At 58.8% G+C, this 57,671-nt stretch carries 50 protein-coding genes; 19 read left to right on the top strand and 31 right to left on the bottom strand.

What is annotated here, in order from left to right; all coding sequences use genetic code 11:
- Window positions 1–167: 167 nt before the first annotated feature.
- The 6 genes from AACY19_RS22425 to AACY19_RS22400 form a co-directional block, all read right to left on the bottom strand.
- On the bottom strand, window positions 168–1,070 hold the full coding sequence (locus AACY19_RS22425; RefSeq protein WP_339453794.1) for a bestrophin family protein: 903 nt from the start codon (window positions 1,068–1,070) through the stop codon (window positions 168–170).
- A gap of 81 nt (window positions 1,071–1,151) precedes the next feature.
- The gene (locus AACY19_RS22420; RefSeq protein ID WP_339453793.1) at window positions 1,152–2,156 is read right to left on the bottom strand and encodes an XdhC family protein; all 1,005 of its coding nucleotides are present in this window, start codon (window positions 2,154–2,156) and stop codon (window positions 1,152–1,154) included.
- Between the two features lie 12 nt (window positions 2,157–2,168).
- On the bottom strand, window positions 2,169–3,521 hold the full coding sequence (locus tag AACY19_RS22415) for a cytochrome c (RefSeq protein ID WP_339453792.1): 1,353 nt from the start codon (window positions 3,519–3,521) through the stop codon (window positions 2,169–2,171).
- 17 nt (window positions 3,522–3,538) lie between these two features.
- Window positions 3,539–5,791, bottom strand: a complete 2,253-nt coding sequence (locus AACY19_RS22410; protein ID WP_339453791.1) for a xanthine dehydrogenase family protein molybdopterin-binding subunit — start codon at window positions 5,789–5,791, stop codon at window positions 3,539–3,541.
- On the bottom strand, window positions 5,791–6,246 hold the full coding sequence (locus AACY19_RS22405) for a (2Fe-2S)-binding protein (RefSeq protein WP_339453790.1): 456 nt from the start codon (window positions 6,244–6,246) through the stop codon (window positions 5,791–5,793). Before AACY19_RS22405 ends, AACY19_RS22410 begins: the two co-directional genes overlap by 1 nt.
- 77 nt (window positions 6,247–6,323) lie before the next feature.
- On the bottom strand, window positions 6,324–7,256 hold the full coding sequence (locus AACY19_RS22400; RefSeq protein ID WP_339453789.1) for an AraC family transcriptional regulator: 933 nt from the start codon (window positions 7,254–7,256) through the stop codon (window positions 6,324–6,326).
- A gap of 230 nt (window positions 7,257–7,486) precedes the next feature.
- Here AACY19_RS22400 and AACY19_RS22395 point away from each other — a divergent pair, with 230 nt between their 5' ends.
- The gene (locus AACY19_RS22395) at window positions 7,487–8,695 is read left to right on the top strand and encodes an MFS transporter (RefSeq protein WP_339453788.1); all 1,209 of its coding nucleotides are present in this window, start codon (window positions 7,487–7,489) and stop codon (window positions 8,693–8,695) included.
- A gap of 49 nt (window positions 8,696–8,744) precedes the next feature.
- On the opposite strand, the gene AACY19_RS22390 is transcribed toward AACY19_RS22395, so the two are convergent.
- On the bottom strand, window positions 8,745–9,650 hold the full coding sequence (locus tag AACY19_RS22390) for a LysR family transcriptional regulator (RefSeq protein ID WP_339453787.1): 906 nt from the start codon (window positions 9,648–9,650) through the stop codon (window positions 8,745–8,747).
- A 94-nt stretch (window positions 9,651–9,744) separates the two neighbouring features.
- Here AACY19_RS22390 and AACY19_RS22385 point away from each other — a divergent pair, with 94 nt between their 5' ends.
- The 4 genes from AACY19_RS22385 (at window position 9,745) to AACY19_RS22370 (ending at window position 16,116) form a co-directional block, all read left to right on the top strand.
- Entirely contained in the window at window positions 9,745–10,911 is a 1,167-nt protein-coding gene (locus AACY19_RS22385; protein WP_339453786.1) for an MFS transporter, read from the top strand.
- 58 nt (window positions 10,912–10,969) lie between these two features.
- On the top strand, window positions 10,970–11,596 hold the full coding sequence (locus AACY19_RS22380; RefSeq protein WP_339453785.1) for a TetR/AcrR family transcriptional regulator: 627 nt from the start codon (window positions 10,970–10,972) through the stop codon (window positions 11,594–11,596).
- 324 nt (window positions 11,597–11,920) lie between these two features.
- Entirely contained in the window at window positions 11,921–13,030 is a 1,110-nt protein-coding gene (locus AACY19_RS22375) for an efflux RND transporter periplasmic adaptor subunit (RefSeq protein WP_339453784.1), read from the top strand.
- Window positions 13,027–16,116 (top strand): efflux RND transporter permease subunit, encoded by a 3,090-nt coding sequence (locus tag AACY19_RS22370; protein WP_339453783.1) that lies wholly within the window; start codon window positions 13,027–13,029, stop codon window positions 16,114–16,116. Before AACY19_RS22375 ends, AACY19_RS22370 begins: the two co-directional genes overlap by 4 nt.
- A gap of 51 nt (window positions 16,117–16,167) precedes the next feature.
- On the opposite strand, the gene AACY19_RS22365 is transcribed toward AACY19_RS22370, so the two are convergent.
- The gene (locus tag AACY19_RS22365) at window positions 16,168–17,082 is read right to left on the bottom strand and encodes a LysR family transcriptional regulator (RefSeq protein ID WP_339453782.1); all 915 of its coding nucleotides are present in this window, start codon (window positions 17,080–17,082) and stop codon (window positions 16,168–16,170) included.
- Window positions 17,083–17,296: 214 nt separating this feature from the next.
- Between AACY19_RS22365 and AACY19_RS22360 the strand changes: the two genes are divergently transcribed.
- The gene (locus AACY19_RS22360) at window positions 17,297–18,637 is read left to right on the top strand and encodes a nucleobase:cation symporter-2 family protein (protein WP_339453781.1); all 1,341 of its coding nucleotides are present in this window, start codon (window positions 17,297–17,299) and stop codon (window positions 18,635–18,637) included.
- Window positions 18,638–18,667: 30 nt separating this feature from the next.
- Window positions 18,668–19,177 carry a nucleoside deaminase gene (locus AACY19_RS22355; protein WP_339453780.1) on the top strand — a complete coding sequence of 170 codons (510 nt, stop codon included), beginning with the start codon at window positions 18,668–18,670 and terminating at the stop codon, window positions 19,175–19,177.
- 130 nt (window positions 19,178–19,307) lie between these two features.
- Here AACY19_RS22355 and AACY19_RS22350 read toward each other — a convergent pair whose 3' ends face one another.
- Both AACY19_RS22350 and AACY19_RS22345 read right to left on the bottom strand, forming a co-directional pair.
- Complete coding sequence (locus AACY19_RS22350) at window positions 19,308–19,667, bottom strand: response regulator (RefSeq protein WP_339453779.1); 360 nt, start codon at window positions 19,665–19,667, stop codon at window positions 19,308–19,310.
- A 23-nt stretch (window positions 19,668–19,690) separates the two neighbouring features.
- Window positions 19,691–21,130, bottom strand: coding sequence for an ATPase domain-containing protein (locus AACY19_RS22345; protein ID WP_339453778.1), 1,440 nt, complete (start codon window positions 21,128–21,130; stop codon window positions 19,691–19,693).
- A gap of 280 nt (window positions 21,131–21,410) precedes the next feature.
- Here AACY19_RS22345 and AACY19_RS22340 point away from each other — a divergent pair, with 280 nt between their 5' ends.
- Window positions 21,411–22,865: a TrkH family potassium uptake protein gene (locus AACY19_RS22340; RefSeq protein WP_339453777.1), complete on the top strand. Its 1,455-nt coding sequence runs from the start codon at window positions 21,411–21,413 to the stop codon at window positions 22,863–22,865.
- 101 nt (window positions 22,866–22,966) lie between these two features.
- Here AACY19_RS22340 and AACY19_RS22335 read toward each other — a convergent pair whose 3' ends face one another.
- The 3 genes from AACY19_RS22335 to AACY19_RS22325 all read right to left on the bottom strand — a co-directional run bounded on the left by AACY19_RS22335 (window position 22,967) and on the right by AACY19_RS22325 (window position 26,731).
- Window positions 22,967–24,211, bottom strand: coding sequence for a saccharopine dehydrogenase family protein (locus AACY19_RS22335; protein ID WP_339453776.1), 1,245 nt, complete (start codon window positions 24,209–24,211; stop codon window positions 22,967–22,969).
- A 29-nt stretch (window positions 24,212–24,240) separates the two neighbouring features.
- The gene (locus AACY19_RS22330; RefSeq protein ID WP_095125981.1) at window positions 24,241–25,338 is read right to left on the bottom strand and encodes a carboxynorspermidine decarboxylase; all 1,098 of its coding nucleotides are present in this window, start codon (window positions 25,336–25,338) and stop codon (window positions 24,241–24,243) included.
- 265 nt (window positions 25,339–25,603) lie between these two features.
- Window positions 25,604–26,731 (bottom strand): aminotransferase class V-fold PLP-dependent enzyme, encoded by a 1,128-nt coding sequence (locus AACY19_RS22325; protein ID WP_339453775.1) that lies wholly within the window; start codon window positions 26,729–26,731, stop codon window positions 25,604–25,606.
- A gap of 185 nt (window positions 26,732–26,916) precedes the next feature.
- Between AACY19_RS22325 and AACY19_RS22320 the strand changes: the two genes are divergently transcribed.
- Entirely contained in the window at window positions 26,917–29,169 is a 2,253-nt protein-coding gene (locus AACY19_RS22320) for a hypothetical protein (protein ID WP_339453774.1), read from the top strand.
- A gap of 75 nt (window positions 29,170–29,244) precedes the next feature.
- Here AACY19_RS22320 and AACY19_RS22315 read toward each other — a convergent pair whose 3' ends face one another.
- The 5 genes from AACY19_RS22315 to xylA form a co-directional block, all read right to left on the bottom strand.
- The gene (locus AACY19_RS22315) at window positions 29,245–30,534 is read right to left on the bottom strand and encodes an MFS transporter (protein WP_339453773.1); all 1,290 of its coding nucleotides are present in this window, start codon (window positions 30,532–30,534) and stop codon (window positions 29,245–29,247) included.
- Between the two features lie 357 nt (window positions 30,535–30,891).
- Complete coding sequence (locus AACY19_RS22310; RefSeq protein ID WP_339453772.1) at window positions 30,892–32,028, bottom strand: sugar ABC transporter permease; 1,137 nt, start codon at window positions 32,026–32,028, stop codon at window positions 30,892–30,894.
- Complete coding sequence (gene xylG / locus AACY19_RS22305) at window positions 32,029–33,585, bottom strand: D-xylose ABC transporter ATP-binding protein (protein ID WP_339453771.1); 1,557 nt, start codon at window positions 33,583–33,585, stop codon at window positions 32,029–32,031. It abuts the gene before it with no gap.
- Between the two features lie 144 nt (window positions 33,586–33,729).
- Complete coding sequence (gene xylF / locus AACY19_RS22300; RefSeq protein WP_339453770.1) at window positions 33,730–34,731, bottom strand: D-xylose ABC transporter substrate-binding protein; 1,002 nt, start codon at window positions 34,729–34,731, stop codon at window positions 33,730–33,732.
- A 149-nt stretch (window positions 34,732–34,880) separates the two neighbouring features.
- Window positions 34,881–36,197 carry a xylose isomerase gene (gene xylA, locus AACY19_RS22295; RefSeq protein ID WP_339453769.1) on the bottom strand — a complete coding sequence of 439 codons (1,317 nt, stop codon included), beginning with the start codon at window positions 36,195–36,197 and terminating at the stop codon, window positions 34,881–34,883.
- Between the two features lie 176 nt (window positions 36,198–36,373).
- Here xylA and AACY19_RS22290 point away from each other — a divergent pair, with 176 nt between their 5' ends.
- Window positions 36,374–37,555, top strand: a complete 1,182-nt coding sequence (locus tag AACY19_RS22290) for a XylR family transcriptional regulator (RefSeq protein WP_339453768.1) — start codon at window positions 36,374–36,376, stop codon at window positions 37,553–37,555.
- Window positions 37,556–37,691: 136 nt separating this feature from the next.
- Here the strand turns inward: AACY19_RS22290 and AACY19_RS22285 are convergent, their stop codons facing one another.
- The 6 genes from AACY19_RS22285 to AACY19_RS22260 all read right to left on the bottom strand — a co-directional run bounded on the left by AACY19_RS22285 (window position 37,692) and on the right by AACY19_RS22260 (window position 42,844).
- Window positions 37,692–38,597 carry an amino acid ABC transporter substrate-binding protein gene (locus AACY19_RS22285; protein WP_339453767.1) on the bottom strand — a complete coding sequence of 302 codons (906 nt, stop codon included), beginning with the start codon at window positions 38,595–38,597 and terminating at the stop codon, window positions 37,692–37,694.
- Window positions 38,598–38,646: 49 nt separating this feature from the next.
- Window positions 38,647–39,987: a putrescine-ornithine antiporter gene (gene potE, locus AACY19_RS22280; RefSeq protein ID WP_339453766.1), complete on the bottom strand. Its 1,341-nt coding sequence runs from the start codon at window positions 39,985–39,987 to the stop codon at window positions 38,647–38,649.
- 149 nt (window positions 39,988–40,136) lie between these two features.
- Entirely contained in the window at window positions 40,137–40,556 is a 420-nt protein-coding gene (locus AACY19_RS22275; RefSeq protein ID WP_339453838.1) for a DUF6691 family protein, read from the bottom strand.
- 2 nt (window positions 40,557–40,558) lie between these two features.
- Window positions 40,559–40,993, bottom strand: a complete 435-nt coding sequence (locus AACY19_RS22270; RefSeq protein WP_339453765.1) for a YeeE/YedE family protein — start codon at window positions 40,991–40,993, stop codon at window positions 40,559–40,561.
- A gap of 82 nt (window positions 40,994–41,075) precedes the next feature.
- Window positions 41,076–42,134 (bottom strand): ArsO family NAD(P)H-dependent flavin-containing monooxygenase, encoded by a 1,059-nt coding sequence (locus tag AACY19_RS22265; protein ID WP_339453764.1) that lies wholly within the window; start codon window positions 42,132–42,134, stop codon window positions 41,076–41,078.
- A gap of 203 nt (window positions 42,135–42,337) precedes the next feature.
- Window positions 42,338–42,844: a hypothetical protein gene (locus AACY19_RS22260; protein WP_339453763.1), complete on the bottom strand. Its 507-nt coding sequence runs from the start codon at window positions 42,842–42,844 to the stop codon at window positions 42,338–42,340.
- 276 nt (window positions 42,845–43,120) lie between these two features.
- Here AACY19_RS22260 and pstS point away from each other — a divergent pair, with 276 nt between their 5' ends.
- From pstS to fnr, 7 genes are all read left to right on the top strand, one after another.
- A complete protein-coding gene (pstS, locus tag AACY19_RS22255; protein WP_339453762.1) occupies window positions 43,121–44,152 on the top strand; it encodes a phosphate ABC transporter substrate-binding protein PstS in 1,032 nt (343 codons plus the stop codon).
- A gap of 70 nt (window positions 44,153–44,222) precedes the next feature.
- Window positions 44,223–45,188 (top strand): phosphate ABC transporter permease subunit PstC, encoded by a 966-nt coding sequence (gene pstC / locus AACY19_RS22250; RefSeq protein ID WP_090454569.1) that lies wholly within the window; start codon window positions 44,223–44,225, stop codon window positions 45,186–45,188.
- Complete coding sequence (pstA, locus tag AACY19_RS22245; RefSeq protein WP_339453761.1) at window positions 45,188–46,081, top strand: phosphate ABC transporter permease PstA; 894 nt, start codon at window positions 45,188–45,190, stop codon at window positions 46,079–46,081. Before pstC ends, pstA begins: the two co-directional genes overlap by 1 nt.
- A gap of 2 nt (window positions 46,082–46,083) precedes the next feature.
- Entirely contained in the window at window positions 46,084–46,917 is an 834-nt protein-coding gene (gene pstB / locus AACY19_RS22240) for a phosphate ABC transporter ATP-binding protein PstB (RefSeq protein ID WP_445262321.1), read from the top strand.
- Between the two features lie 98 nt (window positions 46,918–47,015).
- Window positions 47,016–47,714, top strand: coding sequence for a hypothetical protein (locus AACY19_RS22235; protein ID WP_339453760.1), 699 nt, complete (start codon window positions 47,016–47,018; stop codon window positions 47,712–47,714).
- Entirely contained in the window at window positions 47,714–48,349 is a 636-nt protein-coding gene (locus AACY19_RS22230) for a hypothetical protein (RefSeq protein WP_339453837.1), read from the top strand. Before AACY19_RS22235 ends, AACY19_RS22230 begins: the two co-directional genes overlap by 1 nt.
- 162 nt (window positions 48,350–48,511) lie before the next feature.
- Window positions 48,512–49,258, top strand: a complete 747-nt coding sequence (gene fnr / locus AACY19_RS22225; RefSeq protein ID WP_339453759.1) for a fumarate/nitrate reduction transcriptional regulator Fnr — start codon at window positions 48,512–48,514, stop codon at window positions 49,256–49,258.
- A gap of 38 nt (window positions 49,259–49,296) precedes the next feature.
- Here fnr and AACY19_RS22220 read toward each other — a convergent pair whose 3' ends face one another.
- The 3 genes from AACY19_RS22220 to AACY19_RS22210 all read right to left on the bottom strand — a co-directional run bounded on the left by AACY19_RS22220 (window position 49,297) and on the right by AACY19_RS22210 (window position 51,830).
- Window positions 49,297–49,923, bottom strand: a complete 627-nt coding sequence (locus AACY19_RS22220; protein WP_339453758.1) for a hypothetical protein — start codon at window positions 49,921–49,923, stop codon at window positions 49,297–49,299.
- A gap of 67 nt (window positions 49,924–49,990) precedes the next feature.
- On the bottom strand, window positions 49,991–50,911 hold the full coding sequence (locus AACY19_RS22215; RefSeq protein ID WP_339453757.1) for a universal stress protein: 921 nt from the start codon (window positions 50,909–50,911) through the stop codon (window positions 49,991–49,993).
- Window positions 50,912–50,942: 31 nt separating this feature from the next.
- Complete coding sequence (locus AACY19_RS22210) at window positions 50,943–51,830, bottom strand: universal stress protein (RefSeq protein WP_339453756.1); 888 nt, start codon at window positions 51,828–51,830, stop codon at window positions 50,943–50,945.
- A 319-nt stretch (window positions 51,831–52,149) separates the two neighbouring features.
- Between AACY19_RS22210 and AACY19_RS22205 the strand changes: the two genes are divergently transcribed.
- Window positions 52,150–52,713 (top strand): GNAT family N-acetyltransferase, encoded by a 564-nt coding sequence (locus AACY19_RS22205; RefSeq protein ID WP_339453755.1) that lies wholly within the window; start codon window positions 52,150–52,152, stop codon window positions 52,711–52,713.
- A gap of 53 nt (window positions 52,714–52,766) precedes the next feature.
- Here AACY19_RS22205 and AACY19_RS22200 read toward each other — a convergent pair whose 3' ends face one another.
- From AACY19_RS22200 to AACY19_RS22185, 4 genes are all read right to left on the bottom strand, one after another.
- Window positions 52,767–53,690, bottom strand: a complete 924-nt coding sequence (locus AACY19_RS22200; RefSeq protein ID WP_339453754.1) for a universal stress protein — start codon at window positions 53,688–53,690, stop codon at window positions 52,767–52,769.
- 104 nt (window positions 53,691–53,794) lie between these two features.
- Window positions 53,795–55,033, bottom strand: coding sequence for an MgtC/SapB family protein (locus AACY19_RS22195; protein WP_339453753.1), 1,239 nt, complete (start codon window positions 55,031–55,033; stop codon window positions 53,795–53,797).
- A 45-nt stretch (window positions 55,034–55,078) separates the two neighbouring features.
- Window positions 55,079–55,321 carry a hypothetical protein gene (locus AACY19_RS22190; RefSeq protein WP_339453752.1) on the bottom strand — a complete coding sequence of 81 codons (243 nt, stop codon included), beginning with the start codon at window positions 55,319–55,321 and terminating at the stop codon, window positions 55,079–55,081.
- 40 nt (window positions 55,322–55,361) lie between these two features.
- Complete coding sequence (locus tag AACY19_RS22185; protein WP_339453751.1) at window positions 55,362–56,435, bottom strand: NAD(P)-dependent alcohol dehydrogenase; 1,074 nt, start codon at window positions 56,433–56,435, stop codon at window positions 55,362–55,364.
- Between the two features lie 274 nt (window positions 56,436–56,709).
- Between AACY19_RS22185 and AACY19_RS22180 the strand changes: the two genes are divergently transcribed.
- Complete coding sequence (locus AACY19_RS22180) at window positions 56,710–57,636, top strand: universal stress protein (protein ID WP_339453750.1); 927 nt, start codon at window positions 56,710–56,712, stop codon at window positions 57,634–57,636.
- The last annotated feature ends 35 nt before the right edge of the window (window positions 57,637–57,671 follow it).

Here is a 57,671-nt window from a genome sequence, read left to right as displayed (position 1 = left end):
ATGCGAAACCCTCACATCGCAAAGTGAGAGGTCGCTGAGGGGGGAAGCCGAGGAGGAGTGACAGTGAGCGCACCGCAGGAAGCGGCAGCGCGGCGGGAAACTGCGCGATGTTGTGCAGCGGTGTGCTTCATTCGGGAGCCGTCAGACATCCTGACGGCTCCCGCACCTCAAGCGTTTTCCTCAAGCCTGCGCACGTCACCCAAAGAATCACGCTGCATCGACTGCAGGTTTTTCTCGATGGTTTCGCACAGCGCGTCCATCTGAATCTGGTGCTCGCTGTGGCGAAACGGGCTTTGCAGATCGGTGCCGATGCGCTCGATGGCCAGCAGCATGAAACCGACCACGGTCGAGGCCAGCGGTGTGAACCAGCCCAGGGACTCCACCAGTCCCACTGGCACGATCAGGCAGAACAACGAAATAAACAGTCGCGGAAAATACACGTAAGGGTAGGGCAGCGGCGTATTGGCAATCCGCTCCATGCCGCCCTGGCTGTTGGACAGATCCACCAGCGTTGACTCCAGACGTGCCAGACGAATGCTGTCGAGGCGTCCGGCCTTGTATTCCCGCGCCAGCAGCGCGGCGGAACCGGTGAGGATGTCGTTGGCAAAGTTATTGGTGGTGCCGCTGCGGGCGAACTCATCAGCCGGAATGAACGCGCGGACTTCTTTCGGACAGGGTTGCCCTTGCAGGTGCGCCGCGAGGCAATTCACGTAGGCAACGTGACGGCGCAACAGGGTCGATTTGACAGGATTCACCTCCCGGCCTGGATCATCCAGCAACGTCAGCACCTGCCGGGCGAAGCTGCGCGAGTTGTTGATCATCAAGCCCCACAGCGTGCGTGCTTCCCACCAGCGATTGTAAGCGCTGCTGTTTCGAAAACTGATCAGCACCACCAGTGCAGAACCCAGCAACGTCAGAGGCATCAGCGGCAAATTCAGCTTGGCGTTGAGAAACAGCATGAAGTCCACGGTGACGGCGATGTCCCAGAGCAATAACCAGAACAAAGCCCAGCCGACGTAGCCCATGGTCTTGATGATCAAACGGTATTTTTTGACGATGGCTGCTTTCAAACGGAAACCTCGTGGCGAGCGGAAACGTTAACGCTTTTGCTCGGACGGTGTTTTCGGCGTAAAGGTTCGGTCAATCGCGACTCAATCTGCGAGCGCTTTGGCCTTGGCAATGGAAAAAGCTTGCGGCAGACGGGCGCCATTCTTGGCGGCAAGAATCTCGGCCATCACGCTGACGGCGATTTCCGCAGGCGTCTTGCTGCCAATGTAGAGGCCGATGGGGCCGTGCAGGCGTTCAAGCGACGCCTCGGTTTCACCAAAATGCTCGATCAGGCGTTCGCGGCGCATTTGGCTATTGCGCCGCGAGCCGATGGCGCCGATATAGAACGCCGGGCTATGCAGCGCTTCGAGCAACGCCAGATCGTCGAGTTTGGGGTCATGACTCAAAGCGACGATGCAGGTGCGCAGATCAACCGCGAAGTCGCGGACCACATCGTCAGGCATACCGACGATGCGCTCCACGCCCTCCACCGCCCAGGTGTCGATGTACTCGGGACGCGGATCGCACACCGCCACCTTGAAACCGTTGAACAAGGCCATGGTCGCCAGATACTCGGCCAGCGCGCCGGCACCGATCATCAGCATCCGATAGCCCGGCCCCAACGTGTTGAGCATCTGCGCGCCATCGAAGCTGAACTGTTCAGGCGTCGCGGTGGGTTCGAGCGTGACCTGACCCGACTCCAACGCCAGGCGACGGCGAACCAGTTGCCCGGCGTCCAGTTGCGTAAGCAGTTCATCGAGAGACGGCCACGTCGGGTTGAATTCAAGGATCAGCTCAAGGGTGCCACCGCAGGGCAAGCCGAAGCGATGCGCCTCATCGGCGCTGACGCCATAGCGCACCACTTGCGGTGCGCTGTCGCTGAAAGCGCTGCCGCCATGGGCCGTGGTGTAGCGATGGATCAGATCGTCCTCGATGCAGCCGCCGGACACGCTGCCCATCACGCGACCGTCTTCGCGCAAAGCCATCATCGAGCCCGTCGGCCGTGGTGATGAGCCCCAGGTGCGCGCCACCGTGGCGAGTAACACACGCTCGCCAGCGGCAAGCCAGTCCCGCGCTGTGCGCAGGACCAGCAAGTCGATGCTTTCCATCAAGATATCCTCTTAGCGCATCTGCAAAATGATCGGGCTGCTGCTGGCCGGATCGGTGTGTTCACGCAACTTGCCCACCGACTGCGCATCAACCGCACCGCCCTGATTGCCCCAGGTGCTGCGCATGAAGGTCAGCACGTCGGCGATCTGCTGATCCGACAACTGCTCACGGAAGGCCGGCATGCGATAGGCATCCGGCACGCCGGCCGCCACCACACGCTGCGAACCATTGAGGGTGATGTTGATCGCCGAGGCGCTTTCCCTGGCCAGAGCCGAGGTGGCGCCCGCCAGCGGTGGCATCCATTGCGCTTGCCCTTTGCCGTCCAGACCATGGCAAGACGCACAACGCTTGACGTAGGTATGAGCACCGGGCGAGTCCAGACGTTCCCCTGCAGATACCGCTTGATACTGCCAAGGCGTGCCATCCCGTTCGCGATCTCCGGGAAGCGACTTGAGGTAGTGAGCAATCGCGGTCAGATCCTCATCACTCATGAACTGCGTGGAATTGTTGAACGCTTCGGTCATTGAGCCGTAGACCACTGCGTGTTGATTGCGCCCGGTCTTGAGGAACTGCACGATCTGCGCCTCGCTCCAGCGGCCCAGCCCGGTGTTGTGGTCATCGCGCAAGCTCGGCGCGTACCAGCCATCGAGCAGGGCGCCGGCAAGGTACGGCTTGCCGGATTCATCCAGTGCCTTCTCGTTGAATGCCAAGCCACGCGGCGTGTGGCAACTGCCGCAATGTCCGGCGCCCTGAACGAGGTAAGCACCACGGTTCCACTGTTGATCCTGCGACGGTTTCGCCGCATACGGCTCGGCGTCGACAAACACGCCGTTCCACAGTGCAATCGGCCAGCGCAGGTTCAGCGGAAACGGAATCGCGCTGGGGATGTTGGCCTGTTTTACCGGCGCCACGCCTTTCATGAAAAACGCATACAGCGCACGCACATCATCGTCACTGAGTTTGGCGTAGGACGGGTAGGGCATCGCCGGATACAGGCGGCGACTGCCGGGTGCCACGCCGTGGCGCACCGCCCGGTCGAAGTCCGCGAGGCTGTAGTGGCCAATGCCGGTTTCCGTGTCCGGGGTGATATTGGTCGCGTGGATAGAGCCCAGCGGTGTGGCCATTTCCAGGCCGCCGGCGAACGGCGCACCGCCCGGCACGCTGTGGCAAGCCACACAATCGCTGAGCCGGGCGACGTACTCGCCACGCGCGACCAGCGCCGGGTCGATGTCGGCCACGGCGATCTGAGGGTTTTCCAGACGCGAGACAGGCTCGCGGGTGACATACCAGGCTAGCAGGCCTGCCGCGACCAGGCACGGCACTGCCAGCCAGCCAGCGGTTCTTGCGAATCGGCTGTTATTCATGGACGCTCCGGCGCTGATCAAGAGAAGGTGTGTCGGCTCATGGGCAGGCTGCGCACCCGCTGACCGGTTAGCGTCGCCACCGCGTTAGCGACGGCGGGCGCCACCGCTGGCAGCGGTGGTTCACCGATGCCGCCCATTTTTTCCCCGCTCTCGACCACACGCACGTGCACCCGCGCCATCTGCGCAGGCGACAGGATCGGGTACAAGTCGTAGTTGCGCGCCCGGGGTTTGCCATCGATCCACACTGCTTCTTCCACCAGGGTTTGCGACAGTCCCAATGCCACGGCGCCATTGACCTGAGCCTCGACAATCGCCGGGTTGACGATGCTGCCCGGATCAATCGCCTGCCAAATGTCGTGCACTTTGACCTGGCCGTGCTCGATGGACACCTCGGCGATCACCGCCGTCTCTGTACCGAACGGCGAAGCCATGGCCACGCCGCGCGCACGTCGGCTGCCATCCTCGGCGGTGAACGGTCCGCGCTTCCAGCCGCCCGACAATTCACCCACTGCTTGCAGCAAGGTGGTCAGTCGTTTGTTGTCACGCAGCAAATGCAGTCGCAGGTCGAACGGGTCTTTGCCGCCCTTGTCGGCCAGTTCATCCAGGAACGATTCATAGAAGAAGTCGTTGAGCGAATTGCCCACCGAACGCCAGTAACCGAGCATCGCCGGGCCTTTGACGTAGATCTGCGCGATGCGTTTGTTGGGGATCGCATAGGATTTGCCCGACAAGCCTTCAAGCGCCGTCGGGTCGAGCTTCTCACCTTGCTTGCCGGCGAGGGCTTCGGTCGGGCCTTCGGTGGCACTGACCGCTTCGATTGCCAGCGGCCAGCCATCGCTGTCCAGCGCGGCACGGAAATTCACCGCTGCGACCGGGCGCAGCACATCACGCAGAAACTCTTCCTCGCGACTCCAGATCAGTTTCACCGGGCGGCCAACCGCTTTCGCCAGCGCGATTGCCTGCGGATAGGGACTGGCTGAGTCGTAGAGGAAATGCCGGCCGAAGAACCCCCCAAGCAGTGGCGAATGCAAGGTGATGCGCGACGGATCGAGCCCCGTGCGTTTGGCGATGTCGGCACGGAACATGTCCGGCGCCTGATTCGGCAACCAGACTTCCAGCGAACCGTCCGGATTGAACCGCGCCAGTGCCGAAGGCGGCTCCAACTGGCCGTGGTTCAGGTATTGGTTGTGGTAAGTGGCGTCGATTCGGGTCTTGTTCTCCTTGAGAATCGAAGCCACGTCGCCTTCGTTTTCATCATCTTTGGCCGGGCCTTTATCTTCAGCGAGGCGCTTGAGCCAGGCATCGCTGGAGAAGTCGGCGGGCATCGGCCGTACCTGGCTGTCGGCCGCGGGCTCTTGCCAGTCGACCTGAATCGCCTCGACGGCACGTTTGGCGTGCCACCAGCGCTCGGCGACCACCGCCACGGCGCCTGGCAGACGATGCACCGAGTGCACACCTTTCATTGCCTTGACCTGGTCTTCGTTACGCAGGTTGCCGACCGTCATCCCCAGGCGCGGGGCATGTTGCACGGCGGCATGCAACATGTCGTCGACCTTCAGATCGATGCTGTAGAGCGCCTTGCCCGTGGACTTGTCGTAGGCATCGAGGCGTTTCACCGGTTTGCCGATCCAGCGGAACTGGCCCGGATCACGCAGTTGCACGGAGGCCGGATCGGGAACCGGCAGATCCATCGCACGCTCGGCCAGTTCACCGTAGGCCAGCGAGCGGCCCGACTTGGCGTGCACGACTTTGCCGGGTTCGGTGCTCAACTCGCTCACCGGCACGCCCAGTTGCTGCGCGCCTGCCTGCAACAGCATGGCGCGGGCGAGGGCGCCGAGGCGGCGCATGACCGGATAACTCATGCGCACCGACATGCTGCCGCCGGTGATGCGCATGCCGTTTTCCAAGACCACGTAAGCCTCGCCGGGCGGTGCGGCCTCGACCAGGAAGGTCGCCGGGTCGGCATCCAGCTCTTCACCGACAATCTGTGCCATCGCGGTGAACGTGCCTTGTCCGCCCTCCATGAACGGGCAGAGTAGACGCACGCGGTTGTCCGGACGGATCTCAAGAAACGCCGGCACCTGCGTGCCGCGTTCGGCGGTCGTTGTCGCCGCTGCCGCTTGTACGCGTGTCGCACCGAGCGGCAGGCCGAAGCCGAGGACCAGTGCGCCGACGGCCGTTCCGGTCAGAAAACGTCTGCGCGAAACATTGATCGGTTCGTGCAGTTCCAGTACCGAGGCTTGCTGTGAAGGGTCGATTCGAACGCTCATCACGCTTCTCCCTTGCCGGCGAGCTCATGCACGGCGGCATGAATGGCGTTGTAAGTACCGCAGCGGCACAGATTGACCATCGCCGCCTCGATCTGCGCATCACTCGGTTTGGGGTTTTGTTTGAGCAGCGCCGTGGCTGCCACGACTTGCCCGGACTGACAGTAGCCGCACTGGGCGACCTGCAGATCGACCCAGGTTGCGACCACCCGTTTGCCCACCTCATCGCTTTCGATGGCCTCAATGGTGGTCACCTCGCGGCCGACCACACCGGCCACCGGCGTGACACACGAGCGCACGACATTGCCATCCACCAGCACCGAGCAGGCGCCGCATTGCGCCAGTCCGCAGCCGTACTTGGTTCCGGTCATGCCCAGATCATCGCGGATCACCCACAGCAAGGGCGTATCGGCGTCGGCATCGACCTGATAGGTCTTCTGGTTGATTCGTAGTTCCATGATTCACCCGCTGATCATCGGTTGACGTGCATTGTTATAAGCGGCGACACGCGGCGAGGCGCATCACCGGGTTTCGTTCAATTCGCGACTGTGCCTAGCGCTTCTGCCTCGAATGGCTGCCCGCGCAGGAGGGCGATGTCACGACTCGGTGCGGTGCCGAACAGCCGGGCATATTCGCGGCTGAACTGCGACGGGCTTTCATAGCCGACCGCAAACGCCGCGCGCGAAACGTCGAGGCGTTCGACCAGCATCAGCCGCCGCGCTTCGTTCAGCCGCAGCCATTTCTGGTACTGCAGCGGACTCATGCCGGTGAGCTGACGGAAATGATGGTGAAAGGTCGGCGCGCTCATCTGCACCCGTGCGGCGAGATCGTCGATGCGCAGGGCATCGGTGTAATTGACCTTGAGCCAGTCAATCGCTTTGGCGATGCGATAGCCCTGACCATCGACGGCCGTGATCTGCCGCAGCCGTGCACCTTGGTCGGTGTGGAGCAGGCGGTAGTGGATTTCACGCAGTATCAGCGGCGCCAGCACCGGGATCGCTTCGGGTTCATCGAGCAATGCCAGCAGACGATCAAGTGCGCCCGCCAGGGTAGACGACAGGCTGCCAATCGCGGCGCCCGAGCCCGTTGATGGCTGCCGCTTGGCCGGCAAGCCACTCTTGGTGATGACCTCGGCGAGCATGCTGACATCCAGTTTGAGCACAAGGCCGACACAGGGTTGTTGGGGACTGGCGTGCGTCACTTCGGAGTTGGCGGGCAGGTCCAGCGACGTCACCAGAAACCGTGAAGGGTCGTAGCTGTAGCCCTCACCACCGACCCACAAGCGCTTTTCGCCGCGGCCCACGAGAATCAGGCTGGGTTCGATCATGCACACCGCGGGCGGCGCCGGTTGGTCGCGACGAAACAGCGACAAACCGGGTATGGCCGTGGCGAAGTCGCCCGGTGCGCTCACGCGCGGGTCGATGTTCAGCGCCAAAGGCGATGCCTGGAGCAGGGGGGTAGGGATCATGTGGGCTCACTCCTGTTGAGCGAACTCTAATCCGCGCGCGAGACGTTTCCTATCCATCACCCTGCATCGCCAGAGGATCAGGCAAGCATTCAAGAGGAATGCGCTAGGGAAGCGTCGGATTGACCGGGAGAATGTGTCTATCTGTTACAGGGGCAGTGCTCGCAAGGGCGGTGAATGGCTTGCCCCTGCGCATCACACCCACACGTTTTTCCGCATCACAGGTAGTTCCCATGACCTTTCCTTCTACAGATCCTTCTAAAAGAACAGGCGGCTGGAGCGCCGTGCTGGCCATGTCGTTGGCCGCCTTCGCTCTCGTCGCTTCAGAGTTCATGCCGGTCAGCCTGCTGACGCCGATTGCGGCAGACCTGCACATCACCGAAGGCCAGGCGGGACAGGGTATTTCCGTGTCCGGCGCCTTTGCCTTGATCACCAGCCTGCTGATTGCCTCGGTCGCCGCGCGCATCGAACGCAAGACGCTGCTGCTCGGCCTGACCTTGCTGATGATCGTCTCCGGTACGGTCGTCGCGATTGCCCCGGGCTATCCGTCATTCATGTTTGGACGTGCGCTGATCGGAATTGCGATTGGTGGCTTCTGGTCGCTGTCAGCGGCGACTGCAATGCGTCTGGTGAAGCCTGAACAGGTTTCCCGGGCGCTGGCCATCGTCAATGGCGGTAACGCTTTGGCGACGGTCATCGCGGCTCCGGCGGGGAGCTTTCTCGGCTCGCTGATCGGCTGGCGCGGGGCATTCTTCTGTGTGGTTCCGGTCGCCGTGCTGGCCGCCGTGTGGCTGCTGATCAGCCTCCCGTCCTTCAAGACCGAACGCCAGGCCGGTAGCGGCAACGTGCTGCGGTTGATGAAGCAGTTGCCAGTGGCCTTGGGCATGGTCGCCGTCAGCGTGTTTTTCATGGGCCAGTTCATGCTGTTCACCTACCTGCGGCCATTTCTGGAAGGCGTGACGGGCGTCAGTGTCTCTACGTTGTCCTTCATGCTGCTGGGGCTGGGGCTGGCCGGTTTTATCGGCACCTTTTTGATCGAACGGTTTATGGGCCGTGGCCTCTATCGCACGTTGACTGTCATCCCGCTGATCATGGCCGCCATCGCGCTGTCGTTGGTCAGCTTCGGCCATTCACCGGTGCTGACCGCCGTGTTGCTCGGCCTCTGGGGACTGGTGGCCACCGCCGCGCCGGTCGGCTGGTGGACATGGCTGGCGCAAACGCTGCCCGATGATGCGGAAGCTGGGGGCGGCCTGCTCGTGGCCATTGTCCAGCTGGCGATTGCCGCAGGCGCCATCATTGGCGGTCTGGCGTTTGATCTGAGCGGTTACAAAGCTACGTTCGAACTCAGTGCCGCCGTGTTGGTCGGCGCGTCTGTGCTTGCATGGCTGGCGGGGCGTAATGCCACGCAAGTTCATATTGTCGAGGCGAGCGCGACAGCCTGACGGGATCAGCAGTCACTCAGCGGACGGGGTATGGGCATGAGAAATCAGCTTATAACTGCGCTGACATCCGGTGATGCTCCAGCAAAAAGTCGACGAACAATCGCACCCGCGCCGGCATGGCCGGGCCGCCGACGAACACCGCATGAATCGGTTCCTGGTCACCGGGGTTCCAGGCTTCCAGCAACGCAATCAGGTCGCCGCGCTGCAGATCCTCGCTCACGCTGAACCCTCCGATACGGGCAATCCCGGCACCCACTCGCGCGAGTTGTGCCAGCGCTTCACCGCTGCTGCATTCAATGTTGCCGCTGACCTTCAGGGAAAACGCTTTGCCATCGCGGATAAATGGCCAGTTGGGTTCGGCACGCTTGAAATTGAAGCGCAGGCAGTTGTGCTGTAGGAGGTCTTCCGGTTCCTGCGGGATGCCGTGGCGCTGCAGATACTCGGGCGATGCCACCACGACCTGGCCGGTGCTGCCGATCCTGCGTGCGGTCAGCGGGCTGTCGGGCAGATGGCCAAAGCGCACCGCGACGTCGGCTTGCCCGCCGAGAATGTCGACCACTTCGTCGCCGAGGTTGAGGTCGACGACGATGTTCGGGTAACGGGCGCTGAAGGCTGCGACCAACGGAACGATAGCCAGCCGTCCGTGACCGAGGGCGGCACTGACCCGCAATCGCCCTCTGGGCACGCCTTGATCGGCGATGGCTTCTTCGACCTCATCCATGTCGGCGAGGATTCGCCGGGCGCCGCGCAGAAACGCTTCGCCCTCGGCCGTGAAGGTGATCGCTCGGGTGGTGCGCAACAGCAGGCGGGTGCCCAGCCGTTGCTCGGTGCGGGCGATGATCCGGCTGACCGCCGAGGGTGTCAGGCCCAGCGCACGCGCGGCAGCCGACAGACTGCCTTCCTGGGCCACGGTGGTGAACACGCTCATTTCACCTGACCTGCCGTTGAAATCCACTTGTGCCTCCTACGCAAAGGTGATTGCCAAAAATGCTATCTACCGCCTGAAAAATCGTGATCGTAGCATTGGCGGCATAGATAAGGAGCTTTCCATGCGTATCAATCCACCCCTTGTTGCACTCGCCATCGGTGCCTTCGGCATCGGCGTCACCGAATTCGCCCCCATGGGTATGTTGCCGGGTATCGCTGCGGATCTGGGGGTTTCCATTCCCGCTGCCGGTTTGCTGGTCAGTGCCTATGCGCTGGGCGTATTGCTCGGCGCGCCGCTGATGACCCTGACCACCGGCAGGATTCCCCGGCGTTATCTGCTGATCGGGCTCATGGCGATTTTTACCCTGGGTAATCTGATGTCTGCCTTGGCCACGGATTACTACAGCCTCATGGTCGCCCGGGTCGTGACCTCACTGAACCACGGTGCCTTTTTTGGCGTTGGCTCAATCGTCGCCGCCAGCGTGGTCGCTCCCGAGAAACGTGCCGGGGCCATTGCGGCGATGTTCATGGGCCTGACCCTGGCGACCATCGGCGGTGTGCCGCTGGCTGCCTGGTTTGGTGAACTGTTCGGCTGGCGCACCGCTTTCTGGGGGATTACCGGCCTGGGCGTGGTGACCATGGCTGCATTGTGGTTCGCGCTGCCCAACGTGCGGGCGCCGCAGAGCGTCGGTGTCATGGCGGAGATTCGCGTATTGGGCCGCGGCCCGGTGCTGGCCGCGCTGGCCCTGACTGTCGTCGGCTCAAGCGCCATGTTCACCGTCTTCACCTACATCGCGCCAATCCTCAGCAGCGAGACCCATGCGTCCACCGCCTTCATCACCGCCATGCTGATGCTTTACGGTGTCGGCTTGACGCTGGGCAACATGTGGGGCGGCAAGGCTGCTGACCGCTCGATAGATCGCACCCTGATCGTCTCGTTGAGCGTCCTGATTCTGGTCTTGTTGGCGTTCACCGTATTGATGCGCTGGCCGCTGCCGGCCGCCGTGGCCATCCTGATCTGGGGCATCGCCAGTTTCGCTCTGGTGCCGCCGCTACAGATGCGCGTCATGGAAGCGGCCAAGGACGCGCCCAATCTGGCCTCGGCGGTGAACATCGGCGCCTTCAACTTCGGCAACGCGATTGGCGCAGCGCTGGGCGGTGCGGTGATCAGCAGTGGGCTGGGTTATCCGGCGATTTCCCTGGCCGGGGCGGCAATGGCGGGCCTGGGGCTGCTGATGGTGTTGGCGTTTGCGTGGCGTTCCAGAACGGTTGAAGCAGCGGTGGTGTGACACGTTCAACAATGCTCGGCGAGTTGTCAGTCGTTGACAGCCTGAGTAAGCTGCCCCCATGAATCAGCCATCCAGATCTGCCTCCTCGCCAAGCACTCGCGGCCCAGCTGAACACGACATTCGTGACCAGATTGTCGTCGCGGCCAACGAGCATTTCAGCCAATACGGCTACGGTAAAACCACGGTTTCCGACCTGGCCAAGGCCATTGGTTTTTCCAAGGCCTACATCTATAAATTCTTTGATTCCAAGCAGGCGATTGGCGAGGCCATTTGCGCCAACTGCCTGGGGCAAATCGTGGCGGCTGTTGAACAGGCGATAAACGCAGAACCGGTTTCAGCCACCGAGCGTTTGCGCAGGTTGGTCAAAACCGTGATCGCCACGGGCGTTGACCTGTTCTTCAACGATCGCAAGCTCTACGACATCGCGGCGTTTTCCGCCTCGGAGCGCTGGAACAGCGCGCAGGTGTATGAGGCCCAAATCAAGGGCTTTATCCTCGACATCGTGCGTCACGGGCGAGAAGCAGGGGAGTTCGAGCGCAAGACGCCGCTTGACGAGACCGTCGAGGCGATCAATCTGGCGCTGCGACCTTTCGTCAACCCGCTGCTGTTGCAACACAATCTGGATCTGATCGAGCAAGCGCCCACGCTGACCACCAATCTCATCCTGCGCAGCCTCATGCCTTGACCCGTCCCTGAGCAACATTTTCAGGCGACTCAAGTCCAGGCGACATCCTCTTATCAAATCACCTGTTCCCTGCGCATGAGTGGCGGGAGAGGGGGATTTTTAGCGTTAAGTGACCATTAATATAAATGGTCACGAAAGTGATAGAGCCACATGCCGGTCTAGATATCAGGTAACTATCGCAATACCAAGCCGCTCGTACCAAACAATTGATGGTCGATACTGCTGCCGATCAGTGAACTGACACTTCTTTAAGTGTGACCATTGACGCAATTAGTCACTGCACTGAGAATATGATGCTCATCCTATTTCTCAGTAAGGGAATTTATGCGCCGGCTCCGACCTTTCCCCATTGCCGCATGCCTCTTGCCTCTTGTCCTGAGCGCCTGTGGCGAATCTTCCAGCGTCGCAGATCCCCGTACCCAGCCGCCGCTGGTCAGATCCGCTGCGGTTCAAGCGTCAACCGATGTCGCTCGCTCTTTCACGGGCGTGGTCGCGGCGCGCGTTCAGGGCGACCTGGGTTTTCGCGTTTCGGGCAAAGTGCTCGAACGTCTGGTTGATACGGGGCAGGCCGTCAAGCGGGGACAGCCGTTGATGCGTCTCGACCCGATTGATCTCGGACTGCAAGCGCGGGCGCAGCAGGCGGAGGTCATAGCGGCTAGCGCCCGCGCCAAGCAGACAGCCGACGACGAGGCGCGCTATCGCAAACTGGTCAGCGTTGGCGCCATTTCGGCATCCGCCTACGATCAGTTCAGAGCCGCCGCGGAGACTGCAAAGGCGCAGCTCAACGCCGCGCAGGCGCAAGCGGACGTTGCGCGTAATGCCTCGGGTTATGCGCTGCTGGTCGCTGATGCGGACGGCGTGGTGGTGGAAACACTCGCCGAACCTGGACAAGTGGTCAGCCCGGGACAACCGGTGGTTCGACTGGCGCGCGCAGGTCAGCGCGAAGCCATCGTGCATCTGCCCGAAACCTTGCGTCCGGCTGCCGGCTCCACTGCGCAAGCCAGCCTTTACGGGGTGAGCTCAGCAGCGGTGACGGCAAAACTGCGGCTGCTTTCGGATTCGGCAGACCGCACAACGCGCACGTTTGAGGCGCGCTATGTGCTCGAAGGGCCGCTGGCCAATGCGCCGATCGGTGCGACCGTGACCCTCAGCATTGCCGAGCGCGCTACTCAGACACAGACGTTACAAGTCCCCATCGCTGCCGTTTACGACCCGGGCAAAGGCCCCGGTGTGTGGCTGATCACCGGAACACCGACAACAGTGACCTGGCGGGCGGTTGAGGTGCTGGGATTGAGCGACGATTCGGCACGCATCGTTGGCGATCTCACTGCCGGTGAGCAGGTGGTGGCGTTGGGCGCCCATCTGCTGCGCGACGGTGAGGAAGTGAGATTGCCGCAGCAGAGCGCAGCCAGCGTTGCCGGGAGTCGTCCATGAGCCAGGGGCGCTTCAACCTTTCGGCCATCGCCGTGCGCGAGCAGGCGATCACGGTGTTCCTGATTTTTCTGATTGCGGTTGCGGGGACTTTGGCGTTCTTTCAATTGGGGCGTGCAGAGGACCCACCGTTTACGGTCAAGCAGTTGACCGTCATCACCGCGTGGCCGGGCGCGACGGCGCAAGAGATGCAGGATCAGGTCGCCGAACCCCTTGAAAAGCGCCTGCAAGAACTCAAGTGGTACGACCGCTCGGAAACCTACACTCGCCCTGGACTCGCGTTTACGATGGTGTCGTTGCTCGATAGAACGCCACCCTCGCAAGTGCAGGAAGAGTTCTATCAAGCACGCAAGAAACTCGCCGATGAAGCCATCAAGCTGCCGGCCGGTGTGATCGGGCCGATGGTCAACGATGAGTTTTCCGACGTGACTTTCGCGCTGTACGCCTTGAAGGCCAAAGGCGAGCCGCAGCGTTTGCTGGTGCGTGATGCGGAAGTCATGCGCCAGCGTCTGCTGCATGTGCCGGGTGTGAAGAAGGTCAACATCATCGGTGAGCAAGCCGAGCGCATCTACGTTTCGTTTTCCCATGACCGGTTGGCGACCCTCGGCTTGTCTGCGCAGGACATCTTCGCCGCCCTGAACAGTCAGAACGTGCTGACGCCTGCCGGGTCCATCGAAACCAAAGGGCCGCAGGTATTTCTGCGTCTCGATGGTGCCTTCGACAAAGTGCAGAAAATTCGCGACACACCTGTCTTCGTGCAGGGGCGCACACTGATGCTCTCTGATGTGGCGACGGTTGAACGGGGTTACGAAGATCCGGCCACTTTTGTTGTGCGCAATAACGGTGAAGACGCGCTGCTGCTGGGTGTCGTGATGCGCGAGGGGTGGAACGGCCTGGATCTGGGCAAGGCGCTGGATGCGGAAACGGCCCTGATCAATGCAGAAATGCCGTTGGGCATGACGCTCGCCAAAGTCACCGACCAGGCGGTCAATATCGATTCGGCGGTCGGCGAGTTCATGGTCAAGTTTTTTGTCGCGTTGCTGGTGGTCATGCTCGTGTGCTTTCTCAGCATGGGCTGGCGGGTCGGGGTGGTGGTTGCGGCGGCGGTGCCATTGACCCTGGCGATTGTGTTCGTGGTGATGGCCGCCACTGGCAAGAACTTTGATCGCATTACCCTCGGGTCATTGATCCTCGCGCTCGGATTGTTGGTCGATGACGCCATCATCGCTATTGAGATGATGGTGGTGAAAATGGAGGAGGGCTACGACCGCATCAAAGCTTCCGCCTATGCCTGGAGCCATACGGCAGCGCCGATGCTGTCCGGTACGCTGGTAACGGCAATCGGCTTTTTGCCGAACGGTTTTGCGCAATCCACTGCTGGCGAGTACACCAGCAACATGTTCTGGATCGTCGGCATCGCGCTGATCGCGTCCTGGGTCGTCGCGGTGGCGTTCACGCCGTATCTGGGCGTGAAGTTGTTGCCGGACATCAAGAAAGTCGAAGGGGGCCACGCGGCGATCTACAACACGCCTGATTACAACCGCTTCCGCCGACTGCTGACTGTGGTGATCGCTCGCAAATGGCTGGTGGCAGGCACGGTGGTCACGCTGTTTTTCGTCGCTGTGCCAGGCATGGGGCTGGTGAAGAAGCAGTTCTTTCCGACCTCCGACCGTCCCGAGGTAATGATCGAAGTGCAAATGCCTTATGGGACTTCGCTTGAGCAGACCAGCGCCACCGCCGCCAAGGTCGAAGGCTGGCTGCACAAGCAGGACGAGGCCAAAATCGTCACGGCCTATATCGGCCAGGGGGCGCCACGTTTTTTCCTGGCAATGGCACCGGAGTTACCCGACCCTTCGTTTGCCAAAATTGTCGTACTCACGGACAGTCAGGAGGCCCGTGAAACCCTCAAGTTGCGCTTGCGCGAAGCGGTTGCTGCAGGACTCGCGCCGGAGGCCCGCGTCAGGGCCACGCAAATCGTGTTTGGTCCTTATTCGCCGTTTCCGGTTGCCTACCGGGTGATGGGGCCTGATCCGGCGAAGTTGCGCGACATCGCCGAGCAAGTCCGCGGCGTGCTGCACGACAGCCCGATGATGAGAACGGTGAATACGGACTGGGGACCGCTGACTCCGACATTGCATTTCAATCTTGATCAGGACCGCCTGCAAGCAGTGGGGTTGAGCTCCAATGCGGTTGCCCGGCAGCTGCAGTTCCTGCTGAGCGGAGTGCCGATCACGGCGGTTCGCGAGGACATTCGTTCAGTGCAGGTCATCGGCCGTGCCGCCGGCAATATCAGGCTCGACCCGGCGCAAATCCAAGGCTTCACCCTGGTCGGCGCGACGGGGCAACGCATCCCGTTGTCGCAGATCGGTGAGGTCGATGTGCGCATGGAGGATCCGATTCTGCGGCGCCGTGACCGTACTCCGACCATCACCGTGCGTGGCGACATTGCCGAAGGCTTGCAGCCACCGGATGTTTCCAGTGTGATCCTCAAGCAACTTCAGCCGATCATCGAGACACTGCCTTCCGGTTACCGGATCGAGCAGGCAGGAGCCATCGAGGAATCCGGCAAGGCGGGCAAGGCGATCTTGCCCTTGCTGCCGATCATGATCGCCATGACGTTGCTGATCATCATTGTGCAGGTGCGTTCGATCGCGGCGATGATCATGGTCTTTCTTACTTCGCCGCTAGGCTTGATTGGCGTGGTGCCGACGCTGCTTATCTTCAATCAGCCGTTTGGCATCAATGCGCTGGTCGGGTTGATTGCGCTGTCAGGCATCCTGATGCGCAATACGCTGATTCTGATCGGGCAGATCCACCACAACACGCAGGAAGGGCTGGACCCGTTTCATGCCGTGGTCGAAGCCACGGTGCAGCGTGCGCGGCCAGTGCTGCTGACGGCGCTGGCGGCCATCCTGGCGTTTATTCCCCTGACACACTCGGTGTTCTGGGGAACGCTGGCCTACACCCTGATCGGCGGCACCTTCGTCGGCACCATCATGACGCTGGTGTTCCTGCCGGCGATGTATTCCATCTGGTTCAAGATCCGCCCTGAGCAACAGACTCAGACTGAAGCAGTCAAACTGGCGTAGTTGAAAAGGCTGCAATCGAGGCCCGCTCTGGCGGGCCTCTTTGTCCCCACGTCAAAGCGTGGTGATCTGGCCGTTGCGGTCCAGCTCATACACCTTGTTCCCCTGCAACTTCTCCTTCAGCCACCGTTCTGCCTTGCCCAACGGCCGCTGCCGCGCCCAGAGCAAATCGACACCAATCTGCCAGTCGGTATGCGGATACGCCGAGAGCTGCAGTTCCACCAGCTCACCCTTGGCCAGTTCTCGCTGAACAAGTTGCCGGGGCAGGGTGGCCCAGCCAAGCCCGGCGCGGACCATTTCCAATAACGCCAGATAACTTTCCGCTTGCCACAACTGGGTCGAGCGCAAGTATTCGCTGCTCGGCAGTTTGCTCGCATGGGCACTGAAGGCCAGCCGCCGATGGACGTGCAGGTCGTCGAACGTGACGTTGTCGAGTTGCGCCAATGGATGGTCGGGATGGCAGACGTGCAGCATGATCAGCTTGCCCAGCTGCTGGAACGCCAGTTCCTTGGGGTAACCGGGCTGCGAGAACGCCACACCGAGTACGGCTTCGCCGCTGCTGACCAGTTCGCTGACGTCGCCGTACACCGGATGACGGATGATCAGGTCGACAAAGGGGAACGCGGTTTCGAAGGCTTTGAGCACCGGCATGATCGGGCCATATGGCGTTTCAATCGCCAGTGTCAGGCTGGGTTCGACCTGTTCCGACAGGCTGTCGGCGTGGGCTTCGAAGGTCATGCAGCGTTCGAGCACGGCTTCGGCCTGTACCAGCAATTTTTGGCCGCCGGCGGTGAGGGCAGGGCTGCGGTTGCTGCGGTCGAACAGGTCAACGCCCAGGTCGGTTTCGAGGTTGGCAATCGCCGCGCTGATGGTCGATTGAGTCTTGCCCAGTTTGCGCCCCGCGGCAGAAAACGATCCGCTTTTGACCACTTGGACGAACATCAACAGTTGATCGAGTGAGAAGCGCAAGCGGTGGACTCCCGGGTCGAGAATAAGGGTTGGAAGCAGATCACGAATGCCTGATTGTGCCATCGAAAAAAACGATGGTTGCTAATTTGTTTCATCGCAATAAACGTTCAAATATGGCCCTGCGTCAAGCGATCTCCGGGGCGGATCTGACTTTCCAGCGCCCCTGAGCCTGCCCGCGATCTCAACAGATGCCGCACCTTCAGGAGCGTGTGAAATGACCCTACAACGCATTCATCCGGTGGACGAGGTTTTGCCACTGCGACAGTTGTTCACGTTTGGCTTGCAGCATGTTCTGGTGATGTACGCGGGAGCGGTGGCGGTACCACTGATTCTCGGCAGTGCGATGGGGCTGACCTCGGCGCAAGTGGTGTTGCTGATCAACGCCAACCTGTTGACCTCGGGTGTGGCAACGTTGATTCAAACCCTCGGTTTCTGGAAATTCGGCGCGCGGCTGCCACTGATTCAAGGCTGCTCATTCATTGCCCTGGCGCCGATGATCATGATCGGCAAGGAATTCGGTCTCGGTCAGATTTTCGGTGCGGTGATCGCGGCAGGTTTGATCACCATTGCACTGGCGCCGGTATTCAGCCGCTTGCTGCGTTTTTTTCCACCGGTGGTGATTGGCAGCCTGATCACCATTATCGGCATCTCGCTGATGCCGGCAGCCGCAATCTGGCTGGGCGGTGGCAATCCCGACTCGGCGGATTTTGGCAATCCCGCGAACCTGTTACTCGGTTTGGCCACGGTCAGCGTGACACTGGTGATCTACGCCAAATGCAAGGGCTTCATCGGCAACCTCAGCGTGCTGATTGGCCTGTTTGTCGGCAGCCTGATCGCAGCAGCTTGCGGCATGACTCACTTCAATCGGGTCGGCGAAGCGGCGTGGTTTGAGCTGAGTGCGCCGATGGCCTTCGGCGCGCCGGAATTCGCACCGGTGCCAATTCTGATCATGACTCTGGCGATGCTGGTAATCATGGCCGAGACCACCGGCAACTGCCTGGCGATCGGCAAATTGGCTGGCAAACCGACCACGCAACAAACCCTCGGCAACGCGTTTCGCGCCGACGGCTTGTCAACCATGCTCGGCGGTTTGTTCAACAGCTTTCCTTACAATGCCTTCACCCAGAACACCGGTTTGATTGCGCTTTCGAACGTGAAAAGCCGCTTCGTCGTGGCCGCTGCCGGGGCAATCATGGTGCTGATGGGCCTGTTCCCGAAACTCGGCGCGTTGATCGCCGCAGTGCCAACGCCGGTACTCGGTGGCTGCGCGATTGTGATGTTCGGCATGACCACGGTGGCGGGGATTCAAGAACTGTCGCGGGTGCAGTTCGAAGGCACGCGCAACGGCATCATCGTCGCCGTGTCGGTGAGTGTCGGGGTGTTGCCGATGTCCTTTCCGGCACTGTTCGAACACGTCGCTCCGACCCTGAAACTGGTGCTCGACAGCGCGATTTTCCTCGGAGCGATCACCGCCATCGTCCTCAACGTACTGCTCAACAACGACAAAAAATCGACCGAAACCATCGGCGCCACGTCGGCAGAACTGGCCGACTGACTGTTTGTTTCCACTGCCCAGGAGTTACCCATGAATCAATTCACTCAGCTCATCCCGGCCGGCGTCAGCGAGCTTGATCTGACGTTGCTGCGCCAGACCATCGCCTTGTCCGAGGCATCGAAGCAACGCGGTCGTCATCCGTTCGCGGCATTGGTGGCCGACCGCAACGGCAAGGTAATTGTCGAAGCGGGGAATAACTCGATGCCGCCGGAAGGTGACCCGACACAGCACGCCGAACTGGTGGCGGCCGCAGCGGCGGCAAAACTGCTGTCGCCGCAAGAGCTGGAACTGTGCACGCTGTACACCAGCGCCGAACCTTGCTGCATGTGCGCCGGCGCGGTGTATTGGACAGGGATCGGGCGGGTGGTTTATGCCTTGTCGGAGCGTGCCTTGCTGGGTTTGACGGGTGACCATCCGGAGAACCCGACGTTCTCGCTGCCGTGCCGCGAGGTGTTCGCCAAGGGGCAGCGCAAGGTCAGTGTGTTGGGGCCGATGCTGGAAGGGGAGGCGGCTGAACCGCACAAGGGCTTTTGGTCGTAACAGGCTGGAAACCACGCTCGACTGGCGTGGTGCTGCCCCCTCCTGATTCACAAGAGGATGCATTGAACCCGCGAACTCGCAAATGAGAGCGGGCAATGCCAATGCCGAAATTGCCTTTGTCGTTGAGTATCTATGAGGCCAACAGCTTCTTTACCTCAGCCACAATCACCGCAATGTCGAACGGCTTGGGCAGCACCACGTCAAACAGATCCGAACGCTGCATGCCGATGTGCGCCTGCGCTCCACTCATGAGAATGATCGGCAGGTGTTCGACGGAAGGCTGAGCACGCACGGCTTCGGCAAATTCGAGGCCGTCCATGACCGGCATCATGAAATCAGTGATGATCAGTGCTGGCCGTTCTCTCTCCAGCACTTCGAGCGCCTTCTTGCCATTGCTGGCCGTCACCGTCATGAAACCCTCATCCTCCAGCGCAAAGCCAAGAATGTCAGCAATCAGATACTCGTCGTCGACTACCAGGATGGTGGTCATGTTATTTCAACCCGCTCGAAGACTTACGATACTGAACCAGGCAATGACTCAGATGAGACGGAAGGTTCATTTCTCAAAGCCTTTTCCAGGAACACATCTTGATTACGGATGACTACCTCGAACCGCGAAGGGTTATAGGAGCTGTCACGTATCTTGAGAATGGAAAGCGTCCTGCGAAGTTCAGCGTGATTTTCGAAGAAACGCATGAGAATCAGGTTGTCGACAATACTGGACAGGTCGGAGTTCGGTGCGCTGACCTCGGAGCCGAACAGATCGCGCATTTCCCAGGAGGCAAAGACCGTAACGCCTCGGGATCGCAGCTCGTTCATCAGCGCACTTAAAAAGTCGGTGATGCGTCCCGGTGTGGTTGAAACCCGAGTCATGCCGCTGAGGCTGTCGATGAACAGGCGCTTGATACCTTTTTCATCGACCAGGCTCAGCACGCGGGCGCCGAGGCCGTCCAGCAATCCTTCGGTAGTGGGCTGCCAGGCAATGCTCAGCGCACCGCTGTTTTCCATTTGTTCAATGTTGATGCCCAGCGAATGGCCCTTGAGTCGCAGCCGTTGCGGGCTCTCATAGAAGCCGAAATGCAGGCCCGGCGCTTCGGCCGTCGACTGCGCGAGAAACTTCAGACCCAGCGTGGTTTTGCCGATCCCGGAAGGCCCCATGACGAGAGTGACGCTGGAGCTGTGCAAGCCGCCACCGAGGATGTCATCCAGCGAAACGATGCCGCTGGGAATCCGTGTCATGTCTGCGCTGTCGGGGGCGGAAGGGCGTTTGTACAGACTTTCCAGGCGCGGATAGACCACCAGGCCGTGATCGGTGATCTCGCATTCGTGAACACCGGTCAACGCGCCGCTGCCGCGGGTCTTGCGCAGGTGAATGCGTCGCACCGATCGAGTGCCGAACAGCTCTTCGCCCATTTCGATGACGCCGTCGACCATCGTGTGTTCCGGGCTGCCGTCGTCCAGGCGCGAGCTGGTGAGAAACAGCACGGTGCAACCGGCGAATGCCGCATGGCCTTGCAGTTCGGAGATGAATTTTTTCGTGTCGATCGGTGAGTCGGCCTTGGAGCGCGCGTTGAGCAAACCGTCGACGACCATCACCGTCGCTTTCTGCCGGCTGATTTCGCGCCGCAGCAGTTTCACTACTTCATCGAGGCCTTCGTTTTCCAGCGTATCGAAAGCGCTGACAAACTGTATTTCGGCGCCCACTCGCGAGGCGTCGAAAAAACTCATGGTCGACAGAAACTGGAACAGCCGGTCGTGGGACTCGGCCAGCAACGTGGCGACCAGAACGCGACCGCCATTGCAAGCATGATGGAAGCCGAGCTGATTGGCGAGGATGGTTTTGCCGGAGCCGGGGCGGCCCTGAATGATGTACGAAGCACCCGCGACCAGGCCTCCCTGCAGCAGCGCGTCGAGCCCTTCGATTCCGCTTTGAAGGCGTTTTAGCTTTTCCACTATGCGACCCTGATCTGAAAAAACAGGCTTGTTAAGCCGGATGGATGAAATGCTAACGCCATTTCCATCTTTGGGCCATGGCGGCGGAGGCAAAGTAGCGTTGTAAAGTGACGCTTGGCCGAGCGAAGGCACGCGACCCGGGAATAAGGACAGCCGGCGCGCAGGAAGATTCGATTGCCAGATTCCGCAAACGACAAAGGTATAAATTTTACGGAGAATTTACGGAGTCTTCAGGAGGGGCATCCGATACTGCGCGGTGCTAATTTGGAACGCTATTGTGATGTCACACGCAGCAATTCGGCTTATAGGCTTCATCCTAGGTATATTTTTGATCACCCTGGCGGTGAGCATGGCAATCCCCATGATCACACTGGTGATTTATGAGCGTAGCGACGATCTGCCCGCCTTCCTCGGGTCGAGTCTGATTACCTTCATCTGTGGTCTGCTGTTGATCGTGCGAGGGCGTCCGGATACCGGCCATCTTCGACCGAGGGACATGTACTTGCTGACGACCGCGAGCTGGGTCGTTGTGTGTACCTTCGCAGCTTTACCCATGGTTTTCATCAGCGATATCAGCTACACCGATGCATTCTTTGAAACGATGTCGGGCATCACAACCACGGGTTCGACTGTACTCACCGGTCTGGATAGCGCATCGCCCGGCTTGCTGATATGGCGCTCCATGCTCCATTGGTTGGGCGGCATCGGTTTTATCGGCATGGCTGTGGCAATTCTTCCACTCTTGCGCGTCGGGGGCATGCGTCTTTTCCAGACAGAGTCCTCGGACTGGTCGGAGAAAGTGACACCGCGTTCTCATATGGCAGCCAAGTACATTCTTTTGCTCTATCTGGGCCTGACGGGTATCGGCACTTTGTTGCTCTGGGTCGCAGGAATGACGCCATTTGAAGCAGTCAACCACGCTATGTCGTTGATCTCTACCGGCGGGTTCTCAACTTCGGACTCCTCTCTTGGGCATTGGAAGCAACCCGCCATTCACTGGGTGGCGGTGGTCATCATGATTCTGGGCAGCCTGCCATTCACCTTGTACGTTGCAACATGTCGGGGTCATCGGCGTGCGCTGATCAACGATCACCAGGTCCGCGGGTTTATTGGATTCTTGCTCGTCACATCGTTGGCTGTAGGTACCTGGCTGTATTTTCACAGCGACTACGAATGGTGGGATGCGTTTCGTATCGTGGCGGTTAATGTGACCTCGATCGTCACGACCACGGGTATTGCGGTCGGCGACTACACCTTGTGGGGCAGCTTCGCCGTTTTGCTTTTTTTCTATTTGACCTTCGTCGGTGGCTGTTCCGGATCAACGGCAGGCGGACTCAAAATCTTCCGTTTTCAGGTGGCTGCAGCTCTTCTGGTCAGCAGTTTGAAGCAGTTGATCCATCCTCGAGCCGTGATTCAGAAAAAATACAACAGCCATCCCATTGACGAGGAGATCGTGCGCTCGCTGTTGACCTTCTCGTTTTTTTTCACCATCACGATTGCCGCCATCGCTTTGGGCCTGGCTTTAATCGGGCTTGACTGGATAACCGCATTAAGCGGTGCCGCTACGGCGGTGTGTAACGTCGGGCCCGGCCTGGGCACAATCATTGGCCCGGCAGGTAATTTCTCATCACTGCCGGATGCGGCCAAATGGCTACTCACCGTTGGCATGCTTCTAGGAAGGCTGGAAATCCTGACTGTGTTGGTGCTCATAACCCCGGTTTTCTGGAGATATTGACCAAGCGAGTCGCGTCCTGAATTTCAGTGCCTACAAAAACGCCGCTCAATGAGCGGCGTTTTTTGTAGCGTGCATTGACGCATCGCGGGTTATTGCGAGCCTCAGGCTACGCCGTCCCAGGGACGATCTCCGTTTTCATCCTTGATGCGGGTCGGCAGGCCCATGACGTCCAGCGCCTTGAGGAACGGCTCAGCCGGCAGTTCCTCGACGTTGGCCATGCGCTGCACATCCCACTCGCCGCGGGCGACCAGCAGGGCAGCGGCAACAGGCGGTACGCCGGCGGTGTAGGAAATGCCCTGGCTGTCGGTTTCGGCAAAGGCTTCCTCGTGGTCGGCCACGTTGTAGATGAACACTTCGCGCGCCTGGCCATCCTTGGTGCCCTTGACCAGATCACCGATGCAGGTCTTGCCGGTGTAGCCGGGCGCCAGCGAGCTTGGATCAGGCAGCACGGCCTTGACCACTTTCAGCGGCACGACTTCCAGGCCTTCAGCGGTCTTGACCGGTTGTTCGGACAGCAGGCCGAGGTTTCTGAGGACCGTGAACACGTTGATGTAGTGCTCGCCGAAACTCATCCAGAAACGCACATTGGGCACGTCCAGATTCTTCGACAGCGAGTGCACTTCATCGTGACCGGTCAGGTACAGGTTCTGCGAGCCTACGACCGGCAGGTCGTCGGTGCGTTTGACTTCGAACATGGTGTTGCTGGTCCACTGGCTGTTCTGCCAGCTCCACACCTGCCCGGTGAATTCGCGGAAATTGATTTCCGGGTCGAAATTGGTGGCGAAATATTTGCCGTGGGAACCGGCATTGACGTCGAGAATGTCGATCGAATCAATCTGGTCGAAATACTGTTGCTGTGCCAGCGCTGCATAGGCGTTGACCACACCCGGGTCGAAGCCCACGCCGAGAATGGCGGTGATGTTCTTCTCTTGGCACTCTGCGAGGTGTTTCCATTCATAGTTGCCATACCACGGCGGGGTTTCGCAGATTTTGCCCGGTTCTTCGTGAATGGCGGTGTCGAGATAAGCGACGCCGGTATCGATACAGGCACGCAACACCGACATATTGAGGAACGCGGAGCCGACGTTGATGACGATCTGCGATCCGGTTTCACGAATCAGCGCTTTGGTCGCCTCGACATCCAGCGCATTAAGCGAGAAGGCTTTGATATCGGCGGGTTGTTTCAGGCTACCCTTGGCCTTGACGCTGTCGATGATGGCCTGGCATTTGGAGATGTTGCGCGACGCGATAGCGATACGACCGAGTTCATCGTTATGCTGCGCGCACTTGTGGGCCACCACCTTAGCGACACCTCCTGCACCAATGATAAGAACGTTCTTTTTCAATTGCTTTTTCTCTCCTTTATCTGTCCGTTTCAAGAAAGGCTGGACAGGTAGTCTTCGTAACCGAACTGGCGAACCACTTCGACGGTACCATCGAGTTGTTTCACTACGATGGATGGCATTTTCAGGCCGTTGAACCAGTTCTTCTTGACCATGGTGTAGCCGGCGGTATCGATGAAGGACAGTCGATCACCGATGGCCAGCGGACGGTCAAACTGGTACTCGCCGAAGATGTCTCCGGCCAGACACGATTTGCCGCACACCATGTAGGTATGCTCACCCTCGCTTGGCGCCAGCTTGGCGTTCAGGCGATAGATCAACAGGTCAAGCAAGTGGGCTTCGATGGAGCTGTCCACCACCGCCAGGTGCTTGCCGTTGTAGAGGGTGTCGAGCACGGTAACTTCCAGCGAGGCACTGTTTGTGATCGCTGCTTCGCCAGGCTCCAGATAGACCTGCACGCCGTACTTTTGCGAGAACGCCTTGAGACGAGCGCAGAACGCGTCCAGCGCATAGCCTTCACCGGTGAAGTGAATGCCGCCGCCCAGGCTGACCCAGCTGACCTTGTGCAGCAGCTCACCGAAGCGTTCTTCAATGGTGCAGAGCATTTGGTCGAACAGGCCGAAATCACCGTTCTCGCAGTTGTTGTGGAACATGAAGCCGGAGATCTGGCTGATAACGCCTTCGATCTTTACCGGGTCCCATTCGCCAAGACGGCTGAACGGACGCGCAGGGTCGGCCAGCAGATAATCGGAGCTGCTGACTTGCGGATTGACCCGCAGACCGCGGACTTTGCCCTCGGAGCGCTCGGCAAAGCGCTGCAACTGGCTGATGGAGTTGAAGATGATCTTGTCGCAATTGGCGAGCATCTCCTCGATCTCATCATCGGCCCAAGCCACGCTGTAGGCATGGGTTTCGCCTTCAAACTTCTGGCGACCGAGCTTGAGTTCGTACAGCGACGACGACGTGGTGCCGTCCATGTATTGCTGCATCAAATCGAACACCGACCAGGTGGCGAAGCACTTGAGCGCCAGCAGGGCCTTGGCCCCGGACTGTTCGCGCACATAGGCGATCTTCTGCATGTTGGTCAGCAGTTTCTGTTTGTCGATGAGGTAGTACGGTGTCTTGATCATTTCGAGGCCTCCGGCAAGGCCAGCCAAAAAAGGATGCGCATTGTGCCCGGACTGACCATATATCGAAAGAGCAGAGCGAACGAGTGGCTCAGCAAATGTCGCAAAAAGGCTTGGCGCGGCGATCACCACAGCACCTGGTGTTTCCGGGAGCGTCTGGCGGCTGTCCTTGAGTCAGGAGATTTCTGAAGCGGATGCAAAATGAGTTGGGGCACGACTTCAACGACTGACGCTGTTGTCATGAAGCCTGTGCCCGACTGCCGGTTAGCTAAATAATCTCATCCAGTGCCTGCTCCAGCGTGCGGACCGTGCGCTGGATATTCTGCAGTTTTTCCAATCCGAACAGACCGATGCGGAAGGTCTGGAAGTCGGCCGGCTCGTCGCACTGCAACGGCACGCCGGCGGCGATCTGCAGGCCGTGGCGGGCAAATTTCTTGCCGCTTTTGATGTCCGCATCGTCGGTGTAACTCACCACCACGCCGGGGGCCTGAAAACCGCTTGCCGCGACGCTTTTGATGCCTTTGCCGGTCAACATCGTGCGCACCTGATCGCCCAAAGCCTGTTGATCGTCGCGGATCTTGTCGAAACCGTAGGCTTGCGTCTCTTGCATCACATCGTTGAACCGCGCGAGGGAATCGCTGGGCATGGTCGCATGGTAGGCATGTCCGCCCTGTTCGTAAGCCTGCATGATCTGCAGCCACTTTTTCAGGTCGCAGGCGAAACTGCTGCTTTGTGTCTGTTCGATGCGCTCAAGCGCCGCAGAACTGAACATCACCAGAGCGCAGCAAGGGGAGGCGCTCCAGCCCTTTTGCGGCGCGCTGATCAGCAGATCGACGGCGCATTTGTGCATGTCCACCCAGATCGTGCCGGAGGCGATGCAGTCCAGCACGAACAGACCACCCACCGCATGCACGGCGTCGCCCACTGCTCGCAGGTAGTCGTCGGGCAGGATGATCCCTGATGAGGTTTCAACGTGAGGGGCGAAGACGACCTGCGGCTTGTGCGCCGCAATGGCGGCCAGTACTTCGTCCAGCGGTGGCGGGGCGTAGGCGGCCTGGCGCCCCGTCTCGACCGGCCTGGCCTTCAGCACCGTGGTGGCCGCCGGGATGTTGCCCATATCGAGGATCTGGCTCCAGCGATAGCTGAACCAGCCGTTGCGGATCACCAGGCATTGCTGGCCGGTCGCAAACTGGCGTGCAACCGCTTCCATGCCAAAGGTGCCGCTGCCCGGAACCACCGCGACCGCTTCAGCGTTGTAGACCTGTTTCAATGTCCTGGAAATATTCTTCATCACCGCTTGAAAGGACTGCGACATGTGGTTGAGCGAACGGTCGGTGTAGACCACGGAATATTCGACCAGCCCCTCAGGATCGATACCGGGATAGAGCTTTGACATGACGTAACTCCTTTGGCAGAGACATGAACATTATTGGCAAGCAGTGTAGGTAAAGGGCGGGGGATGTTGCGCAGCCTGAGCCCGGACAAGATGATGGCACTTTGCACATGCCTTCCACTACTATCGCCTGGTAAAGGGAATTTCCCGATTTTGCCTTCAAGGCAATTCAGACAAGGATGATGTGAGTGCCAATCAAATCAAGCCCCCCAAGCGTTGCCAATGGTCAATCAGCAGACGAGCTTAAAATACATACGTTTGGTGTTGGTCATGGTGACTGTCTGTTAATCGAGCTGTTTTGTGCTGGCAAAGCTGTTTTTCGCATGCTTAGCGACGGCGGTAAGGCAGGCCCTCATGTAAAAGAACTGGTTTCCTATCTGCAAGCCAACAGAAGACCCGATCTGGTTGATCTGGATCTAGTGGTCTTGTCACATGTCGACAACGATCACCAAGGCGGTTTGCTGGAGCTTTTCTCCAATACGTCAATCAGCATCGAATCCTATTGGGCTCCATGCCTGCCAGCCTTCAGACGTTTACGCTGGTTATTTTCCCCACGGATTCAGCGTGCGGTCGAGACCGCAGCTTTCCTGGAATTTACACTCGGTGAGCGTGGCATAAAAACCATTTACCCAATGGAGGGGCACTCGGATAGATGGGTTGGCGCAAAAGTTACATTGAGTGTGATTTCCCCGCCGGCGCGATTAATTCGCCGCTTGTACGCATCCTCCGATGCAGATCTCAAAAGCATGTTGGGGGACACTGACAGCTTGCCGCTGGAATGGCTTCTCAGCCCATCAATGAACGATGAAGGTGAAGATTCCATCCTGAACAGCTTTGATCAGCGCTCGTTCTGCGTGCCCGAAGATTTTCCCGCAAATGCCTCTCCTTTGGTTTCGACACAACCCAAGAGCCCCGAATTCTTTTCCGATGAATCAAATGAACCCAACTTCTTCGGCAATAAAGTCCTTAACGACACCTCACTGGTTCTCGCGCTGGATGTGTGGCTGGACGGTAAGCATCGGCGCCGAATCCTGCTGACTGGCGATCAGGAGAATTGGGCATATATCGCGTCTCGCCATCCGGCCGGGCTGGGCCTGGATGTGCTCAAGGTCCCTCACCATGGCGGAATGGTCTACCTGACGGACAGGAAAAAAGACGGGAATAATTTCAATGAATCGGCCGTCGAGCAGACTTATCTGTGGCTCAGACCGCGCATCGCCATCGTCAGCGCAAGCGGTACGTATGGCTTGCCGCACAATCGAATGCGAGATGCGCTGCGGGCAGTTGGCGCAGCCGTCATGTGCACCAATGTTCGCGGCGTGGAGCGTATTTCGCCTCCGTCTGAGTCGTGTGACACGGACCGCAGTTGCTTCAGTTCCTACTCATGTGGCAAAGCCTCGCAGCCGATCAAGTCCGAACTTTCCTTGACCTGGAATGAGGAGCTGATGGATCGCCCAGGCTGCGTTTCCGACGTCGGAGCAAGGGGCGCCACGCCCATCGTCGTCATGACTCAGCGCCTGGTCGAGCCTGATGAAACGTTTCTACGCTGGACGAATGGTGAACTTCAGAAGCATGCCGATTGGCTTAAGGATTTTCTGAATAACTCCAGGTCGGACTTTCTGAAAGCAATAGGGGGGGCAGGCACTTTGGAGGCCCTGGCCTTGGAGCCACTGACTTGGGCTCAAGTGAAAGCGCAAGCAAAAATCGAAGGTAGATTCCACTTCATCGAAGCCCCCCAGCAAGTGCTGCAGTTTGCACGTTCGCGCGGAATGATCTGGAGCCCCGAACGCTCATTCAATTATTTAACCGACGGAGCGTTGTTTTTTGCTCAGCCATCAGATAAAGATCTGGACAAGGTTAAAAACATTATTTCCAAAACACCCAACCTTATATTTAAAGTGCAGCCCAACAGGGCTTCACTCGTAGGAAGGGATTTGCTCGCCATCATGACTGGCGCGAATACCGATTTACTTTGCTATCTGCTTGCCAGCCAGGTCGGCTTGCCCGTTCAAGTCTTCAGGGAAGAAGTACTGCCGCATGCACTGGCTGAATTGGCAGCAAACTTTACCTTCCGCGTCTGCAATATCAATGGCCCAACATCCAGCGTCAACCTGGATAATCCGCCTGAACTGCTGCTTCACCTCCGCAGAAAAAATGCGCGGGGTTCGCGCAAAGTTCCTGATTTGCTCCACAAGAACTGGAATCCAAACTTGTCTGGTTCTGTGCTTTCACCTTTGACTAATGCAGGGATGAAATTCCTGATCAAGGAGATGAAGCTGACAGGTTTTTTCGCGCTGCCTGTGGAGCTCAGCAACAGCAGCCTGCTGCTAAGGTCGTTGGGTGCCGGCAAACTTGTCACTTCTTTAGGGTATGAAAAGACAGTAAAAGACCCAACGTTTTCCGATTTGCTCGAACACGCGAATTGGCTAGATCTTAATTAGATCTTCGGGCTGATCAGGCAAGGGGACCACTGCAGTCAAGCGTTGAAGCTTATAACTTCAACGCTTAAGCGCATTTCAGGCCGTCGGCGCCGCCTCACCGCTCAACGCATCCACCATAGGCGGGTGATCCTGCGCCGCCTGACGCAGGTCTTCGGTCACCCGCAGCTCCGCGCCAGTCGGCGAGAAGGTGGCTGCAGCGGCAAACGGCGCGGGGTTTGCCGGCACCGGGCGCTTGCCTCGGCGCCAGAGGAAAAAGGTGACCATGCACAGGTTAACCAGGGCAAACACCCAGAACAGGCCATTGGCACCGAACGAATTCATGACCGGCGAGATCATCATCGGGCTGATCGCCGAGCCCAGCGAGTTGATCAGCAGCAAGCCCTGAATCATCGGCACCAAGGCTTCGGCCGGGGCGCGGTCGGCGGCGTGGCTGACGGCAACCGGATACAGCGCAAACACGCCACCACCCAGCAGAAACAACATCGCCGCGAGCATTGTCGAGGACAACGGCAGCAGGACAATCACCACCGACAATACCGTGCACGCCACCGTCAGAAGGGTGAGAACCTGCAAACGATCCTTGCGGTCCGACCAGCGTCCGACCGGATATTGCAGGAGCATGGCGCCGAGGATCGTCCAGGCCATCATGCTGCCGACTTCACCGACATTCAGTCCGGTACGTTGCAGGTACAACGGCAGCAAGGTGTAAATCGCCGCAATGGTCACGCCCGAACCGAAACAGCCGACCAGCCCGGTCGGCGTCACGCCCAGCAGTTGCCGTGGCTTGAGTGGTTCAACCTGATCAAGCAGTGGCGACACTCGCGGCAAAATGACAATCGGCAGCACCGACAGCGACGCGAGCATGCCGGCGACCATGAACGGTGCGCTGTCGCTCAACCCGGTAATTTTCCCCAGCGTGGCTTGGCCCAGCACGCCGGCGCCGTACAGGACGATCATGTACAGCGCGAGCAAGCGCCCGCGAATCTTCGCGTCGCCCGCCAGCAGCAGCCAGCTTTCGATCACCAGAAATACGCCGACCGTGGCCCAGCCGTTGATCAGGCGCAGGGCGAACCAGCCCCAGGCTTCATAGAACAAGCCCTGCAGCAGAATGGTCACGGCGATCAGCGAGGCAAAGCTGCCGTAGGCGCGGATATGACCGATGCGCAGAATCAGGCGGTCATTGAACACCGCACCCAGCGTCAGACCGATGAAGTAGGCCGATGAGACGATACCGATCATCGTGGTCGACGCACCGGCGGCGTCGAGTCGAAGGGTGGTCAGAGATGACAGAAAACCGTTGCCCAGCGCAACAATGAACAGCCCGAGCAAGGGCGCCAGCGCCATGCCCAGCAAACGCGGAGACATAAAAACCTCTAGAGATCGAACAGCGGAACGTGCGCCTCTGCGCAAGCGATTGCCAAGCCGAAGGGTGGTGGTCTGCAAATGCTCGCCGAACGGTCAGGACGATGGCGTCGGACACACATCAGCACTGATGACCGGCCATGCAGGTACACGTTGGTCGCCAGATCCGGCGACTGCAAGAGCGCGCGGGATTCTACGGCTTGTGCGGGATTTGCCAAGCGCTGTTTGCTGCGGCGTTAGGACGCAGGCAAAAACCGGATACTGGCGCGCCCTACGCAGAGAAGCGGTCGTTGCCTGTCTGCGTGCGGTCGCCGGAGAGAAAGATCATTGAGGTTGTTCAGCAGGGCGCAGATCCACCGTTCAACGACGTCCGGTTCGCGTACTCACATCCACCCACACCGCCAGAACCAGAATGCTGCCCTTGACGATCATCTGCCAGTAGCTGTCGACGTCGAGCATGGACATGCCATTGTCCAGGCTGGTAATCACCAGTGCGCCGAGGAGGGCACCGTACACCGTACCGGAACCACCGCGCATGGAGGTGCCGCCGATGAAGCAGGCGGCAATGGCGTCGAGTTCGCCCATGCTGCCGGCCGAGGGCGAACCGGCCGCCAGGCGCGCAGTGTTGACCATGCCGGCGAGGGCGCACATCACGCCCATGATCCCGAAAATCCACAGCTTGATCGCCTGCACATTGATACCGGACAGGCGTGTGGCTTCCATATTGCTGCCCACGGCATAAACGCGTCGCCCGAACACGGTCTGGCTGCTCACGTAGCTGAACACGCCCAGCAGAATCAGCAGCAGCAAGACCGGTACGGGAATGCCGTCATAGCTGTTGAGGGTCAGGACGAAGCCCGCGAGCACGACGCCGATCACCAACACGCGGATGACGTCACGCACCAGTGAGTGCGCTGCCAAGCCGTGAAGCGCGCGATTGCGCCGTTGTTTCCAGGTCAGGAACACCGTCAGCGCGAACAGCACAATCCCCAGGCCGGTGCCGATCCCGTGGGGCAGATAACCCTGGCCAATGTAGACCAGCTCCGGTGACACCGGGGCGATGGTCGTGCCGCCGGTAATCCCCAGCAAAATCCCGCGAAAAGCCAGCATGCCGCCGAGGCCGACGATGAAGGAGGGTATCCGCAGATAAGCCGCCATGTAGCCGTTGGCGAGGCCGATCAGCAGCCCGCACAGGGCGACCAGACTCAAGTTCGCCAACAGCGGAATGTGGTAGATCACATCGAGAATGGCTGCGAGGCCACCGAGCAAGCCCAGCAATGAGCCGACCGACAAATCAATCTCGCCGCTGATGATGACCAGCACCATGCCGCAGGCGAGAATGCCGGTAATCGACATCTGCCGCAGTAGATTGGAAAGGTTGCGCGGGGTCAGGAATCCACCTTCGGTCTGCCAGCTGAAAAACAGCCAGATCAGTACGACGGCAAACACCAGCGCGAGCATTTTGTAGCGGGTGAACAGTTGTTTGACCTGATTCATTTACGCGGATTTCCGATCATTATTGTTATGGCTGCCAGGCTGGCTGAGGGCGGCGGCGAGTACCTGTTCCTGCGTCAGTTCATGGTTGATGAAATCGCCGCGCAACTGGCCTTCGCCAATCACCAGCACGCGGTCGGAAACGCCGAGCACTTCGGCCAGCTCCGACGACACCATGATGATCGACACGCCGGCGGCGGCCAGCGCACCCATCAATTTGTAGATTTCGTATTTGGCACCGACGTCCACGCCTCGGGTCGGCTCATCGAGAATCAACACACGGGGACGGGCCAGCAGCATCTTCGCCAAAACAGCTTTTTGTTGATTGCCGCCCGACAGGCTGGTGATGGGCAGGAAAGGGCTCGCGGTCTTCAGATGCAGGCGGGAAATTTCCTGATCGATGCTGCCCAGTTCTGCCTCGGCATCAATGCGGGTCAGTTTCGAATAGTTGTCCAGCACGGCGAGGGTGATGTTCTGGCCGACACCCAGGTCAGGAATGATGCCTTGGCGCTTGCGGTCTTCCGGCACCAGGCACAGGCCGGCACGAATAGACTTGAGCGGTGTGCAAGTGTCGATGGGTTGCCCGTCCAGCCAGACTTCACCCTCATGGCGGCCGGGGTAGGCGCCGAACAGCGCGGTCACCAGTTCGGTACGACCGGCGCCGACCAGCCCGGCGATGCCGAGGATCTCGCCACGTTTGAGCACGAACGAAATATCGTCGACCCGTTTGCGCCTGGGGTTGTCGACGTCGTAGCAGGTGATGTGCCGGGCCTCGAAAATCACTTCGCCTATGTCGTGTGGCTCGCTGGGGTAGAGGTTACTCATTTCCCGCCCGACCATCTGGGTGATGATCTGTGGAATGTCCATGTCGGCCATGGCAGTGGTGGCGATGTGTTTGCCGTCGCGGATCACCGAAATGGTGTCGCACACGGCGGCCACTTCATCGAGTTTGTGCGAGATGTAGACGCAGGCAACACCTTTGGCCTTGAGGTCACGGATGATGTCCAGCAGCACCTCGATTTCTGTGCGGCTCAACGCCGATGACGGCTCGTCGAGGATCAGCAGGCGCGCGTTTTTGTTCAGGGCTTTGGCGATTTCCACCAATTGCTGATAACCGCCACCGTATTGCGAAACGGGCAGCGATACGTTCATGTCGGGGACTTTCAACTCGCGCATCAGCGCTTCGGCGCGGTGGATCATCGCCGGGTAATTCATGCGCCCGCCGGGCAGGGTCAGTTCGTGGCCCATGAAGATGTTTTCAGCCACCGACAGGTCGGGTACCAGCGTCAGTTCCTGATGAATGATGACAATGCCGGCGGATTCCGTTTCGCTGATCGATTGCGCCCTGAGCGGTTGCCCGTCCCAGAAAATTTCACCGTCCCAGGAGCCATGGGGGTATACCGCGGAAAGGATCTTCATCAACGTGGATTTGCCGGCGCCATTCTCGCCGCACAGCCCGAGGCATTCCCCCGGTTTGACCTTGATGTCGATGCCGTTGAGTGCTTTGACACCGCCGAAGGTTTTGACGATGCCGTTCATTTGCAGCAGATAGTCGGACATGGAGAGGGCTCGTATATCAAAGACTCACGCACCACTGAACCTCTGGGGGAGCGAGCCTGCTCGCAAAAGCGTCAGTTCAGACAATGCTTCGTTGACTGACACACTGCATTCGCGAGCAGGCTCGCTCCCACAGGGACGATCCGGTCACTTCCCGGCAATCTGCGCCTTGGTGTAGAAGCCGTCCTGTTCGAGCAGGTCGATGTTGTCCTTGGTCAACGGGGTTGGCGTGAGCAGGATGGTGTCGACTTTTTTGCTGCCATTGTCGTACTGCGAGCTGAAGGCGGGTTTTTCGTTGCGCGCCAGTTGCACCGAGAGCTTGGCCGCTTCTGAGGCAATCAGTTTGAGCGGCTTGTAAACAGTCATGGTTTGCGTGCCGGCGATTACGCGCTTGACCGCCGCAAGGTCGGCGTCCTGCCCGGAAATCGGCACCTTGCCGGCCAATTGCTGCGCCGCCAGTGCCTGGATGGCGCCGCCTGCCGTGGCGTCGTTCGAGGCGACGATGCCGTCGATTTTGTTGTCGTTGCGGGTCAGGGCGTTTTCAACAATGCTCAGCGCCTCGGTCGGGTTCCATTCCTTCACCCATTGCTGACCAACGATCTTGATATCGCCCTTGTCGATGGCCGGCTGCAGCACTTTCATCTGGCCCTCGCGGAGGATTTTTGCGTTGTTGTCGGTGGGTGCACCACCGAGCAGGAAGTAATTGCCCTTGGGCGCCGCTTTCAGCACGCCGCTGGCCTGCATCTCGCCGACTTTTGCGTTATCGAAGGAAATATAGGCGTCGACATCGGCGTTGAGGATCAGGCGATCATAGGACACGACCTTGATCCCGGCCTTCTTCGCTTCAGCCACCGCGTTGGTCAGCACCGTGGCATTGAACGGCACGATGACGATGACGTCGACGCCCCGGGAAATCAGGTTTTCAATCTGGGAAATCTGCTTCTGCTCGTTGGCATCCGCTGATTGCACAAACACTTTGGCGTCCATTTTTTCCGCTGCCGCCACAAAATAATCACGGTCACGCGACCAGCGTTCCAGGCGCAAATCATCAATGGAGAAACCGATTTTCGGATGGGCTGCGTCCGCCATCACCGGCAGGGACAGCAAGGCCAGAGCAGTGGCCAATAGCGTGCGTTTTACGTTCTTCATGGTGGGGCGTCCTTTTATTTTTGTTGGAAAGACACGGCCTGACGATGAGTATCGGGCTGGTAAAACTGTAGAGAATCCGCAGACGCCGCAGGCACAGAATTGTCGCGCAATTGTCACAGCCTCGAAGCGCCGGCAGATTCTCTTGGCGATCAGCGATAGAGGTAGCGGTTGACGATGTTCTCGAGCATTTCCTGGCGGCCACTGACGGCTTGCGGGTTCAACTCGTTGGTGAACGCGTGCTCGGCCAACGACTCAAGGTTGAAATCACCCGCGATAACCGCCTGCCCGAACGGCTTGTGCCAACCGGCATAGCGTTGATCCTTGAGCCGTTGCAATTCGTCGTTCTGCACCATGGCCGCTGCGCGTTCCAGAGACAGGGCGAGAACGTCCATGGCGCCGACATGACCATGGAACAGATCGATCTGATCGAGGCTCTGGCGGCGCACCTTGGAGTCGAAGTTGAATCCGCCATTCTTGAACCCGCCGGCCTTTAGGATTTCGTAGGTGACCAGGGTCATTTCTTCGACGCTATTGGGGAATTGGTCGGTGTCCCAGCCGTTTTGCGGATCACCCCGGTTGGCGTCGATGCTGCCGAAGATCCCCAGCGAGACGGCAGTGGCAATCTCGTGATGGAAACTATGCCCGGCCAGCGTAGCGTGGTTGGCCTCGATGTTGACCTTGATTTCGTGCTCCAGCCCGAACTGCTGGAGAAAGCCGAACACGGTGGCGCTGTCGTAATCGTATTGGTGCTTGGTCGGCTCCTGCGGCTTGGGTTCGATCAGCAGGTCGCCGGTGAAACCGATTTTGTGTTTGTGCTCGACCACCATGCGCATGAAGCGCCCCAGTTGTTCGCGTTCACGCTTCAAGTCCGTGTTGAGCAGGGTTTCATAGCCTTCGCGGCCGCCCCACAACACGTAGTTGGCGCCTTTCAGGCGATGGGTCGCGTTCATGGCGCTGAACACCTGGGCGGCGGCGCAGGCAAAGACTTCGGGGTCAGGGCTGCTTGCGGCGCCGGCAGCGAAACGCGGGTTGCTGAAGCAATTGGCGGTGCCCCACAGCAGCTTGATTCCGCTTTCTTGCTGATGTCGCTCGAGGTGATCCACCATTTGCGCGAAGTGGTTGCGGTACTCCCTCAGTGACTGGCCTTCCGGGGCGACATCCGTGTCATGGAAGCAGTAATAGTCGATACCCAGTTTGGAGAAGAATTCGAAGGCCGCGGCTGCTTTGCCCATGGCGAGTTCCATCGGGTCGCCGGCGTGTTGCCATGGGCGCTTGAACGTTCCCGCGCCGAACACATCGGAACCGGGCCAGACGAACGTGTGCCAGTAACACGCGGCCATGCGCAGGTGTTCGCGCATGGGTTTGCCGAGGATGATCTTGTCGGCGTCGTAGTGACGAAAGGAGAGGGGAGAATCGCTGTTCGGACCTTCGTAGCGAATCGGCTCGACATCAGGGAAATACTGCATGGACCTTGTCCTTGTTGTTCTTGGCGGTGTCTCGATACTAGCAACGGCCCCGTGCCTGCTGATTATGAAAAGCACCAACACCGAGTGCGATTTTGCGTATTGAGCTTCGTCGCCGACGCGCCTAGTCTGTGCAAACCGTCTCCGAGAGAAGGGGGCCCAGAACAAGCACAAGAACAATGAAAACAGTACCGCCTGTTCACCGTATCGCGCTGTTGTTCAACGGCAGCAAGATCTACGACCGTGGCATCATCAGCGGCATCGGCAACTACCTGAGCAGCACCCGGGCGTCCTGGGATCTGTTTCTGGAAGAGGATTTTCTCTGTCGTTTGAAAGGGATCGAGCGCTGGCAGGGTGACGGGATCATTGCCGACTTCGACGATCCGCTGATTGGCGAGGCGCTGGCCGATATCCGGTTGCCTGTGGTGGCGGTAGGGGGGTCATATGCGGATAAACGCGCCTATCCGAAAGCGATTCCGTATGTCGCCACCGATAACAACGCACTGATCACGCTGGCCTACACACATTTGATTGAGGCCGGACTGCAGCGTTTTGCCTGCTTCAGCCTGCCTGAAGCGCAGGCCAATCGTTGGGCTCAGGAGCGGGAAAAAGCCTTTCGTCAACTGATGCAGCGCGACGGCTTGCACGGCGAAATCTATCGCGGCATGGGCACGAGTGCGCCGCTGTGGGATAGCGCCGTCGAGCAACTGATCGCCTGGCTGCACAGCTTGCCCAAACCCATCGGCATCATTGCCGTTAGTGACGCCCGCGCCCGTCAATTACTGCAAGCCTGCCTGACTGCCGGCATTGCCGTGCCGGAGCAGGTCGCGCTGATCGGCATCGACAATGACCCGCTGACCCGCAGCCTGACGCGGGTTCCGCTGAGTTCGGTGATTCAGGGCACCGAAACCATGGGCCGTACCGCCGCGCAGTTACTTCACCAAATGCTGCACGGCATGCCATCCACAGGCACGCAGATTCTGATTCCTCCCGATGCGGTCAACGTGCAGGTATCGAGCTTGCACCAACCATTGGGTAACCCCTACGTCATGCAAGCTTTGCTGTTCATCCGCCAATATGCCTGCCAAGGGATCAAAACGGCGCAGGTGGCGGCTTATGTCGGCGTATCGCGTTCATCACTTGAGGCGCATTTCCGTGCTGAACGAAGCTGCAGCGTGCACGACGAGATCCTGCGTTTCAAACTCGCAGCGGCTACGAATGGGCTGAAAAATAACGGTTCGGTCATTGCCGATGTCGCGCGTGATTGTGGCTTTAAATCTGCGCAGTATTTACACACGGTGTTTCGGCGGGAGTTTGGCTGTACGCCACGGGAGTATCAGCAAGGGGCAGGGATGCGCTGATGGAATATCGGAAAGGAGGCTAGAGTGGCCATCAATGTATTGATTGTTGCTTGAACCATGGATCGTCCGCTGTTCGCTGCTCTGGGACGCGTGAGATGCCTGGGTTGAACGTCGAAGTGGATGCCAGGCTTAGCGCTTAGGGGATCGCGTAGACCTTGAACAGTTTTTTCGCCGCGTCACTGGCCCCCTCCAGGTATTTGTCGAATGCCTGTTCTATCTCGCCGGAGCGATACATTTCACTCAGCGCCGTGTCGACCAGCAGGCGGAAATCTTCATCCTCTCGATCCACTGCCATTGCAGTCGGTGCGTACTCAAAAATCCGCTCCAGCAGCAGCACGTTCCCTGCGGAGTAATTCTTGCTCAGGAGATGTTTGAGCATCATCCGCTCAGCGAAGAACGCATCGGCTTTACCTTCGGCAACCAGCTTAAGACCAGCATCTGCGTTCTCTACTGTGACCAGCGTCGCCACAACACCGAGCAATCGCATTTGCTGGAGTATCCACGTCTGGGTGACACCGCCAATGGTGACGGCATACGTCTGATTGGACAGACCGCGATTCACGGTGGCTCGCCATGTCGGCCCGGTATGCGCCACCCTGCCGTCCAGCACATTGAGCAAGGCTTGGGATGCGTCCCGGCGCACCACTGCCGACAGCCCGGCGGTGTAGACCGGCACCGAGTAGCTGACCAGCTTGCGCCGCGCCAGCGTGGGTGGGGTCGGGGTACAGAGAATGTCGACTTTCCCCGTACTGACGGCACTCATCTGATCGGCAACAGAGACAGGCTGGTACTGAATGTTCAACTCGGGCAGCCCTAGGTCGGCCTTGAGCCTTTCGGCTATTTTCAGACAGAGATCGATTGCATAACCGCTGGCTTTCTCGGCAGCCTGATCACTGAAGGGCGCGAAGTCAGGCAAGTAGCCGAGAGTGAAAGCATGACTCGTGCGTATGCGCTCAAGCGTATTGCCATGGGCCATTACCGGTAGCAGCGCAAGCATGCAAACGAGCAGCATGTGGTTGTTCCTGGATAGTTTCATGTTCATGCGCGAGTGTCCTCGAATTCAGATCTCTGTGCTTTCCCAAAGCCTGCGATCAAGCGCTGTCGGGCTTGGGATGAGCAGGCGCAGAGACGTCGACAAAACGTTTAGCGAGGAAACCGTAAAGCAGGTAGCCGAACACCAGAACAAGGATGCCGCCGAACACGGCGTCTTTGCCGCAGGCATACAGCGCGTACAGGGAGTAGGCCACGGCAACCACTACCAACAGGGTGTTGCGGCTGTATACGCCTGCGCTGACTTTGGCTTTGTACATCATGACCAGCAGCCCGGTGGCCGCCGTCACATAGGGGATCAGGTTGGTCACTGCTGCAAGGCTGACAAGTTTCCCGAACTGCTCACTCGCATTGGGCGAAATGGTCGACAGTGCCATCAAGGTCTGCAGCACTCCACAGACCAGCATCCCGATGATGGGGGCATCGCTTGCGCTGACCTTGCTGAACAGTTTCGGGAACATGCCCTGATCAGCGGTCATTTTGGCAGTTTGCGCCAGAGTGAACTGCCAGCCCAGCAGCGAGCCCACACAGGCCATGACCGCGAGCGCCATGATGATGTTACCGACGGCAGGGTTGAACATATGCGCATAAACGAGCGCGAAGGGTGCTGATGAGTTGGCCAGTTCGGCATTGGGAATGATGCCCTGAATGACCATTGTCGATAGCACATAGACTGCTGCCGCCCCCAATGTACCGAACAGGCAGGCCAGCGGCACAGTGCGCTTGGGATCTTCCACTGCATCGGAGGCCTGGGCTGCCGACTCCATGCCGAGGAAGGCCCAGAGCGTCAGGGGAATCGCTTTGCTGATCGCATCGGATATTGGCAGGTCGTTCGGGTTCCAGGCGGCGATTATCAGATCGGGTTTGAACCAGAACCAGCCGATGATGCTCAAGCCCGCTACCGGAATGATTACCCCCCAGACAGTCACCGCACCAATCCTGCCCGTGATGCCAGGGCCACCAAAGTTAGCCGCGGTGGTCAACCAGAGCAAGCCGACCGTTCCGATGAACAATGGAATGGCGCCGCTTCCCAGCCAAGGCAGGAACGAGGTCATGTAGCCCACTGCGGAGATGGCCACCGCCACGTTGGCGATCGCCAGCGAGAGAAAATACAAATACGAGCACAGGAAAAAACCTGATTTTGCGTGTGCCTCTTCGGTGTAGGCGGATAACCCGCCTGAGCGCAGGCAGTAGATGCCACACTGGGAAAAACAATACGCAATGGCCATGGAGCCGACAGCAGTGACGATCCATGACAATAATGAAACAGCTCCGAGTTGGGCCATGCTCGTCGGCAACATGATGATGCCTGAGCCCATCATGTTCACCGTCACCAGCGTGGTGAGCCCCATGAGGCTCATTTTCTTGCTTGAGTCGGCCATCGGAATCCCCTTGATCTGCGAAACGCATCGCCGCTCAGCTATCGAACGCAGTGCAGCGTGTTCATGTGGCCCAAGGGATCACCAGCGCGCCGAAAACGATCCAGGTAACGACGGATAGCAAGCTGGCGAAATCATCCAAGCGCAGGTGATCAGGTCGTGCGTCGACGTTCAAATAGAGAGAACAAGTACATACCAGCCAACATGGCCAGTACGAATATGAAGATCCGCCCGTGCCCCGTAAGCAGGATAGCGACCGCTGGACCAGGGCAGATCCCCGCAATTCCCCAACCTATACCGAACACAAGGCTGCCGCCAATCAAACGGGCATCCAACTCCCTTTTCATCGGCAACTGCATGGGCGCACCTAACCAGGACTGCTTGTTCTTGCGCGCCCAATTCAGGGGGACAACCGCCACTGCGATGGCCCCTCCCATTACCAGCGCGAGTGACGGGTCCCAGGCCCCGGCCACATCAAGAAAAGCCAATACTTTGGCGGGGTTCGTCATGCCTGCCAAGAGAAGACCAAGGCCGAAGATCAGGCCAGAAAAAAATGCCGCCAACTTGATCAAGTTCATGCTCCCACCACGTGACGCATGACGTACACCGTTGCAAAGCCGGCGAACATAAAGCACATCGTTGCCGTGATGGATCGGGCTGACAATCGGGAGATCCCACAAACGCCATGACCGCTGGTACAGCCGGAGCCGTAACGGGTTCCCACGCCGACGAGCAGCCCCGCAGTAATCAAGGCAGGCCACTCTGACCTGATCTCGATTTGCGGCAACACGTTAAATGCTCCCCATAACAATGGCGCAAGCAACAAACCAAGAAGAAATAGCGCCTTCTCGCTCCAACCTTCGCTGCCAAATTGCATCACGCTACCAATCAAACCACTGATGCCTGCGATGCGACCATTTGCGAGAACGAACATGCTAGCCGCCAGGCCGATCAAGGCTCCTCCGCCCAGGGATGTCCAAGGCGTAAAATTGATCCAATCAATGCTCATTTTGCGTCTCCTGCACAGAAGTGCTGATAAAGGAGGTCGATTTTGATGTCAATCCGCGTTGACTGAGCTGAGGTGCGCCGACTCACTGCTCCCTCAAAAATCGCTCAATTTCCTCGACGGTACTGCGCGCCGTTCGGGTCACGCCGATCAGTGTCGCGGAAGCGGCGCCTGTCCAGTCGCCATAACCTACCAACCACAGACGCGGCTCCAGAATCGAATGCGTACCTTTGACGGCCACGCGCCCGTCGGCGGTACACACGCCCAGTGATTCCAGATAGCCGAGGGCAGGGCGGAAGCCGGTACACCAGATCACCGCGTCGACCGGCGTTTGCGCGCCATCAGCCCACGTCACGCCGGTCTCGGTGAAGCGCAGGAACGGCCGAACCGCGTGCAGCACGCCGCGCTCCCGAGCCTCGACGACTGGCGGCACCATCACGATATCGCCCAAGCCGCCAACCGGCCTCTCAATGTCGATGCCGGCCATCTGTGCTTTCCAGCATTCAGTGGCGCGTTCGAAGAGCACGCGTCCATCAACGTCATCGGCAAGAAACTCTGGCGGCTGCGGAGTGACCCAGGTGGCATCGGCCACTTGCGAGACTTCAGCGAGGATCTGTGCTCCGGAGTTACCACCGCCCACCACCAGGACTTTTTTTCCGGCAAACGGCTTGGCGTTCACGTAGTGGGCCGAATGCACTTGCTGGCCGGTAAAGGTTTCGCTGCCGGGGTAATGCGGCAAGTAGGGATGGCGCCAGGTGCCGGTCGCGCTGACCACGGTGCGGGCCAGCCAACTGCGGCCCTGGGCTTTTACGTTGAGGTGATTGCCCCGACGTTCAAGAGCGTTGACCCAGTAGGGCCGTTCGACGGGAAACTGGTAGCGTTGCTCATACTGGCTCAGGTAATCGAGTACGTTGTCGCGAGTTGGGTAGCCGTCAGTGACTGGAGGCATCATCCAACCGGCGATGGAGCTCCAGGTCGCCGGTGAAAAAAGTCGCAGGGAATCCCAGCCATGCCGCCACGCGCCACCCGGTGCCGCTTCGGCATCAATAATCACAAAGGAACGCCCGGTACGGCGCAGGAAATAAGCCACGGCGAGTGCAGACTGGCCACCGCCAATAATCGCAACATCCACTTCGGCAGGCATGGGGAATCCTTGGGTCAGCGAAAGTCAGGTCAAGTTAATCCATTCGAAGCGGACGGGGGTTGATGTTGCTCAAGCGGCGGCGTTCTAAATCACAGCCGGGAATAATGATCCCACCAACGAGTGCGTAGCCAAATACAGTATTTAACATAATATACATTATGTGTAACACCCTATATGGGACTGGGATGCTCTGGTGATCAGATTTAAAGCCTGGCACTGACTGGTTGACGAGTCATGTCCTCAAGCACCTGATCCAGGTGCGGCGCGAGCTTCAACACATCCAGGTCAACACGCTGAACCGAGTTGGCTTCATATGGATATCGAGTGCCAACGAAAAGCTTAGAGCAAGCCGTGATCCATTTTTCCAGTTGAAATCCTGGAGCCAATCTCTCCGACGTTTCACGCAGCTGGCTAGCCAACTCAATAGGAATAGCGTTGTACAGATCAATCAGGCCATGCCTGTTGCCTGGCAAGCCGGCGACCAAACGCAAATGTCCTTCAGGATCATATTCAGACCTTGGAAATCGAGGGTCAGCCTCAACGAGGAAGGACTTAAGAAGCAGCTCAGACGCTAGTGCCGAATTCATCACGGCTGGCCAGTAGAGCTGGAAATCACCGTTTGAAGCACCTTGCTCGAGGATCTGTGCGGCCCTCAAAAAAGCACGCGCTTCCTCGATAACCCAAGTACTCGGCAAACGCTCATAGTCCATAATCCATTGCTCTTTACAGTGAATATACCGACGGCGAAGGATGAGCTAACCCTAGATCATTGGTGAGCTACCCTTCTTCATTTCTTAATAACAATTGCATATAACTAAACTAAATATTCATTTAGTTTAGTTATATGCAATTTCAAAGTAACTTCAAAACAATCGCAGTTCTGGCAGACAAATCAGTCAGTGGGATCTTGTGCCATCCGACTTTCATAAAACCGTAACAAGTTTGTTGCAGAGTTCCGGAGCCCGTTACCACAAGGAGTTCCCTCGATGAAAAATTTGATGAAGTCTGCTGCGCTCGCCATTACGGTTTCTCTTTGTGCAACCTCAGTGTCTTTCGCTGCTGAAAGCGTTCGACTGACAGGTTCTGGCGCCAGTTTTCCGGCTCCGATTTACCTCACTTGGTTCAAGGATTTCAGCAAGAAAACCGCTGGTGTCACCGTGGATTATCAATCCAAGGGCAGCGGTGCAGGTGTGCAGGACTTTTTGAACAAAACGGTCGATTTCGCCGCCAGCGACTCGGCGATGAAAGACGAGGACATCGCCAAGGTTGCCGAAGGCGCGCAGTTGCTGCCAATGACAGCGGGGGAAATCGTCCTGGCCTATAACCTGCCAGGCAGTCCTAAAGGGCTGAAATTGCCACGCGATGTTTACTCCAACATCTTCTTGGGCAAGATCACCCAATGGAACGACCCGCAGATCGTCGCGGCCAACCCGGAGCTGAAACTGCCTGCTACACCGATCACCGTTGTCGTGCGTGCAGACTCCAGCGGCACCACCGCGGTTTTCACCAAGCACTTGGCGGCAATCAACCCGGCGTTCAAGCAGGAGTTGGGTGAAGGCAACACCGTCAACTGGCCAGCCAGCGACAAATTCATCAAATCGCCTAAAAACGATGGCGTGACCGCTACGGTACGTCAGACCCCGGGCGCCATTGGCTACATCGAGTACGGCTTCGCCAAGCTGGCCAAGGTCGACTTTGCCCAATTGCAGAACAAGGCCGGTCACTACGTTGTGCCGAATGCCGAGAGCGGTGCCGAAGCTCTGGCTGCGGTGAAGATGCCTGAAAACCTGGTGGCCTGGCTGCCTGATCCGGAAGGCGCCAAGTCCTATCCGATCACTTCCTACACTTGGATGATCTTCCGCAAGCAGAACGAAAGCCCGGCCAAGGCCAAAGCCATGCGTGAAATGGTGGAGTACAGCCTGACTGAAGGTCAGAAAATCGCCGACTCGATGGGCTACATCCCCCTGCCCCAATCGGTCGTCGATCAGGTTCGCAAAGCTTCCGCCAACATCCAGTGACGCTCGCGAGACCTCTCGGCGTGTGCTCCCAGCCCCGCCGAGAGCGTTCTCCCCTACGCCGGAATAGCCCATGAACAAGCCATTTGTCGTACCGGTCAATCCGGATTCCGCCTGCCGTCCACCGTCTGCAAAGGATTTTCTGGTTGATCGCACCTTCCGCGCACTGGCGCGTATCGGTGTGGTTCTCGTTCTGGCGCTGGTCTTTGCATTGGTGTTCGAGGTGGGACGCAAGGCACTTCCAGGCATGGAGAAACACGGTTTTGACGTCCTTTTGGGGACCGTTTGGGACGTGAACCAGGGCAAGTACGGCATCCTGCCGGCCATTTGGGGCACACTCTACAGCGCCTTCATCGCCTTGATGATCGCAGGCTTTTTCGGCGTCAGTATGGCGATTTTCCTGACCCAGGATTTCCTGCCCGCGAAACTGGCGGCCGTTTTTCGCACCATTGTCGAATTGCTCGCGGCCATTCCCAGCGTCGTTTATGGACTGTGGGGCATCTACGTGGTGATCCCGGCCATTCGTCCCCTCACGGATTGGCTGAACAGTGAACTTGGCTGGATCCCTTTTTTCGGCACGACCTTGAGCGGCCCGGGGCTGTTACCTGCCGCGCTGGTGCTTGCCATCATGATTCTGCCGACTATTGCCGCCGTTTCGCAGGATGCCCTCACCGGCGTTCCGATGAAAACCAAGCAGGCGGCCTATGGCATGGGAACCACCCACTGGGAAGCGATTCTCAAGGTCATGGTGCCCTCCGCTGCCACCGGCATTTTCGGCTCGCTGGTGCTGGGTCTGGGCCGGGCCTTGGGTGAAACGATGGCCCTGGCAATGTTGGTAGGCAACTCGAACAACATTTCCCTTTCTCTGTTTGCACCCGCCAATACCTTGGCCGCCCTGTTGGCGCTGAACTTCCCCGAGGCGGGACCGACAGAGATCGAGGTCTTGATGTATGCGGCACTGGTCCTGATGCTGATCACCCTGATCGTGAACGTCATCGGCTCCATGATCATGGTCTATGCCCAGCGTGGTACTAAATGATGACTGACCTCACTTCCCCTGCGGTCGCGTTGCCCAGTCTGCAGCGCAAGTTTGAAGGCCGCGCCCTGCGCAGCCTGGTGTTGACGACGCTGGTCTGGGCTGGCGCCCTGCTGGCCAGCGTGCCCCTGATTTCCGTGCTCTACATGCTGATCACACGTGGTGGTGCCCGCCTCAGCCTGGAGGTGTTCACCGAACTGCCTCCGACCGGCTTCGAGACGGGTGGCGGCTTCGGCAACGCGATGGCAGGCACCTTCGTTATGGTCGGTATCGCCGCCGCCATCGCGGTTCCGGTCGGTATCATGGCGGCCATCTTTCTGGCTGAGCTTGGGCCGGAGAGCAAGCTGGCCAACGCCGCGCGATTTGCCGCCAAAATGCTCACCGGATTGCCTTCGATTTTGGCGGGTGTTTTTGCCTACGCCCTGGTGGTGATGACCACGGGCACCTACTCGGCACCGGCAGGTGGCGTGGCGCTGGCAGTTCTGATGCTGCCCATCGTTGTGCTGACCGCTGAAGAGTCGATGCGAATGGTGCCCAAGATCATGAAGGATGCCGCCTACGGCATGGGCTGCACCCGATCGCAGGTGATCTGGAAAATCATATTGCCTACCGGCCTGCCGGCGATCCTGACCGGCGTAATGCTGGCGGTGGCCCGTGCAGCCGGCGAAACCGCGCCGCTGTTGTTTACCGCCCTGTTCAGCAACTACTGGATCTACCACGACGGCAGCCTGGCGGTGATGAGTCCGACCGCATCGCTCGCCGTACTGATCTACAACTTTTCAGGCATGCCGTTCGACAATCAGCTTGAGCTCGCATGGGCAGCCTCACTGGTGTTGGTGATAATCGTGCTGATCGTGAATATCGTCAGCCGAATCTTCGGCAAGCCAAAGTTTTAAGAATGGGAGCACATAGTGTGAATGTATTATCTGCGCAAAAAGTTGCCCCGGTCGAGACACAGGTCCCTGTGGTCATGGACTGCAAGCTGGACAAGATTTTCTACGGCAATTTCATGGCGGTGCGTGACAGCCATGTGCCCATCGAAAAAAACAAGATCACCGGATTCATCGGTCCTTCGGGCTGCGGCAAGAGTACCGTGCTGCGCAGCCTCAACCGGATGAATGACCTGGTCAAAGGCTTTCGCTTCGAGGGTCATGTGCATTTCCTCGGGCAAGACGTTTATGGCAAGGGCGTTGATCCCGTGGTCGTGCGCCGCTATATCGGGATGGTGTTTCAACAACCAAACCCGTTCTCGATGAGCATCTTCGATAACGTCGCTTTTGGCCTGCGCCTCAATCGCTACCAGGGCGATCTTGGTGATCGCGTCAAGCACGCCCTGGAGGGCGCGGCGTTGTGGGATGAAGTAAAAGACAAGCTCAAGGTCAGCGGCCTGTCCCTTTCGGGCGGCCAGCAGCAACGGCTGTGTATCGCCCGCGCCATCGCGACCGAGCCGGAAGTCCTGTTGCTGGATGAGCCGTGCTCCGCACTTGACCCGATCGCCACCCGCCGTGTCGAGGAGTTGATGGTCGAGTTGAAGAAGGATTACACCATCGCGCTGGTGACTCACAACATGCAGCAGGCGATCCGTGTCGCTGACACCACGGCATTTTTCTCGGTGGATATTTCCCAGGGTACGCGTACCGGCTATCTGGTTGAGATGGGCCCCACGGCCCAGATATTCGACAATCCCCGCGAGCAAATGACGAGCGATTACATCAGCGGCAAATTCAGCTGATCGACAAACGTCCGGTCAAGACCGAAAGCAGCCAATGGCAAACGACATTGGCATGTCTTCGGTCTTTTTACCTCTCACACTTCTAATCAGGATTGCCAATGTCCGCAAAGCGTCGACTTGACTTGCCAGCAGTCGAGCGTGCACTCCGTAAGGTGCAGGGTCGCTTTGCCGAGCTCAGCAGGCACTTTACCGAGCCGCGTGATCCCTTGACTGACGAAGTGCTGCGCAATGTGGTTGATGGCTATGCGCTGATTGACGACTATGTCGCCCGTGGTGTCGATCTGTTCGATCTTCAGCAACTGAACCTGATGCTGGAGATCAATGCCACCGTTCTCTGCGGTCGAGACCCGGCACGTCGTCTGGAGTACGCTCAGCACCTCTCGGCTACTGAAGAACACTTCTTCAACAACGTTGAAGGCGGGATAAAGGACTTGTACAACTGGTACTGTGCGTATCGCAGCGAATCTGTCTGGAAGCGTGCGGCCGGTGTCTATGTACGGATCCTCAGCAAGCCGCAATTGTTCATTGAAGGCAATAACCGCACTGGGTCGCTGATCGTCAGTTATTTGCTCATGCGTGCAGGGCTGCCGCCGTTCGTACTGACGCTGGACAACGCCGAGGGTTACTTCAACCCGTCATCCGTCATCCGCAACTCCGCCAAACATGGCGTCAAGGCCTTGTACGAATTGCCCAAGATCAAGAAAAAATATGCAGCCTTCCTGGAAGAACAAGCACCTGATCCAGAGGAATTTTTTGTGAGCGACAAACCTGTGCCCGTTTATCTGGGGGGCAAATGATGAACAGGTATCCGATGCTCGACAGATGCCGGGTTTCCAGCGGTCGAGCGTGGCAAGCAATCAAGCGTTCCATTGCGACGGACGCATTCAGCCGCCAACGCATCCGTATTTCGTTTGATATCGATGACACGTTGGCCTGTCAGGCCCATCACTGCGCTGTCGAGCACAGCAGGCTGCCGGCTTTTGTTCATCGTTGGCTGGGCGAGCCATTGCGTAGGGGGACACGCGACCTGACCCGAGAGTTACGCCGACAGGGATGCAGCATCTGGGTCTACACGTCGTCCGGTCGGACACCCTCTTACATCCGGCGCTGGTTATTACTGCACGGTATCCACGTTGACGGTGTGGTCAACAGTGTTCGGCATAACCATGCCCTGACAGCGCATGGGCTTTCGAACTCCCCTTCGAAGTTTCCACCCGCATTCGATATCGACTTGCATGTCGATGATTCCGAGGGCGTGCAGATTGAAGGCTATGATCACGGTTTTCGCGTCGTGGTCGTGCGTCCGGATGATGAGAACTGGGCGCAGAGTGTTTTAAATGCAGCAGCTGAAGTCCAGGCACAGTTAGCTTGGCAGCAACGGCACAGAAACACGGAGCCTGCGCAACAACGCTCAGAAGCTTTTTCTTCCTGAATTTCGAAACATCACGACCTTGTCTTTACTGTGACGAACATTTTGATGACGTAGTCGAAAGGTGCCCATTCGTCGATAACACCGGAGAACCCGCTAATCCGGTGAGCCCTGGTCGCCCCGCCGCCTATCCTTAGTGAGTCATCCATTACGGCGCCACTTCTCATGTCGAATGCTCGCACTTTACAAGTACATGTCTTGAAGACTGCGTGTTCGAACTGCAGTGTGATGGAGCTATGTCTGCCCATTGGCATGAACGGTCAGGAAGTCGCGCGCCTGGACACGTTGATCGTGCAACGCTTCAAGGTCAAAAAGGGCGCGGCGCTTTACCGGGCAGGCGATCCGCTGTGCTCGCTGTATGCGGTGCGCATCGGCTCCTTCAAGACCAGCATTCTTTCGGTCGATGGTCGCGAGCAGGTCACGGGGTTTCAGATCCCCGGCGAAATGTTAGGTCTGGACGCTATCAGCACGGACTTGCATGCATGCGATGCGGTCGCGCTTGAGGATAGCGAGGTCTGCCCTATCCACTTTGCTCGTCTGGAGGAACTGGCCCATGAGCTGCCGTCCCTGCAGCGCAGCTTCAACAAAATCCTCAGCCGGGAAATCGTGCGTGATCACGACATGTTAATGATGCTGGGCAACATGAACTCGGACGAGCGTCTGGCAGCCTTTCTGCTGAACTTGTCGCAACGTTTGAAAACCCGTGGGTATTCATCGACGGATTTCGTGTTGAAAATGCGCCGCGAGGAAATCGGCTCCTACCTGGGCTTGCGCCTGGAAACCATTTGTCGTGGCATCGCCCATCTGCGGGATCAGGCACTGGTGGAGATTTCCGGGCGCAACGTCAAGATCCTCGATCTTGAAGGTCTCAAGCAGTTGATTGCCGGCTGCCATCGCCCTCCTCCCTGTTGATCCCGCTCCATCGTGCCTGTTCCGTAACCTCCCGGCTCTTAGCGCCTTGCTTCCTCAAGGGACAGATGCCTGGCCAGTTCGACATTGGGTAGCCACAGGGCGCTGACGCAGGCCTCCTCGTCCTTTTCAGTCACGGGTTCAAGATCCGTCGAATCAAGCAGGTGCCGGTTGACCATGGCAAGGCGCACAACGCCATTCTTGTCGAGGAAGGAACGTGCCATGCATTCACACAACGGCCGGGCGAGGAATGTGGTCAGCGGATCTGTATCGGCATTTTCAAGCTGGATCTCCAGGCTCGCTGTGCACGTTTTTACCAAGTCCTGCACCGCCTGAGAGGCGAAGTGAAACGCCGTGAAATATACCACCAGCAGCGCCGACAAGACCGACAGCAAAATGGTCGTCTCCTCCCTCCAGAAACCTGCGCCCATCCACTCCAGGTATCTGTGCGCGGCGTCCCTGCTCCCTTGCTGAACCGCGTGGTACCAACCTGAAAGCCTGTGGTTTGACATGACCGGATCACTCGCCGTCTTTATCAAGACAATGCTGCCTACTGAAAACAGCCGTTTGATCTGGATCAACCCGGGCGCAACGGAGTACCGCCTTCTTGACCAGCCAACAACCCTGCCGAAAACGGCGAGGGCTTTTGCGTCAATCATGATCAACATGAAGTGAGATCAATGCCATCGAGCCTGCAGTTGATGTTTATCAACTGCAGGCTCGATGGCACTTCGTTCAATCGAATGAGCATAGAGGCTTGACGATCATCAAACTGCACGGCGCCCGGTTCAGCAGGCTCTCGACGGTATCGCCAATAAACCGTGCAGGGGTGTGATGATAAACCGTGCCCAGTACCACCATGTCGAAGCCATGCTGCTGTGCGAACAAGCCAATGACCTTGTGGGGAATACCTGTCAGCAGATGTCGATGGGCGTCCTCGACGCAATAGCGCTCGGCGATCACATCGAAAGCCTCTTGCTGCGTATCTTCAATCGCGACCCTGAAGCTGTCTTCAAGACTGCCTGTCGGCACGCTCGTCAGTGCATCGCTGATCTCTGACCAACGACTGACGTTAAGCAAGTGCAACTCGGCGCCGCAACTGGCCGCCAGGGTCGAAGCCAGATCAACTATCCGGTCATTCAAGCCGTGCGTCAGCTCTTCCAGATGGGACAAATCGATCGCCGCCAGGATTTTCAAAGGTTTGGGATGCCTGGCACTGGTCACCAGATGCAGATGCGTCGGACACTCGCGCAGCAGGCGCCAGTCCAGGGGGCGGTGAAAGGCGCGGTCGAGTGCTGGCACGTAATGGGTGTCCTTGATCACCAGGTCCGGACAAAAGTCATTCACGTATTCCAGCAGGTTGGTCAGGCTCGATCGGGCCCAGACCACTTCGCTGCTCACCTGCAGGCCGCCGCATCGGTAAAAACGTGCCTGCTGCTCCAGCCAATGACGGTGCACCTGCAAATAGCCTTCTCGTGCCTGGGCCATCGCGTCGCGATCCACCAGCCCGGCGACCGCCAACGCCTGAACATAATCGAACGCGACAATGTGCAACAACGCACCGGTTGCACACGCCAGGGCATGGGCACGCTCAAACGCCGGGGTATGGGTCATTTCACTTGGCGCGATCAATAGAATGCGTTTGAGCTTGAACATCACGTACCTCGCCCCGGGCCCTGCCAGTCGATTATTGAATCGCCAAAACGCTGCATGGGGCCTGATACAAAATGTGCTCGGTCGTGCTGCCCAGCAGTTTGTGCAGTCCATGGGACTGGACTCTGCCCATCACGATCACATCCACGTTGTGTTCAGCCGCAAACTCACTCAGCACCTTGACCGGATGTCCGTCGATGAAATGTCGCCGATCCGGGGGCACACCGAACTGTTCTGCCAACCGAAGGAACGACTTTTTCAGGTCTCTGCGAAGCTCTTTAGTCAGGTCGGCGAGCGTGAGGCCGTCCATGCCGGCCAGAAAAGCCGCCGAGATATCGCAGGCGCAAAGCAAATGCAGCTCGGCATTGCACTGCATGGCAAGACTGCAAGCCTGCTTGATGATTCGCTCATTAAGTTCGTCATCAGCCGACTCGACGTCCGAGACTTCGACGGCCGCGACAACTTTACGGGGCAAGCCCTGGCTACTGCCGCCGACCAGATAAACCGGCACCGGACAGTGGCGTAACAAGTGCCAGTCCAGCGGCGTGAAAAAGGCCCGTTTGAGCACCGAGGCGTGGTCAATTTCCTTGATCAACAAGTCCGGCTGCATGTCCGTAACGTGATCGATGATGTCTTGCTTCATGTCCTCGGCCCACGTGACCTGCGTGGTCACCTCAATGCCCTGACCACGCAGGTTCTGCGCCTGAGCCTCCAGCCAGCCGCGATGATCCTGCAGGTATCGCTCGCGGGCCAGTGTTCGATCCCCCTCCTCAAGCAGCGATAACCATTTGAGCGACGGGATCAGCGCCGCGACATGCAAACTGGCGCCGCTGGCCTGGGCCAGTGATGCTGCATGACTCACGGCCGGGGAATGACGCAGCGCCGGATTGATGATCAGTAAAAGACGTTGATACTGGCTCATGATCCATCTCCAAGTGACGCAAAAGTTAGGCCCAAACCGCTAGTGGGTCAGGCGTCAGCGCTTGACCCTTATCGCCAGAGTGCTGCCGGGCACAGTTCTGTGTGGCTAACCATCAGTCGGCCAACAGCTGTGCATGGATGAAGACTGCGCGCCTTCATCTGGAGCGGTTTGATTTACATCAAGCACTGGTCAACCAGTGTTGCAGGCACAACTGTCTGATCCAGATCAGATCCAGGCCCCGGCAACGGTGTAGAAAAGCAATCACATGCGGCCATTTATTGCCGCTCCCGGCTTGCTAACTGCACTGGAGGAATACCTCATGCTGACCGTCAAAGACCACAATGATCGGGCTGCGGCCGCTTACAGCGCGATCACTGGGCAACATTGGATTGAAGCGCTCAAGGACGGTCGCCACGTGTTGATCCGGCCACTGGCGCAAAAGGATCGCGACCGTGAATATGACTTCATCAAACGACTGTCTCCCGAATCCCGGCACATGCGTTTTCTCGCGCAGATCAACGAACCCGGCGCTGCGATGCTCGATCAGTTGATGGACACTGACAACAAACAGCGTGTGGCCTATGTCGCCCTGGTTCATGACAACGGGCAACTGATCGAGATTGGTGTCAGTCGTTACGCGGCCACCGGCGAGCATGAGTGTGAATGTGCCGTAACGGTGGCCGATGAGTGGACCCATCTGGGGCTGGGTACATTGCTGATGGAACATCTGATCAAGGCAGCCCGCAAAAACGGCTTTCACCAGATGTACTCGGTGGACGCCGCCAGCAATGCGCCGATGCGCGACCTGGCCAGCGCACTGGGTTTCGACACGCACAATGACCCCGACGACAGCCGCCAAGTCATTCACCGGCTTTACCTGTAAAAAATCGCCCCGCGGTGTTCCGGCCAACGGCTCATCACGGGGCGATCAACCGCTCAGGATTGCAGCATTCTCCCAGGCTTTATCGCCAGCACACTGCACGGCGCCCGATGCAAGAGTTGCTCGGCCGTGGTGCCCAGCAGTTTGCTCAATCCCTTGTGCTGCACCGTGCCCATGACGATGACATCGATGTCGTGCTCGCTGACAAATTCACAAATATTCGGGACGGGGGCGCCCTCCATGAAGTGTCTGCGCTCTGGTGGCACACCGTGGCGTTCAGCAATGGCCGCATAGGCTTCATGCTGGGCCGTTCCCAACATTTCATAGATCCCGGTGGCCAACGGTAATGCGGCAAAGCCCATGTCCTGGGCGTAGATCGCCGTCCAGTCATACACATGCAACAGTTCAAGATTGGCATCACAGAGCGCCGCCAGCTTTTTGGCTGCATCGATAATCTGGTCATTGAACACAGCGTCCTGATTGTCATCTCGCAGCACATCAATAATGGCCAATACATTACGAGGCCGGGCGTGCAACGGCGTGGTCACCAGGTGCACCGGCACAGGACAATCGCGCAGCAACTGCCAATCCAGCGGAGTGAAAAACACGCGTTTTAACGCCGACTCTTCCTGGGCGTCCTTGATGATCAGCGTCAGCGGCATCTCATTGATGAAGTCCAGGATTTCCTCAAAAGGCTGCTGCACCCACACCACCTCGCTGGTGACCTCCACGCCATGTTTTCTCATCAATCCGGCCTGATCGGCGAGCCATTGGCGATGAGCTTGCAGATAGCCATCCCGGGCCAACGCGAATTGTTCCGGGGCAAACAACCCGGCCACCGCCAAGGCCTGAGAATAATCGAACGCCACGATATGCACTGGCAATTGCATCACCTGCGCCAACGCCGCGGCCCGATCAAAGGCCGGGGTGCGAGTCATGGCTGGAGGGGCGATCAAGAGTAAACGTTGAGTCTGCGACATGGAGCACCTCGGCACACGGCCATTTCAGTCCAGTAGTAGCGTCACAGATTGATCGCTGCTGGTTTTGCGCATTTGATTTTTGTCAGTGAGGGGCGCGATAGCCGTCAGGAAACCCCCATGCCTGCCCATAACGCCAGTGTCAGCAACACCTGGCCAGGCATCACATAAGCGGCGAAGCGGCGCCCACCGCTGACCCACGCCACCACGCATTTACTGATGGAGTTGCTGCTCACCGCAATCAGCACTGGAACGACAATCGCATCGAACGATATCTGGCCGGACTTGGCCAGCGTGGCAATCGATGCCGTGGAAGCATGCGCATCGGCAAAGCCACTGAACATGGTCGTCAGCATCACCCCTGTCTGGCCGAAATGGCTGAGCATCAATGAGGAAACAAAGGTAATGCTGGTCATGGTCAACGTGACGATCAGGGCCAGCTTGAGGTTGAACGCCCCTCCGACGTTGATCGGTGGGCTGGCCTCGGTCGTTGACGTGGGAAACATCAGGCACAGCCCATACAACGCCGTGGCGCCGGCTCCGCACATCAATGGCCCCCATATATGACGCAGCAAACCGGGGTCGACCGCTCCCAGTATCAGGCCAACCTGCGTGACGGTGGCCATGTTGGACAGGATCGCGGCTGCGCTCAGAACCTTGATATTGGCGGGCTGCCGCGCGACGAGATTGCCCATGGCAGCGATTGTCATGGTGCTGGAGGCGAAACCGGAGGCGATGGCGCTGATCGCATATCCGTAGCGGGCTCCCAGCGTCCTGACCGCGATATGGCCCACCGCCCCCACCGCCATCAGCAATACGGTCAGGCTGCAAATGGTGCGCGGATTGATGGCGGCGTAGGGACCGATGAAGCGATCCGGTGCCAACGGCAGCACCACCAGCGCAGCCGTCAAGAGGATAAGGCCGTCGCCTAGCTCCACATCCGTCAATTGGCTGCGGGCAAAGTGATGCAGCTTCTCTCGATAAGTCAGCAGCCCCGCCATTACCACGCCGACAGCAATCGCCAGCTCAGGGTTTGTGCCGCACAACGCTCCCAGCACCAACACCGTTAACAACGCCACTTCGCTGGTGACACCGGGGTCGTCGCTCAGGCTTCGCCAGTACGCCACGGTGACGAGCAATCCCACAGCGATAGCGACAATGCCCACCAGCAAACCGCCGCCGACCTGCATCGCCACATATCCCAGCAACGCCGTAATGGCGAACGTCCGTAAACCCGCACAGGCGCGGGACTCGCCCTGCCCCTTGTGCCGTTCGCGTTCCAGGCCGATGAGCATGCCAATCCCCAGCGCCACCGCCGCGCCTGTCAGCCCAATGCCGGCGTTCATTGGGGTGTCGTCTGCTTGAAATGCGTCCGGCATTGGCCCACATCGTTACTCCACAGGGTCGGCGAAAACGCGCTCGCCATCGGCGTAAGCGGCTGGGCGGTCAACTGCCCGCCTTGGGTTGTCTATCAGGCGATCATCACCAGGCCAGACATGGGGCGCCTCGATACGTGCCGTGAGCAGGCCAACAAACGCCTGCGCGTCTCCCAGGCTGTTGAAGCTCACTGTAAAGTCATCCATGCACACGACCCAGCAACGGTTTGCCGGTTTCTCCGTGATATCAATGATCATGGAAACCTCCGTATTGCTTCGAGAATCAGCGCGCACAGCCTCACGGCGTGATCGCGACCTTCATGACACCGTCCCGCTGGTGGGCAAACAACTCGTAGGCTGCTTCAATATCATCGAGTTTGAAACGGTGGGTCACCAGTGGCGACAGGTCCACGCCTGCGCTCTGCACCACCGCCATCAAGCGCCGCATGCGCTCCTTCCCGCCCGGGCACAGGGTGGTCACAATGCTGTAATCACCCAACCCTGCAGCAAAGGCGTCCAGGGGAATGCGCAGATCGCTGGAGTAAACGCCCAGGCTCGAGAGTCGACCACCCGGACGCAGCACCCGCAACGCAGATTCGAACGTGCCCTGGGTGCCCAGTGCCTCGATGGCAACATCGACACCACGGCCATCGGTCAGCGCCATGATGTGCTCGACCACGTTGCCCTCCTTGAAGTTGACGACATGGGTCGCGCCCAGCCGTCGCGCGACACTCATCCGTTCGGCCACGGCATCCACGCCAATGATCGTTGTCGCGCCCTTGAGCCGCGCCCCTGCGACCGCGCAAAGCCCGATGGGGCCCAAGGCAAACACGGCAACGGTATCGCCAATGGTCACCTCCCCTCGCTCAGCCCCGGAAAACCCGGTGGACATGATGTCCGGGCACATCAGCACCTGCTCATCACTGAGCCCATCGGGAATGGGGCATAAATTGGCAAGGGCGTCCGGCACCAGCACGTACTCGGCCTGACAGCCGTCAATGGTGTTGCCGAACTTCCAGCCACCGATGGCGCGAAAACCGTGGCGGGTCTCTGGACCATCCTGTGAACCGCAGCCACACAGGCACGCGTAACTTTGTCCGCTGGGCGTGATAGCACCGGCAATGACCCGCTGCCCTTCGACAAATCCGCGCACCTGCGATCCCAGTCGCTCAATAACGCCCACCGGCTCGTGGCCTATGGTCAGGCCTTTGGCCACAGGATATTCACCGCGCAGGATATGCACGTCAGTGCCGCAAATCGTGGTGGTGGTGATACGGATCAATGCGTCCAGAGGACCGACCTCAGGAACAGGCTTGTCTTCCAGCACGATCCGGTTCTTCTCGACAAAAACAGCCGCTCTCATGGTTGCCATGATGACCCACCTTTTCGTATGTAACCCGAGGTCTGCAAGAGCCCAAAGACTGCGCCGCAGCGACGGACGAAAGATTGATAATGGTCAACAATTTGCGCTTGGGCTGAAGTCCCGATGACCGCACGTCGAAAGATACCCTCCTCTCACTTCGATTTGACAAAGATCAAACCCGGCGCCCTGAACAGCGGCAGTCTAGGTGTAGTTTTCATCGCTCAAGCACACAGCAGCCATCGGGGCTGGCGATCACGCGACTACTTACCACCGGAGATTTGTCATGACTGAGCAAGCACGCTTCATGCTGGTCGTCTCGCCATTGATGGAAAACAGCCCTGCCTTCGACCGCGCCGCCGCACTGGCCAAAGCGTCGGATGCTGCACTGCACATCGTCGCGTTCGATTATCTGGAGGGGCTGGCGACCGCTGGGCTGGTCAACGAACAGGCCTTGGAACAGATGCGCGTGGGCTACGTCGAGCGCCATCATCAATGGCTCGAAGACCAGGCCCGGCCACTGCGTAAGATCGGCGTACCTGTCACTACAGAAGTGGTGTGGGTCGAACGGCCCTTGCAGGAAATCCTCATCCACCTGCGAGAGCAGCCGATGGCAGCGTTGATCAAGGCACTGGAGCACGAGTCGTTGCTATCACGCCTTATGTTCACGCCACTGGACATCCACTTGCTACGTGAATGCCCGGTGCCGCTGCATTTTGTCAGTCATACACACCGTGCCCTGCCGCGCCGGATCGTCGCCGCCGTCGATCCCTTCCATCGCGATGGCCAGTACGAGGGACTCAACGACCGGATTCTGCGCGAAGCGGCAAGACTGGCGAGCACGTGCAACGCCGAACTTGACGTGATCTACGCCCATGACCTGTCGTCCCTCAGTGCCGCCGAATTCGGCTTTGACAATGCCTCAGCGTTCTTTTCCTCCAGCGCCGCGAAGAAGTTGTTTGACGCCCAAGGCGAAGCCTTCCAGGCGCTGGCTGCGCGCAACAACATCCCGGCAGAAAACCAGCACATGATTATGGGAGATCCCGCCAAGGTGCTTTCGAGCTATGCCGATGCTTACGACATCGATGTGATCGTCATGGGCCGTGTTGTCCATCGAGGGATAGGCCGTCTGGTCGGCAGTACGGTGGAACATCTGTTGTACAAAATGCCTTGCAGCGTGTGGGTCGTGGCACCGGAAAACCTGACCGTCTGAAGCGTGCTGCCAGAGGTTGACAGTGCTTCACGCCC

It is taken from the genome of Pseudomonas sp. EA_5y_Pfl2_R50 (genome assembly GCF_963970475.1).
Classification (GTDB): domain Bacteria; phylum Pseudomonadota; class Gammaproteobacteria; order Pseudomonadales; family Pseudomonadaceae; genus Aquipseudomonas.
This window is presented reverse-complemented; position numbering and strand designations above follow the sequence as displayed.

Bases quoted from the DNA above. Each gene is read 5' to 3' on its own strand.
- AACY19_RS22420 (WP_339453793.1), bottom strand. From the start codon at position 2,156: ATGGAAAGCATCGACTTGCTGGTCCTGCGCACAGCGCGGGACTGGCTT.
- AACY19_RS22415 (WP_339453792.1), bottom strand. From the start codon at position 3,521: ATGAATAACAGCCGATTCGCAAGAACCGCTGGCTGGCTGGCAGTGCCG.
- AACY19_RS22410 (WP_339453791.1), bottom strand. From the start codon at position 5,791: ATGAGCGTTCGAATCGACCCTTCACAGCAAGCCTCGGTACTGGAACTG.
- AACY19_RS22405 (WP_339453790.1), bottom strand. From the start codon at position 6,246: ATGGAACTACGAATCAACCAGAAGACCTATCAGGTCGATGCCGACGCC.
- AACY19_RS22400 (WP_339453789.1), bottom strand. From the start codon at position 7,256: ATGATCCCTACCCCCCTGCTCCAGGCATCGCCTTTGGCGCTGAACATC.
- AACY19_RS22395 (WP_339453788.1), top strand. From the start codon at position 7,487: ATGACCTTTCCTTCTACAGATCCTTCTAAAAGAACAGGCGGCTGGAGC.
- AACY19_RS22385 (WP_339453786.1), top strand. From the start codon at position 9,745: ATGCGTATCAATCCACCCCTTGTTGCACTCGCCATCGGTGCCTTCGGC.
- AACY19_RS22380 (WP_339453785.1), top strand. From the start codon at position 10,970: ATGAATCAGCCATCCAGATCTGCCTCCTCGCCAAGCACTCGCGGCCCA.
- AACY19_RS22375 (WP_339453784.1), top strand. From the start codon at position 11,921: ATGCGCCGGCTCCGACCTTTCCCCATTGCCGCATGCCTCTTGCCTCTT.
- AACY19_RS22370 (WP_339453783.1), top strand. From the start codon at position 13,027: ATGAGCCAGGGGCGCTTCAACCTTTCGGCCATCGCCGTGCGCGAGCAG.
- AACY19_RS22360 (WP_339453781.1), top strand. From the start codon at position 17,297: ATGACCCTACAACGCATTCATCCGGTGGACGAGGTTTTGCCACTGCGA.
- AACY19_RS22355 (WP_339453780.1), top strand. From the start codon at position 18,668: ATGAATCAATTCACTCAGCTCATCCCGGCCGGCGTCAGCGAGCTTGAT.
- AACY19_RS22350 (WP_339453779.1), bottom strand. From the start codon at position 19,667: ATGACCACCATCCTGGTAGTCGACGACGAGTATCTGATTGCTGACATT.
- AACY19_RS22340 (WP_339453777.1), top strand. From the start codon at position 21,411: ATGTCACACGCAGCAATTCGGCTTATAGGCTTCATCCTAGGTATATTT.
- AACY19_RS22330 (WP_095125981.1), bottom strand. From the start codon at position 25,338: ATGATCAAGACACCGTACTACCTCATCGACAAACAGAAACTGCTGACC.
- AACY19_RS22325 (WP_339453775.1), bottom strand. From the start codon at position 26,731: ATGTCAAAGCTCTATCCCGGTATCGATCCTGAGGGGCTGGTCGAATAT.
- AACY19_RS22315 (WP_339453773.1), bottom strand. From the start codon at position 30,534: ATGTCTCCGCGTTTGCTGGGCATGGCGCTGGCGCCCTTGCTCGGGCTG.
- AACY19_RS22310 (WP_339453772.1), bottom strand. From the start codon at position 32,028: ATGAATCAGGTCAAACAACTGTTCACCCGCTACAAAATGCTCGCGCTG.
- xylG (WP_339453771.1), bottom strand. From the start codon at position 33,585: ATGTCCGACTATCTGCTGCAAATGAACGGCATCGTCAAAACCTTCGGC.
- xylF (WP_339453770.1), bottom strand. From the start codon at position 34,731: ATGAAGAACGTAAAACGCACGCTATTGGCCACTGCTCTGGCCTTGCTG.
- xylA (WP_339453769.1), bottom strand. From the start codon at position 36,197: ATGCAGTATTTCCCTGATGTCGAGCCGATTCGCTACGAAGGTCCGAAC.
- AACY19_RS22290 (WP_339453768.1), top strand. From the start codon at position 36,374: ATGAAAACAGTACCGCCTGTTCACCGTATCGCGCTGTTGTTCAACGGC.
- AACY19_RS22285 (WP_339453767.1), bottom strand. From the start codon at position 38,597: ATGAACATGAAACTATCCAGGAACAACCACATGCTGCTCGTTTGCATG.
- potE (WP_339453766.1), bottom strand. From the start codon at position 39,987: ATGGCCGACTCAAGCAAGAAAATGAGCCTCATGGGGCTCACCACGCTG.
- AACY19_RS22270 (WP_339453765.1), bottom strand. From the start codon at position 40,993: ATGAGCATTGATTGGATCAATTTTACGCCTTGGACATCCCTGGGCGGA.
- AACY19_RS22265 (WP_339453764.1), bottom strand. From the start codon at position 42,134: ATGCCTGCCGAAGTGGATGTTGCGATTATTGGCGGTGGCCAGTCTGCA.
- AACY19_RS22260 (WP_339453763.1), bottom strand. From the start codon at position 42,844: ATGGACTATGAGCGTTTGCCGAGTACTTGGGTTATCGAGGAAGCGCGT.
- pstS (WP_339453762.1), top strand. From the start codon at position 43,121: ATGAAAAATTTGATGAAGTCTGCTGCGCTCGCCATTACGGTTTCTCTT.
- pstC (WP_090454569.1), top strand. From the start codon at position 44,223: ATGAACAAGCCATTTGTCGTACCGGTCAATCCGGATTCCGCCTGCCGT.
- pstA (WP_339453761.1), top strand. From the start codon at position 45,188: ATGACTGACCTCACTTCCCCTGCGGTCGCGTTGCCCAGTCTGCAGCGC.
- pstB (WP_445262321.1), top strand. From the start codon at position 46,084: ATGGGAGCACATAGTGTGAATGTATTATCTGCGCAAAAAGTTGCCCCG.
- AACY19_RS22235 (WP_339453760.1), top strand. From the start codon at position 47,016: ATGTCCGCAAAGCGTCGACTTGACTTGCCAGCAGTCGAGCGTGCACTC.
- AACY19_RS22230 (WP_339453837.1), top strand. From the start codon at position 47,714: ATGAACAGGTATCCGATGCTCGACAGATGCCGGGTTTCCAGCGGTCGA.
- fnr (WP_339453759.1), top strand. From the start codon at position 48,512: ATGTCGAATGCTCGCACTTTACAAGTACATGTCTTGAAGACTGCGTGT.
- AACY19_RS22220 (WP_339453758.1), bottom strand. From the start codon at position 49,923: ATGTTGATCATGATTGACGCAAAAGCCCTCGCCGTTTTCGGCAGGGTT.
- AACY19_RS22215 (WP_339453757.1), bottom strand. From the start codon at position 50,911: ATGTTCAAGCTCAAACGCATTCTATTGATCGCGCCAAGTGAAATGACC.
- AACY19_RS22210 (WP_339453756.1), bottom strand. From the start codon at position 51,830: ATGAGCCAGTATCAACGTCTTTTACTGATCATCAATCCGGCGCTGCGT.
- AACY19_RS22205 (WP_339453755.1), top strand. From the start codon at position 52,150: ATGCTGACCGTCAAAGACCACAATGATCGGGCTGCGGCCGCTTACAGC.
- AACY19_RS22200 (WP_339453754.1), bottom strand. From the start codon at position 53,690: ATGTCGCAGACTCAACGTTTACTCTTGATCGCCCCTCCAGCCATGACT.
- AACY19_RS22195 (WP_339453753.1), bottom strand. From the start codon at position 55,033: ATGAACGCCGGCATTGGGCTGACAGGCGCGGCGGTGGCGCTGGGGATT.
- AACY19_RS22190 (WP_339453752.1), bottom strand. From the start codon at position 55,321: ATGATCATTGATATCACGGAGAAACCGGCAAACCGTTGCTGGGTCGTG.
- AACY19_RS22185 (WP_339453751.1), bottom strand. From the start codon at position 56,435: ATGGCAACCATGAGAGCGGCTGTTTTTGTCGAGAAGAACCGGATCGTG.
- AACY19_RS22180 (WP_339453750.1), top strand. From the start codon at position 56,710: ATGACTGAGCAAGCACGCTTCATGCTGGTCGTCTCGCCATTGATGGAA.